Raw genomic sequence first — 57,671 nt, 5'->3', positions numbered from 1 at the left:
ATAGCGTCGGTCTTATCATATTCAATTTCAGGAAAAATGATATGCTCCGTGATGCCTAAACTGTAATTGCCACGGCCATCAAATGCTTTTCCGGAAATGCCTCTAAAATCTCTTACACGGGGAAGTGCGATGTTGATCAGTCTGTCAAGAAAGTCATACATTTTTTCCCGTCTAAGGGTCACTTTGCAGCCAATGGGAAGATCCGCACGCAATTTAAAGTTGGCAATGGGTTTTTTTGCGCGGGTGATTACCGCTTTCTGCCCTGCAATCAATCCAAGTTCCTGGGCTGCTGTTTCAACAATTTTCGGGTTTCTGACCGCTTCGCCAAGCCCCATATTCAGTACAATCTTTTCCAACTTGGGCACCTGGCACAGATTCGTGTAGTTAAACTCACCCATCAGTGCGGGAACCACTTCATTGGTATACGTTTCCTTAAGCGTACTCATTTATTTTCTCCAGGCTTTGGTGTTATGAGTCTATCTGCTGATTGCATTTTTTACAGACTCTTACCCGTTTTCCATCTTCCAGCTCTTTGATTCCGATACGGGTCGGTTTTACACAGGAGTTACACATCAGCATAAGATTGGACACGTCCATGGGCATGGGTTTTTCAACAATGCCCCCCTGGGGATTTGCCTGGGAAGGTCTCTGATGAACTTTAACCATGTTGATATTTTCCACAACAATCCGGTTTTTCTTTTGGACAACCTTGAGTACCGTGCCGATCTTACCTTTGTCCTTGCCGGTCAATACCTTGACTTTATCGTCTTTTTTTATTCTTATTTTCATGACTTAATTCTGTTCTCCCTGACCGTGGATCAAAGTACGTCCGGTGCAAGAGAAATGATCTTCATAAAACGCTTTGCCCGAAGTTCTCTTGCCACTGGTCCGAAAATACGGGTTCCCACCGGCTCGTTATTCTTGTTAATTACAACCGCGGAATTATCATCAAAACGGATGGATGATCCGTCGGGCCGGGATATCTCTTTTTTGGTTCTGACAATAACAGCCCGGACCACGTCCCCTTTGCTGACCTTTGAATTGGGAATAGCCTCTTTTACGGAAACAACGATAACATCTCCGATGGTGGCGTATCTTCTTTTAGACCCACCAAGGACTTTAATACAGTACAGTTCCTTGGCGCCTGAATTGTCAGCGACTGTCAGTCTGGTTTCACTTTGAATCATTATTCAACTCCTTAGACACTAGACCGCTTTTTTAACAATTTCAGTCACCCGAAACCGTTTGTGTTTACTCAGCGGCCTGGTTTCGATAATTTTGACTTCGTCACCAATTCTGCAGTCATTCTGCTCATCATGGGCATGATATTTTTTGTAGCGTTTGATGTACTTTTTGTACACCGTATGCTGTACAAATCTTTCAACCCTGACCACCACGGACTTATCCATTTTGTCGGACACGATCAGACCAATCAGCTCTTTTTTATTTTTTTTTGTAGTTTCCATATCAGTACTCATTAATTAGCTAATTTTGACATTCATTTCTTTGGAAATCGTGTAAAGTCTGGCAATGTCTTTTCTTACACTGGACAGATTGGCCGTATTCGTGAGCTGACCTACATTACTCTGGAAACGAAGTTTAAACAGTTCCTTTTTAAGCTCAACGATCTTATCTTTAATCTGGCCTGCATCCATGTCTCTGATTTCACTGGCCTTAAACATTATTTTCTCCTTTCCACAAATCGGGTTTTTACGGAAAGTTTTCTGGCCGCCAGCCTTAAGGCTTCTTTGGCCAATTCTCTGTCAACACCTTCCATTTCATAGAGAATTTTGCCCGGCTTTACCCTTGCTACCCAGGCATCTGTTGCGCCTTTACCTTTACCCATTCTAACTTCAGCCGGCTTCTTGGTAACGGGGTGATCAGGAAAAAAACGAATCCAGCTTTTACCCTGCCTTTTTGCCTTTCTGGTCATCGCGACCCTGGCCGCCTCAATCTGTCTTGCATTTATATATCCGCATTCCACGGCCTGGAGTCCATAATCTCCAAAACTCAATGTATTGCCCCTCGTGGGCATTCCTTTGGTTCTGCCACGGAATTGTTTGCGGTATTTGATATTTCTGGGACTCAGCATTTGCTAATTTCTCCTTATTGCGTCTAATTAGTTGCCAGAGTCTGTTCACCGGGGCTTAACACTTCCCCCTTGAATATGAACACCTTAATACCAATGGCACCATAGGTGGTCTTGGCTTCAATGAATCCGTAATCCACATCGGCTCTAAGCGTATGCAAAGGGATTCTGCCTTCCTTGTACCATTCGGTTCTGGCCATTTCAGCACCACCCAGACGACCGGAGCAGATAATTTTAATACCTTTTGCCCCGAATCTCATGGCAGAGGAAACGCTTCTTTTCATTGCCCTTCTGAAGGCGATGCGTTTTTCAAGCTGGCTTGCAATATTTTCCGCCACCAGCTGTGCGTCGGTTTCAGGTCTTCTGACCTCTTTGATATCAATCAAGACTTCAGGATTAAGCATTTTTTCAAGCTCATTTTTCAGCAGCGCGATCTCTGCACCCTTTTTGCCGATAATGATGCCGGGCCTGGCTGCAAAAACCCTGAGCCTGATCTGCTTGGAAAATCGTTCAATTTCAATTTTGGAGATACCGGCGTGGTATAATTTCTGTTTCAAAAATTTTCTTACTTTGAAATCTTCTTCGACAAAGTTTGCGTACTCTTTGTCAGCGTACCACCGGGAATCCCAAGTCCTGATAATGCCTAATCTTAATCCGGTAGGATTTACTTTCTGGCCCAAGCCTTTGCCTCCTTGTTTAGACGGTTTATTCTACCACCACTGTTATATGACTGGTTCTTTTTAGAATACGGGCAGCTCTTCCCCTTGCCCGCGGCCTGAATCGTTTCATGGATGGTCCCTGATCAACAATCACATTTTTCACTATCAGTTTATCAACATCCATCTCGTTGTTATGTTCGGCATTGGCAATGGCAGACTGCAGGGTCTTATACATGATGTCTGCGGCTTTTAAAGGCATGAACTTCAAGAGAGTCAGCGCCTGGCCCGCATTTTTGCCCTTGATCTGGCTGATGGGCAGCCGAAGCTTTAACGCTGAGATTCTTGTATATCTTGTAGTCGCTTTAACTTCCATATCTTAAATTCCCTCTAAATCATGGCAGATTAGCGTTTGGCTTTTTTATCTGCGGCATGACCCCAATAAGTTCTTGTGGGTGAAAATTCACCAAGTTTATGCCCCACCATATTTTCCGTGATAAACACAGGAATAAATTTTTTTCCGTTATGAACGGCAAAGGTGTTGCCGACCATTTCAGGCAAAATAGTAGAACGGCGCGACCAGGTTTTAATTACTTTATTACTGCTGGACTTTTGGGCTTCAAGAACTTTTTTAAGAAGCTCAGGCGCGATATAGGGTCCTTTTTTTAATGATCTTGGCATAATTTATCACCTATTTCCTTTTAGCCCTTCTTTTAACAATATACTGATCTGTTCTGGCATTATTGCGGGTCTTTTTACCCTTTGCAGGCACGCCCCAGGGAGAACACGGCTGACGCCCGCCTGAAGAACGGCCTTCGCCGCCACCCATGGGATGATCCACAGGGTTCATTGCCACACCACGAACCGAAGGCCGTTTCCCCATCCACCTGGCACGTCCGGCTTTACCGATGCTGACATCGCTGTGTTTCTCATTTCCCACACGGCCGACAGTGGCTTTGCATTTAACATGAATCATGCGGACTTCACCGGAAGGAAGCAGGATCTGGGCATACGACCCTTCTTTGGCCATGAGACGGGCATATCCGCCGGCACTTCTGACAATCTGGCCACCCTTGTTCTGCTTCAACTCAATATTATGAATTCGGGTACCGGTGGGGATATTTTCAAGGGGCAGACAGTTCCCGGGTTTAATATCAGCATCAGGCCCGGTTTCAAGAATATCACCGACCTTGATATCAAGGGGAGCCAAAATATATTTTTTCTCACCGTCAGCGTAGGTCAACAGGGCAATCCTGGCAGATCTGTTCGGATCATATTCAATTGCAGAAACCTTGGCTGGAATTCCGTCTTTATCCCTTTTGAAATCGATAATACGATATTTTTTCTTAGCGCCGCCGCCTCTGTGTTTGGCGGTAATTCTTCCATAGGAATTCCGGCCCGACCGTTTATTGAGATTTTTAGTCAGCCTTCGTTCAGGAGTGTCTTTTGTAATTTCTTCAAAAGAAAGATACTCCTGAGCACGTCTTCCCGGAGATGTCGGCTTGGTCTTAACTATTGTTGACATATTAATACCTCTTTACACACCTTCAAAAAAATCAATTCGTTGTCCGGGCATGAGAGTGACAACGGCTTTTTTCCAGTCCTTTTTTTTGCCGATAATTCTGCCACGTTGTCTTGTTTTGCCTTTAACCTGTACGGTTCTGACCTGTTTGACTTGTGCATTGAATGCCTTTTCAACGGCATTTTTAATTTCAACCCGGTTGGCATCCTTGGCAACTTTAAAAGTCACCTGGTTGAGCAGCTCTTTTTGAAGGGTAGTTTTCTCAGTAACCACAGGTCCACGGAGGATGTCATATTCAATCATCTCAGCTCAACCTCCCTTTGATGTTTTGAATACTGGATTCTTCCAGCAGAAGGTTTTTAAACTTTAAAATGTCATAAACATTGAGACCTTCTGTCTTTATCACTTTGACATCCGGAATATTCCTGGAGGACAGAGCAAGTTTCGTATCATCGGTATCTGAAACAATGAGAAGGTCATCAAGATTCAGTGCTGAAAGTACATTTGCCAGTGCTTTTGTTTTGATCTCTTGGAGTTCAAGGGCGTCAACAACAAAAAGCCGACTGTCTGATACTTTTGCACTTAAAGCCATTTTAAGGGCGAGTTTTCTTACTTTTTTCGGCACTTTGATTTCATAGGATCTGGGACTGGGACCAAAGATAACACCACCACCTTTACGCAAAGGAGATTTTATGCTACCGGCCCGGGCATTACCAGTCCCTTTCTGTCTGAATAATTTCTTTGTAGAACCTGCAATCATACCCCTGGTCTTAGACGCAGCAGTCCCCTCCCGTTTTGCAACGAGCTGGGATCGAACCACGTCGTGAAGAACACTTGTCTTGACCGGTATGCTGAAAATTTCGTCAGGCAACTCCACTTCAGATACTTTAGCACCTGTACTGTTGAATACATCTACAGCAGCCATTATTCTTCCTCTTCAATTTTGATCGACTATGCATCACTGCGAAATATTTGCAATACCCATAGCCGCTATTTTTCTACTTGGTCAGACACTGAGGTATCATCAACCCAGCGTCGAAAACTGTCTTATTTTTTTACATCAGCTTTGCGCACCTCGACAACACCGGTTTTAAAACCGGGAACTGCACCTTTTACCAGGATAAGGTTGTCGTCGTGCTTAATATCTACAATTGTTAAATTTTTTACCGTAACTTTATCCACACCTGTATGACCGGGCAATTTTTTTCCCTTAATTACCTTTGCAGGCCATGCTGAGTTGCCGATGGAGCCAGGTTTTCTATGATTCCGGTTACCGTGACTTTCAGGCCCCCTGGAAAAACCATGACGTTTGATGGTTCCCTGGAAACCACGACCTTTGGAAATACCGGTCACAGTTACTTTATCACCAATTGAAAACATATCAGCACCGATGGTCGCCCCGGCTTCTATGTCGTCAACGGATTCTTCTCTAAATTCTCTTAAAACCCGAAACCCTTTGTCCGATGTTTTTTTTAAATGTCCTGCAATGGGTTTGTTTAATCGCTCAACCGGCTTTTCATCAAACCCGAGCTGCAAGGCGGTATACCCGTCTGTCTCTTCCGTTTTTATCTGGGTTACGACACAGGGGCCAACCTGCAGCACTGTAACAGGAACGAGCTGTCCATCGGAAGCAAACACGTTGGTCATACCGATTTTTTTTCCAAGCAATCCATTCATCATAACGAATATGTTCCTGTTAATGCACTATAATTTAATTTCGACATCTACGCCGGGGGACAGGTCAAGCTTCATTAACGCGTCCACTGTCTGCTGTGTAGGCTCAAGAATATCCATCATTCTTTTGTGCGTTCTGATTTCAAACTGCTCACGTGATTTTTTATTCACATGCGGCGAACGCAACACAGTAAACTTGTTGATCCGGGTGGGTAAGGGAACCGGCCCCACAATTCTGGCACCGGTTTTCCTTGCCGTATCAACAATATCTACCGAAGACTGATCAAGCAGCTTATGGTCATAAGCTTTGAGCCTAATTCTAATTTTAGTCTTCAACATTATTATTGTTCTTTCTTAATCTACTATTCTACGATTTCACCAACAACACCGGCACCAACTGTACGGCCACCCTCACGAATAGCGAAACGAAGTTCCTTTTCCATGGCGATGGGGTTGATCAATTCGACGTTAATGGTAGCATTATCTCCAGGCATAATCATTTCAACGCCTTCATCAAGAGTCAAAACGCCTGTGATATCGGTTGTTCTGAAGAAAAACTGAGGTCTGTAACCGGTAAAGAACGGCGTATGGCGCCCGCCTTCTTCTTTACTCAAAGCATACATTTCAGCTTTAAATTTGGTATGCGGAGTGATGGTTCCGGGCTTGCAAACAACCTGGCCACGTTCAACCTGATCACGTTTTGTGCCACGGAGCAACAACCCGACATTATCCCCGGCCTGTCCCTCATCCAGAAGTTTTCTGAACATTTCAACGCCGGTGCAGACTGTCTTGGCGGTGTCTCTGATTCCTACGATTTCAATCTCTTCGCCGGTTTTAATCACACCGCGCTCAATACGACCGGTAACAACAGTACCACGGCCGGAAATCGAGAAAACGTCTTCGATGGGCATCAGGAAGGGCTTAGCAACATCTCTTTCAGGTTCGGGAACATAGGAATCAAGCACATCAAGAAGCTCATAAATTGGCTTAGCCTCTTCTGCGTCCACATCGTCACATTCCAGAGCCTTGAGCGCAGAGCCGCGGACAATCGGTGTTTCATCACCCGGGAATTCGTAGGTATCAAGAAGTTCCTGAAGCTCCATCTCAACAAGCTCGATCAGCTCTTCGTCATCAACCATGTCGCATTTATTCAGAAAAACAACGATTTTAGGCACACCGACCTGACGGGCAAGCAGGATATGCTCCCGGGTCTGGGGCATGGGGCCGTCATCGGCGGACACAACAAGAATAGCACCATCCATCTGGGCCGCACCGGTGATCATATTTTTAATATAGTCAGCATGGCCCGGACAATCGACATGAGCGTAATGACGATTTTCTGTCTCGTATTCAACATGAGCCGTGGCGATGGTGATACCACGCTCTCTTTCTTCCGGGGCCTTGTCAATTTCGTCAAAGGGAACATATGTCCCATTGCCCTTCAGGCCGGCCAGCTTGGTAATCGCCGCAGTCAGAGTGGTTTTCCCGTGATCGATATGCCCGATTGTCCCGATGTTCACGTGCGGTTTGTTCCGCTCAAATTTCTCCTTAGCCATCTTCTCTATTCCTCCTGTGGAATGTTTACAAAGATATTTTTAAATTTCTACCACCTAAAATGCGCAAACGCCTTGTTGGCTTCGGCCATTTTATGCGTATCTTCTCTTTTCTTGATTGCCCCGCCACGCTCGTTATAAGCATCCATCAGCTCAGCAGCAAGCTTTCTTGTAAACCCTTTTTCAGAGCGGTTTCTGCTGAAATTGATAAGCCACCTGAAAGCCAATGCCGTCTGGCGACCGGGTTTTATATCAGTGGGCACCTGGTAGGTAGACCCGCCGATCCTTCTTGATTTCACTTCGACAGAAGGCCTGATATTATCAATCACTTTTTTAAACACTGTCAGAGCGGGTTCGCCAATCTTATCCTCAGCAATCATCAACGCATCAGCCACAACCTTACGGGCAGCATTCTTTTTGCCGTCTTTCATCACACAATTGACAAACTTGGCTGCAAGCTTCTCCTCATGCGTGGCATCCTGCATGAAGCCTTCTTTTAAAACAAATTTTTCTGCCATCTTAAAAAGTCCACCAAATTTATATTCTATTAATTATGAATGCTTAACCCAATCACAATCCCTGGGCCATCTTGATTACTTGGGACGTTTGGCACCATATTTTGAACGCCCCTGGCGACGGTCATCCACGCCCAGCGTGTCAAGGGCACCCCTGACAATATGATAGCGCACACCCGGAAGGTCTTTCACCCTCCCACCCCTGACCAGAACAACGGAGTGCTCCTGGAGATTATGCCCCATGCCGGGGATATAGGCAGCAACTTCCATACCGGTTGTCAAACGAACCCTTGCAACCTTACGCAAAGCTGAGTTCGGCTTTTTAGGAGTAGAAGTATATACCCTTGTGCAAACCCCGCGTTTTTGAGGCCCGCCCTTCAAACCTGGCGTACTCACCTTCTTTTCCGATTTCTTTCTACCTTTTCTTACCAATTGATTTATGGTCGGCATAACTCTCCACACGCTCCTTCATCAAACTTAATAAGTCGCCATACACGACAAAATATTCAATTCTACTTATACTTTTCCAAAATGTCAATAATATTTTATATTTCCTACACTTCAGCGATTTCACCATATCCCACTTCGATATTGCGGTAACCCGGAAAACCCGTGCCCGCCGGGATAAGTCGGCCCATAACAACGTTTTCTTTCAACCCCTTGAGATTATCATATTTTCCTTCAATGGAAGCAAGGGTCAGCACCTTGGTGGTCTCCTGGAACGATGCTGCAGACAAAAAGCTGTCCGTGGACAAAGAAGCCTTGGTAATGCCAAGAATCAGGGGCTCACCCTTGGCTGGTTCACCACCTTCCATGGCTACTTTACGGTTGGTTTCCTCAAAAAGAATCCGGTCAACCTGCTCATCCGGAATAAAATTGGTATCCCCGGTGGAGATCACTTTAACCCGGCGCATCATCTGGCGGATAACAACCTCAATGTGTTTGTCATTAATTCGCACACCCTGGAGCCTGTAAACCTCCTGGACCTCATCAACCAGGTATTTGGCCAGTGCCACTTCACCCTTGATATTCATTATATCCTGGGGATTGGCAGAGCCTGCGATCAAGGGATCTCCTGCTTTCACATAATCGCCGTCATACACAGACACATGCTGGCCCTTGGGGATGGCATACTCTTTTGCCTCTCCAACATCACCGGGTTTAACCGTTACCTTCTGGCGGCCTTTAGTCCCCTTTGCAACAGTGACATAGCCGTCAATTTCAGTCAGCACTGACGGATCCTTTGGTTTTCTGACCTCAAAAAGCTCGGCAACCCTGGGCAGACCGCCGGTAATATCCTTGGTTTTTGTGGTGGCACGCGGCAGCTTGGCAATAACGTCACCAGCCATGATGTTGTCATCCTCGTCAACAGTGAGAATGGCGTTTACCGGCAGGTAATACCTGGCAGGGGTCTTGGAGTTGGGCAGTTTAACCGCTTTACCCTCTTTATCCTTTACGGTGATTCTAGGCCGGACCTCAACATCCTTGCTTTCAATGATCGTTCTTGACACCTTGCCGGTAACCGGGTCAATCTGTTCCTGCACCGTATTCCCCACGATAATGTCAGCAAATCTTATCCGGCCGGATACTTCCGTGATAATCGGCGTGGTAAAGGGGTCCCAGGAGGCTATAATGTCACCTGGCTCAATCTGCTGGCCGTCTTTGGCATGGAGGGTGGCACCGTAAATGACGTTTTCCTTGGCACGCTCACGCCCCTCCTCGCCGACAATGGTCACACCGCCACCTTTGCGGTTCATGACAATGACATCACCCTGGGCCGAGGTGACCGTCTGAATACTGTCATTGAACTTTAAAATGCCACCGACACGGGCTTTGATTTCAGCGACTTCTACCTTTCTGGACGCGGTACCGCCGATGTGAAAGGTACGCATGGTCAGCTGGGTACCAGGCTCACCAATGGACTGGGCTGCCACAATACCAATGGCCTGACCAATTTCCACGGTGACACCATGGGCAAGGTCACGGCCATAGCATCTTGAGCATACACCGTGTTTTGAGTTACATGTTAATACGGATCTGATTTTCACCTGTTGAACGCCGGCTGCTTCAATTTTAGCCACATGGGCTTCATTGAGCTCAGTGTCAACCGCCACAATAAATTCATCGGAATAGGGATCACGGATGTCTTCCTGGGTGACACGCCCAAGAATCCTTTCCCCAAGCGTCTGGATGATTTCACCGCCTTCATATAATGCTTCAACTTCAATGCCGTTGATGGTACCGCAATCAGGCTCTACGATGGTGCAGTCCTGCCCCACATCAGCCAGACGGCGGGTCAGGTAACCGGAGTTGGCTGTTTTCAGTGCGGTATCAGCCAGCCCCTTACGGGCACCATGGGTGGAAATGAAGTACTGGAGTACGGACAGGCCTTCACGGAAACATGCAGTGATGGGGTTTTCAATAATCTCGCCGGAAGGTTTGGCCATCAGCCCGCGCATACCGGCAAGCTGACGCATCTGATCCTTGGAACCACGGGCACCGGAATCCGCCATGACATAGACGGCATTGAGTTCCTCTGAACTGTCCGCCCCTTCTTTTTGGGGCGGATTTTTCATCACTTCCATCATGGCGTTGGCAATATCGTCTGTGGCCTGGGCCCAGATATCAACCACCTTATTGTATTTCTCGCCCTGGGTAATCAGACCTTCGGAATACTGCTCTTTGATGTCTTCGATATTCTTTTCGGCTTTACCAATGAGCTCCCATTTATTGTCCGGAATAATCATATCATCAATGCAGATGGACAAACCGCCAAGTGTGGAATTCTTGTATCCGATATCCTTAAGGCGGTCGGAAAGAATAACTGTTTCCTTCAAACCGATATTTCTGTAGGCATAATCAATGAGTTTTACAATGGATTTTTTATCCATCAGCTTGTTCACCAGACTGAACGGCAAGGTAGAGGTTCTTTCATCCACTTTGAAAATGGTGTATTTTTCACCGACCATCCGGACATCGGTGAATTGCCCTTGTTTAAGTCCGTAGAGCTGCTCCACCACCACGTCGGAAACATGAAAAAGATTTTGAAATTCCTTGCGTGTTAAAACCCCTGTTGTCCCCCGGGTCTTTTTAATTTCCTCATCCCCGTATTTATCAAGAACAGCATCAAAATCTTCACCTGCCTTTAATTCAGCAAAGGCAGCTTCGGCATCCCCAAGGTTTTCGGTCCGGATACGGCTCATGTTCAACAGGACATCACCGGGGATGGTTTCCCACAAAAGAATCCGGCCGGTGGTGGTATCATAAATCACATCGTCAATGCGCACCTTGATTTTGGCGTGGATATCCAGCTCCCCCGAATCAAAGGCGAAACGAACCTCGTCTATACTTGAAAAGGTGACGCCTTCCCCCTGCCGGCGTGACATTGCCCGGGTCATATAATAAATGCCCAATACAATATCCTGGGTGGGAACAATAATAGGCTGGCCGTTTGCCGGGGACAAAATATTGTTGGTGGACAGCATCATGATCCTGGCTTCCAGCTGGGATTCCAGGGACAGCGGCACATGAACGGCCATCTGGTCCCCGTCAAAGTCAGCGTTGAATGCGGGACACACCAGGGGGTGAAGCTGAATGGCCTTGCCTTCGATCAATACCGGCTCAAATGCCTGGAACCCGAGACGATGCAGGGTGGGCGCACGGTTAAGCATCACCGGGTATTCCTTGACCACGGCTTCAAGGGCATCCCATACTTCGGTCTCCTCGCGCTCAACCATTTTCTTGGCACTTTTAACCGTGGAAACCAGGTTTTTCTGCTCAAGGTAATTATAAATAAACGGTTTGAACAGTTCCAAAGCCATTTTCTTGGGAATGCCGCACTGGTGGAGCCGAAGTTCAGACCCCACGGTAATAACGGTACGGCCGGAATAGTCCACACGTTTACCTAAAAGATTCTGGCGGAAACGCCCTTGTTTGCCTTTAAGTGTATCAGACAGGGATTTCAACGGACGTTTGTTGGTACCTGTGACCACCCGGCCATGGCGTCCATTGTCAAAAAGCACGTCCACAGCTTCCTGGAGCATCCGCTTCTCGTTTCGGACAATAATATCCGGCGCATTGAGATCTACCAGACGTTTAAGACGGTTGTTGCGGTTGAGTACCCGGCGATACAGATCATTAAGATCCGAGGTGGCAAACCTGCCGCCCTCAAGGGGCACAAGAGGGCGCAAATCCGGCGGCAAAATGGGGCAGGCTGTCAGGATCATCCGGGAAGGCTCTATGCCTGAGGTCAAAAAGGCATCAATTACCTTCATGCGCTTGGCCATTTTCTGCTGCTTGGCCATGGATTTGGTCAAGCCGATCTCTTCGGTCAGTTCGTCATGGACCGCCTGAAGATCAATCTCATTAAGCAGGGTTAAGATAGCCTCTGCGCCGATCCCTGCATCAAAACCCTCTTCACCAAATGCTTCAACAGCCTCATAATACTGGTCATCGGAGAGCAGCTGCATTTTTTTCAGCCCGCTGCCCTTGGGATCTATGATAATATATGAATCAAAGTAGAGAACCTTTTCCAGATTCTTCAAAGTGATATCCAGAACATTACCGATCTTGGACGGCAGACTTTTCAGAAACCAGATATGGGAAACAGGAGAGGCAAGTTCAATATGCGCCATACGCTCGCGTCTGACCTTGGACTGAATAACCTCAACCCCGCATTTTTCACACACCACCCCCCGGTGCTTCATGCGTTTGTACTTACCGCAATTGCACTCGTAATCCTTGGTCGGTCCAAATACCTTGGCACAGAAAAGACCGTCACGTTCGGGCTTAAACGTTCTGTAGTTGATGGTCTCGGGTTTTTTTATTTCGCCGTAGGACCATTCCCTAATCTGATCTGAGGATGCAAGGCTGATCTGAACGCCCTGGTAACTTTGGGGATCCTTGGGTTTTGCGAAGAAATCATATATATTATCCAATGTCTTCTCCTTATTTGCTGCCTTCTATAAGATTCATATCCAGCCCCAGAGCATTGAGCTCTTTAATCAGAACCCTGAAAGATTCAGGCATTCCAGGTTCCAGGACATTCTGGCCTTTAACAATTTTTTCATACATACGGGTCCGGCCGGTCATGTCATCGGATTTCACCGTAAGAAATTCCTGGAGCGCATGGGCGGCACCGTAGGCTTCCATGGCCCAGACCTCCATCTCCCCGAGACGCTGCCCCCCGAACTGGGCCTTGCCGCCAAGGGGCTGCTGGGTAACGAGGGAATACGGTCCAATGGACCGTGCATGCAGCTTGTCATCAACCAGATGATGAAGCTTGAGCATATACAGGGTTCCCACAGTAACCGGTTTATCAAAGGGTCTTCCTGTACGCCCGTCGTAGAGGATAGACTGACCTGAGGGGTCACTTTCCGACATGCCAATCAATTCCTTGATCTCTTCCTCTGTGGCACCGTCAAATACCGGTGTGGCGGTATGCACCCCGTTTTTATAACGAGAAATAAATTCCATAAATTTTTCATCATCCATGGCATCAATATCCCGGACAATGGCATCATCCACCTGCCCTTCCCTTTGTTTACGGGTCAAAGAGAATATCTGTTTGGCCTTGTCCCGCAATGCGTCCAGCCGTTTTTCCTCCAGCATCTCATCAATCTGCTGGCCCAGGGCATAGGCGGCCCGGCCCAAATGGATCTCGAGAATCTGGCCCACATTCATACGGGAAGGCACGCCCAGGGGGTTAAGTACCATGTCAACGGGCCGACCGTCTGCAAAATAAGGCAGATCCTCAACCCGGAGAATTCTTGACACAACACCCTTGTTCCCATGGCGGCCAGCCATTTTATCCCCCACGGAAAGCACCCGCAGCATGGCCACAGAAATTTTAATGAGCTTGAGAACCCCCGGAGGAAGGTCGTCACCTTTTTCAAATCTGGAAACCTGACGGTTGAAATGCTCCCGGGCCTTTTTTATCTGTTCCTGGGCCTGTTCAAGAACGACCTGAACCTTTTCAGTTAATACCGCATCCTCAACAGTAACATTTACCAGTACGGACACAGGTACTTTTTCAAAAATACCAGGGACCACTTTTGTTCCGGCCTTGACCAGAACCCTGCCGTTACGTTCCAGATCATTGAGCAAGGCATGACCATCGAGTACGGCTTCAACTCTCTCCCGGCCGACCCAGGAAATAATTTTTATTTCATCATCCCGGTCTTTTTCAAAACGCTCGATCTCTTCGTCTTCGATCTGGCGTGTTCTCTCATCTTTGGGCAGGCCGCGCCGGGAAAAGACCTTGGCATCAATCACTTTTCCGTAAACCCCCGGGGGCACACAAAGTGACGTATCCTTTACGTCGCCGGCTTTTTCACCAAAAATGGCGCGCAGCAGCTTTTCTTCCGGAGAGAGCTGGGTTTCGCCTTTGGGTGTGATTTTACCCACCAAAATATCACCGGGTTTGACTTCGGCTCCCAGACGGATAATGCCGCTGTCATCCAAATTCTTCAAGGCATCTTCACCCACATTGGGAATGTCCCGGGTAATCTCTTCCTTGCCAAGCTTTGTATCCCTGGCCAGGACCTCAAATTCCTCAACATGAACAGAAGTGTACACCCCATCCTTGACCAGCCGCTCGGATACCAGGATGGAATCCTCATAATTGTAGCCGTCCCAGGGCATAAAGGCTACGGTCACATTTTTTCCAAGGGCCAGTTCCCCCAGTTCCGTGGACGGACCATCCGCAATGACCTGCCCTTTTTTAACCGCCTCGTTTTTCTTCACAATGGGTCTGTGGTTAAAGCAGGTATTCTGGTTGGAACGGACAAACTTGGTACAATTATAGATGGATACGGCTTTATTAAATTTGGGATCATCATTGTCATCATTTTTAACAACAATGCGCTTTGAATCCACATCAACCACCACTCCGTCCCACTCAGCAACAATGGTGACCCCGGAATCCCTGGCAACAACCGCTTCCATGCCGGTACCCACTAAAGGGGCTTCACTGCGGATCAAGGGCACTGCCTGGCGCTGCATGTTGGAACCCATCAGGGCCCGGTTGGCATCATCATTTTCCAGAAAAGGAATCAGGGATGCGGATACAGATACCAGCTGGTTTGGTGATACATCCATAAACTTGACTTCTTCGGGTGCCACCATCTCAAATTCCCCGCCCACCCGTGCAGATACCGTGGGGTTGATGAAATTGCCGTCAGCATCCAAGGGTGCATTGGCCTGGGCAATGGGGAGTTCCTTTTCTTCAAATGCGCTTAAATGCTGAATGATTTTGCTGGCATTTCCTTCATTGACAACCCTGAAAGGGGTTTCAATAAATCCAAAATCATTTACCCGGGCATAGGTACACAGGGAAACAATCAGACCGATATTGGGGCCTTCAGGAGTCTCAATGGGGCAGATACGCCCATAGTGGGACGGGTGAACGTCGCGCACCTCAAAGCCCGCACGCTCCCGGGTCAAACCACCAGGTCCCAGAGCTGAAAGACGCCTTTTATGGGTGGTTTCAGACAAAGGATTGGTCTGGTCCATAAACTGAGACAATTGTGACGTGCCGAAAAATTCGCGAACAACCGCTGACACGGGCTTGGGATTAATAAGGTCGTGGGGCATCATGGCGTCCACTTCCTGCATGCTCATCTTTTCTTTGATGGCGCGCTCCATGCGGACAAGACCAATGCGGTAATGGTTTTCCAGAAGCTCACCCACGGCCCGGACCCGCCGGTTTCCCAGGTGGTCGATATCGTCCACCTGGCCCTGGGTGTCTTTGAGTTCAATCAGCGTGGCTGCGGTAAGCAGCACATCCTCTTTTCTCAGGGTTTTGACATCGATTTTCGTATTCACCCCGAGACGGTGGTTCATTTTAAGACGGCCGACCTTGGACAAATCATAATATGTCTGGCGGAAAAACAGATGATCAATAAAATCCTGGGCCACTTCAATGGTGGCAGGATTTCCGGGACGAAGCCTGCGGTAGATATCCATCAAGGCTTCTTCCTTGGATATAACCTTGTCGGAAACCAGGGTTTTACGCATGGAATCAGAACTGCGTGGATCTACATAAAGGATTTCAAAGGTGTCAATGCCCTTTTCCGCAAAAAGTTCAAAGGTGTCCTCTGCAATGGTATCACCGGCTTTAAACAAAGGGGCCTGATCGCTGCTTTCCAGATAAAAGTTACTTGAAAACGCTTTGCCTATGAGTTCTTCTTCGGAAATAGGAATAAAATCCAGATTTTCATCAGCAAGCTGTTTTAATGCGCGTTTGGTAAATATCCGGCCGGCCCGGACCACGACCTCTCCGGTCTCAGGGGATTTGATATCATAGGCAGCCCGCTGGCGAACCAAGTTTTCAGGAATGAATTCCCTGAAATAAGAGCCGTTTTTATGAACAATTTTTTCTTTGGTGTAAAAAAAGTCCAGGATATCTTCTCCAGTGTATCCAAATGCCTTGAAAAGAATGGAAACATGAAATTTACGCCGGCGGTCAATGCGGATATAGACAATATCCTTGGCATCAATTTCCATATCAATCCAGGATCCCCGCACTGGAATAATACGGGCATTATAGATGATTTTACCCGTGGAATAATTTTTCCCTTTATCATGATCAAAAAATACACCTGATGACCGGTGAAGCTGGGAGACAACTGCACGTTCAGTACCGTTGATGATAAAGGTGCCCCTGGGCGTCATCAACGGAATGGTGCCGAAATATATTTCCTGTTCTTTTATATCCCGGATGGTGGACACACCGGTGTCTTTGTCATGATCATAGACGACAAGCCGGACCCTTATATTGACCGGGATGTCATAGGTCATCCCGCGACTGATACATTCCTGCATGGAGTGCTTGGTTTCCCCAAAGGAATAAGAGACGTATTCAAGGGAAGATGTATCGGTAAAATCCTTGATGGGAAATACGGATTTAAAAACCGAATGCAGTCCCTTTTCCTCTCTGTCCTGGGGTGGTACATCCCTTTGAAGAAAACCTTCAAAGGAGTCTCTTTGCATCCCGATGAGATCAGGGATGTCTATAATTTTACGTTTACCGCCAAACTCTTTTCTAATACGCTTGTTCGTCAATAGACTTCCGGTCATGATATCTCCCGATGTGAGTTTTTCCAACCGTAAAAGCGGAGACATGACCCACTGGCCTTGCCCCCGCGTATAGTTTATGCACAAACTATTTGTGCTTATCAGCTATGCAAAACTACTTTACAGACACTTGAGCACCGGCACCCTCAAGCTGTTCCTTAATTTTGTCTGCCTCTTCCTTGGCTATGCCTTCTTTTACAGCTTTGGGCGCTTCTTCAACCAGTGCCTTGGCTTCTTTCAGACCAAGACCGGTGATGGCGCGAACTTCCTTGATTACATTAATCTTCTTGTCGCCTGCAGCTTCAAGAATAACGTCAAATTCTGTTTTCTCTTCCTCTGCAGCAGCGGTATCACCTGCGGCAGGCATGGCCCCGGCAGCAAAGGCCACCGGTGCGGCCGCGGATACACCAAATTTGTCTTCAAATTCTTTAATCAGTTCTGAAAGTTCCAGAACGCTCATGTTTGAAATAAATTCAATTACATCATCTTTTGTAATATCAGCCATTTTAATCTCCTGAAAAGTATACGAATATCTGAATCGTAACTCTTAGTCTAAATTTTAACGTTTTGGTTTAATTTAAATTACGCTGCATCTTTTTGATCTTTAACAGCATTAAGCACATTGAGAAAAGATCTGGGAACACCGGCCAGCACGTTGACAAAATTCGTGGGCACCGCATTGAGTGTGTATACCAGCTTGGCCAGCAACTCTTCTTTGGAAGGCATCTTGGCAAGCTGCATGACATCTTCTTCGCTTAAAAGCTTTCCACCAAGGGCCGCACCTTTAAGCTGTATTTTCTCATTGGTTTTCAGAAAATCTGATATGACCTTGGCAGGTGCCACAGGATCATTCTTGGAAATGATGATCGCATTGGGTCCTTTAAAAAGGTCAGTTAATACCTCGGAGCCGGTCTCTTTCACCGCCAGTCTCATCAGGGTGTTTTTTACAACCGCCATTTGAGCCCCGGCTTCCCGAAGTTTTGCGCGAAGTTCGGTCACCTGGGAGACAGTCAGTCCCTTGTAGTCGACCAGGAAAGAAATCTCTGCATCGGCGAGTTCCTTTGCGAGATTTTCGACCAGTTTTTTTTTCTGGGAAATATTGAGCATCTTTTTACACCTCCTTCCTTAAATTAATTTAGTGTCGAAGGTGCCAACGAAACCAAAACAAAATTTATTTTCCGTCTCGGCAGGCCGGCAAATCCGATTATGCATCTAATATGCACCTACTGTCTAGGACAGGTTTAACGTGTATTTCGTTTGACAGGACAAAAATACACTTGATTATTTAATCGATTTATTTAAGCAGCTTAGTTAATCGACTTAATTAATCAACAGAGGATCCACTTTAATACCCGGGCCCATTGTTGAAGATATGCTGATGGATTTGAGATAGGTTCCTTTGCTTGCTGCAGGTTTAAGCGAGACAACTTTATCAAGAAAAACGGTTACATTTTCCAGCAGCTTTTCAGCACCAAAGGATATTTTACCAACAGGTACATGAACAATACCTGCTTTTTCAACCCTGAAATCAATTTTACCGGCTTTTACTTCGTTGATGGCCTTGGCAAGTTCAAATGTTACGGTGCCGGTTTTTGCATTGGGCATCAAGCCCCTGGGGCCAAGAACACGACCGAGCTTACCCACAGTGCCCATCATATCGGGGGTCGCAATCGCCTTATCAAATCCGAACCAGCCATCTTTGATCTTCTCAACGATCTCGTCTGTGGCAATAAAGTCTGCGCCTGCATCAAGAGCTTCCTGTTCTTTTTCACCCTTGGCAAACACCAGAACTTTCACCTCTTTACCCAGCCCATTGGGCAGAACAACGGTTCCTCGAACCATCTGGTCTGCATGCCGGGGGTCAACCCCCAACCTTACAGCAACATCAACCGTCTCGTCAAATTTTGCATAGCTGGAAGATACAGCAATTTCCAGGGCATCTTTAGGCCCGTACTGAACCGTTCTGTCCGATTTGCTCAGTGCTTCGTTATGTTTTTTACTCCGCTTAGGCATTTTAATCACTCTTATACTTAAAAGTTAAACGACTTCTATTCCCATACTTTTGGCTGTGCCTTCAATAATTCTAACGGCAGCATCAATATCCGAGGCGTTCAAATCAGGCTTTTTAGTTTCTGCAATTGCAACAACCTGAGCTTTTGTCACCTTACCGACCTTATCACGATTCGGCTCCCCAGACCCTTTGGAAAGCTTGGCTGCGGCCAGAAGCAATCTTGACGCAGGCGGGGTTTTGGTTATAAAACTGAAAGACCTGTCCTGATACACAGTGATAACGACCGGAATAATCTGCCCCGCATCATTGGCCGTTTTAGCGTTAAACGCCTTACAGAAATCCATGATGTTGACACCGTGCTGCCCCAAAGCCGGACCAATGGGGGGGGACGGATTTGCCTTGCCGGCTTCAACCTGAAGCTTAATCTGTGTCATTACTTTTTTTGCCATTTTAATACTCCTGAAACTCTTTATTTATAACCCGACTAAATCTTGGCTACCTGTATAAAATTCAATTCGACCGGCGTGGCGCGCCCAAAAATACTGACCAGCACCTTGACCTTTTCTTTATCCGGAGACACATCTTCAATGGTACCGTTGAAATTGGAAAAAGGCCCGTCAACAACCCGCACATCATCACCCGGCTCAAAAAGATATTTGGGCTGTGGTTTTTCCTTACCCTGCTTCATCTTTTCGATAATGCTCTGGGCTTCCCTGTCGGTTATGGGGGCAGGTTTGTTCTTCCCGCCAAGAAAACCGGTAACCTTAGCAGTGGAACTTACAATATGCCACGTCTCATTATCCAGATGCATACGCACAAGAATATATCCAGGGTAAAACTTTCTGGAAGACTGCTTTTTTTTCCCATCCACCAGCTCAACAACATTTTCTGAGGGAATCAGAATGTCCCCGAATTTTTCCGGATGTTTCAATCCCTGGATTCTTTCCTCCAGGGCAAGCTTCACCTTTTGCTCATGACCGGAATAAACATGGACGACATACCATTTTAAAGACATCTTATTTCCCTGTAGTCTATGTAAGGACAGCTTGGACGAGCGCGGACAGGCTGTAATCAAAAATTCCCAGAAAAACAGCAACAATGAACACAAAAATGACGACCACAACTGTTGTTCCGGTCGTCTGTTTCCGGGTTGGCCAGACAACTTTTTTCAGCTCAACCTTTACTTCCCGGAGAAACTCTGCTGTTTTTGCAATTAAATTACCCGCCCCAGGCTGCCCCACCGATTTTTCAGACATAGCCGCAGAGGGTGCCTGCACCGGCTTCCCCGCCACAGTCGATTTTACAGCAACGTGCGTCTCACCATCCGTTTCGACAACCCGTTTTCGTTTTTCACTTTGAGGCCTTTTTTTCTGTAATCTCGACATATCCCACCGATGAATGAATTATCTCCTGCCAACATCAAATATCGATCAGAAGGTGATAAAAAGTGGCAGGTCAGGAGGGAGTCGAACCCACAACAGCCGGATTTGGAGTCCGGTGCTCTGCCAATTGGAGCTACTGACCTGCATGGTAAACTATTTTATTTTTGACTCTTTGTGGACGAGATGTTTATTACAGAATTTGCAATATTTTTTTAATTCTATCTTGTCCGGAGTCTTGCGTTTGTTTTTGGTCGTTGTATAATTCCGTCTCTTGCATTCAGTACAGGCAAGAGCAATAAGCACTCTATCCACTTTCAACCCCTTAGACGTTTATTTTTAATATTGCCTACATCACTTGACCCTGGGCAAACCATACCACAGGCAAGTGACACTTTGTTCAACGCGTGATTATATCTTTTAGCATGATTTGGAGCCCATGACCAGAATCGAACTGGTGAACCTCTTCCTTACCAAGGAAGCGCTCTACCGGCTGAGCTACATGGGCTTATACAACATACATTCCAAACCAGCGCATAGAGAAGACTGCGAATGGAGCGGGAGACGAGGTTCGAACTCGCGACATTCAGCTTGGAAGGCTGAAGCTCTACCAACTGAGCTACTCCCGCTTATGATAAGACTAAATCAAGTCAATCAACCAAACCGACCATGTAGTCCTAACAATCTACAGTGCAGATCTCCTACATTTGTTTTGGTGGTGGGGGGAGGATTTGAACCTCCGAAGGCTGAGCCGTCAGATTTACAGTCTGATCCCTTTGACCACTCGGGAACCCCACCTAAGCTATTTTGGAGCCGATACCCCGAATCGAACGGAGGACATTCTCATTACAAGTGAGATGCTCTACCAACTGAGCTATATCGGCTTATCTTAAGCTATACATCTTCCATAGCAAAAGACCGGGTGAATGTATCAGAACATTTTTGTTATGGCAACCCTTTTTTTATCAAAAAATCATAATATTTTTTTTCGGCATGAAATCTGCGTTAACCAAACCCTGGACATACCGCTGATTTTTACTGTGACCATACGAGTTATTGAAACATCGTAAAAACAGCAGGTCCAAGGTTTTTCATTGACATTCCACACAATCTTTATTAGAGAAACTGAATTCAACAACAGCTATCGGTAAGGAGACGACGTGAACACTCACAAACTGGCTGCATTTATTTTTGCCTTATTCCTGATTACCGGTTGCCAGCAGTCCCACCTGTCAGCCAACAAACCCTTAACAGACAAAACGTTCAAGACGGAAAATGCCCAGAACCGGAGTATCGCCGCACATTGCACAAACGATGAAAACCAGTCCTCTGATACTGATCAAGGCAGGATAGACCAGGCCCTTGAACTTTGCAGCGTGGCACAAAATTACTGGGAAGAAGGCAACCTTGAAGACGCATTGTCAAGCCTTGATTCGGCCTATGCCCTCATGCTTGACATTGATACCACTGACACTTCAGAGGTTGCCCAGCAAAAAGAGGACATCCGTTATCTTATCTCCAAACGTATTCTTGAAATTTATGCGTCCCGTCAGATTGTTGTAACCGGCCACCATGAAGCCATCCCCGTCACCTTAAACGACCATGTGAATGCTGAGATAAAACGTTTAACCGGACCTGAACGGGGCTTCTTCACCCGCGCGCTTAACCGTTCCTGCCGTTACCGCCCGTATATTGTTCAGGCGCTCAAAAAATCCGGACTGCCCGAAGAGATCTCGTGGCTGCCCCTGATCGAGAGCGGTTTTCAGATCAGGGCACTATCTTCCGCAAGGGCGCTTGGTCTGTGGCAGTTCATCCCGTCAACCGGAAATAAGTTCGGATTAAGCCGCAACCACTATATTGATGAACGCATGGATCCTGAAAAGTCCACCCAGGCAGCCATTGATTATCTTAAGGAACTACATAATCTGTTCGGAGACTGGACCACGGCCCTTGCCGCCTACAATTGTGGTGAATATCGCGTACTCAAGACCATCCGTAAACAGAAAATCAACTATCTGGATAATTTCTGGGACCTGTACCAGAGCCTGCCCCGGGAAACGGCAAGGTATGTGCCCAGATTTCTGGCCACTGTTCACATTATTAAAAATCTTGAAAAATACAATTTTGCCATAACTGATCCGTTAAAACCAATTGAATACAAATCTTTTGACATAACAAAACAGGTCCGTTTAAGCGAGATCGCACGTGCGATAAATGCAGACCCAGGCACACTTGCCGCCCTTAATCCAGAATTGCGCCACCAGGTACTGCCGCCTGACCCTTATACAATTAAAATCCCGGTGAACCACGCAGACAGGTTTATGGCCCAAATTGATACCATAAAAACCACTTACCGGCAAAGCCCCCAATACACATACTACCGGGTACGGAAGGGAGACACATTATCCGGCATTGCCACCAAATTCAAAACGTCCGTGGGTAGCATTACCCGTTGCAACAAAATTTCAAAGAAGAGTCCTATTATCACCGGAAACGTATTGAAAATTCCAGGCTCAAATTATCAGGCCAGTTCAAATGCAGCAAAAACGGGCTGCAAAAAATCAAATTCAGCCTATGGAAAGAAAATCACGTATACAGTATGCCGTGGTGACAACCTATGGCTGATTTCCAAAAAGTTTTCTACAACCACCAAGCAGATTAAATCGCTGAACAAATTATCCGGAACAAAGTTAAGTGTTGGCCAGGGGCTGACGATTATCCCCGGGGATAAAGGCAACACAAACAGCAGAACGGCTTCAAAGTATAAAGTAAAATCCGGAGACAGCCCTGCACTCATTGCAAAGAAACACAATATGAGCATAGACCGTTTGCTCGCCTTAAATCATTTAAGCAAGGGAAGTAAAATTTATCCCGGCCAGAACCTGTTGGTAGAGTGAGGGGTATTTCTCAGAACCAGCTGTTTCAATTTTTGAGTTGATCGTATAGCAATTTCCATTTACTAAAACTGAACACCCCGCCCGAAAGGCGATAATTTACCGTGGCACATTATAGCAAGATATGCATCGAATCTTTCATGCGATTGCCCTGCCCCTCCCCAAAGCCCCTCTTGACATGGGCATCTTATTGCGCGATCATGGGCCTTGTGTTGAGGCGCCCGTTTGGGCCTAACAGGGAATCCCGTTAAAATCGGGAGCGGTCCCGCCGCTGTAACCGGGGACAAAATCTGCACATAGCCACTGTTCGTTTTAGTTTTAAGGCGTATGGGAAGGCGCAGATAGTTGGGTGATCCGGGAGCCAGAAGACCTGCCTGAACTGATTATGTGCATTGTGCGAAGGGAATCGCTGATGCAGACATAAACAATGACAAGGGCCAAGAAAACTGGGTGCAGCCCTTCAAGCCATAAAAGGCTTGGAGGGCTGTTTTGTTTTTTTTGGGTCTCCTGTATGCGGGATCGCCTCCCCGGGGAGGATGGCGGCAGGCATGTTTAGCCAGACATGTTCCTGCCGGTCTTGTTTTAGTGCGCGGTGCAGGTTCCGGATGGCTTACAGCGCGTTATTATTAACATCCAGGGTAATCAGGAGAACATTGTATGAAAAAATTGATTTCCGCAGCAGTTGTTTTGGCCATGGTTTTGTGTGCAGCAAATGCATATGCCCACAAAGAAGCACGCCAGGTGAAAAAAGGCATTCTGCTGGTGGCATTTGGCACCAGCGAGGCCTCAGCAAAGGTCTCTTTTCAAAACATTGAGGCCAAAGTCAAAAAGGCGTTTCCCGGGGTTGATGTGGTCTGGGCCTATACCTCCCATATCATCCGGCATAAACTGGCCAGCCAGGGTGAGATTATTCTTTCCCCGGCCCAGGCCCTGGCCAAAATGATGGATGAAGGATACACCCATGTGGCAGTGCAGTCCCTGCACACCATCCCGGGGGAAGAGTACCATGAGCTGACCATGACCGTGAATGGCTTCAAGGCCATGCCCGGTGGTTTTGACAGGCTCATTTTAGGCTTTCCCATGCTGGGTGCCCAGGACACGGTGGCCAAAGCGGTTGACGCCGTCATCGCCACGCTGCCCAAGGCGCGTAAGGCAAATGAACCTGTTGTGCTCATGGGGCATGGCACCCATCATCCGGGGAATATTTACTACTCCGGAATGAACTGGCAGATTCAGCAAAAAGACCCCAACATCATCATGGGCACTGTGGAAGGGTATCCTGAACTTGGGGATGTCATTGCCTGGCTTAAGGCAAAAAAAGCTAAAAAAGTATGGGTAATGCCCTTTATGTCAGTTGCCGGGGACCATGCCAAAAATGATATGGCAGGCGATGAAGACGATTCCTGGAAATCCCAGCTCACCAAGGCTGGATTCTCCTGCCAGACCGTGCTTAAAGGTACGGCTGAATATGATGAATTTGCCGACATCTGGGTAAGTCAGCTGGCAAAGGCAATGGCGCATTTTAAATAATAATTGAAAGGAAGTTTGTTAACCATGCCGGCTGCAACAGGCATAAAAAGCGCCCCCGCCCGGGTGGCGATGGTTCTTGGCCTGCTGCTGGGCGGGGTCATTATTTTGTCTGCGGCCATGGGCGTGGTTTGCCTGCCCTTTGTACAGGTGCTGGCCGTGATCTGGGAAAAACTCTGGGGCCAGGGCCCGGCCGATGCGCTGGCGTCGGCCATTATCTGGGATGTGCGTCTTCCCAGAATTTTTACAGCCGCCATTGTGGGGGCCGGGCTTTCTGTTTCCGGGGTGGTGTTCCAGGGGATTTTGAAAAATCCCCTGGCTGATCCCTATACCCTTGGCATTTCAGCAGGTGCGGCCTTTGGGGCCTGTGTGGCCTTTTTTTTCAACATGAGCTGCTTTCCGGGTTTAAGTGTGGGGCTGTGCGCCTTTGCCGGTGCTGTTATGACTTTGGCTGTGGTGCTGTACCTGTCCGGCGGCACTGCCGGCGGGTATTCATCCGGCAACCTGATTCTTTCGGGTATTATCGTTGCCGCTATCCTTTCAGCCGGAATCAGTTTCTTAAAATATGCGGCTGATGAACGGGTATCTGTGATCATTTTCTGGCTCATGGGCAGTTTTGCCGCCAAGACCTGGACGGATGCGGGGCTTTCCCTTGCCTTTGTGAGTATAGGCGCTGTGGTGTGCCTGTATTTTGGCCGGGATTTGAATCTTATGGCCCTGGGCGACCGGGCTGCCGCTTCCCTTGGCGTGGATGTGAAAAAAACCCGTCTGATTCTTTTGACAGCCGCGTCTCTCATGGCGGCAGTGTGCGTATCCGTGTCCGGCATCATCGGGTTTGTGGGACTTTTAGTGCCCCATATGATGCGCCCGGTTGTGGGTGCGGACAACCAGTGGCTGATGCCGGTTTCCCTTCTGGCAGGTGCCGTGCTGCTGCTGTGTGCGGATACCTTTACCCGGGCCGTACTGCCTTCGGAATTGCCCATCGGGGTGCTCACCGCATTGATCGGGGGGCCGTTTTTCTGTTATGTGTTTAAACGGCAGTTCTCCGGAAAACAAAAGTTGTAAGGCCCATGGGATACATATTAAAAGATATCTGTTTTTCCTATGAGAACCGCGCCATTTTTTCAGGCATCAGCCTGGAAATAGGGACCGGGAGATTCCATGGGGTCCTTGGACCCAACGGCAGTGGAAAAACCACCCTGCTTGACCTGATCACAGGACACCTGAAACCGCAAACCGGCAATATCCTGCTGGGCGGCAGGCACCTGGATGATTTCAACGCCGGTGAACTTGCAAAAAAATGTGCCCTGGTGCCCCAGGATTTTTCGGTGAACTTTCCCTTTACCGTGGACCAGGTGGTGATGATGGGCCGGTATCCCCATCTGGGCCGGTTCAGTGGGCCTGGAGCAAAGGACCGGGAACTGGTGGACCAGGCCATGGCTGCCACGGGGATCAGCGATTTTTCCCAACGCCAGGTCACGGAACTGTCCGGCGGGGAACGCCAGCGCGTGGTATTTGCCCGGGCCCTGGCCCAGGACCCGGCCTGTCTGATCCTGGACGAGGCCTTCGCCAACCTGGACATCCGCCATACCCTGGGGCTCATGACCCTGGTTGCGGACAGGGTGAAAAACAACGGTCTGACCGTGATCAGTGTGATGCAGGATCTTAATCTGGCTGCCCGGTTCTGCCGGTCCCTGCTGTTTATAAAGAATGGACAGATCGCTGCCCATGGACCCGTGGATGAGGTGTTAACTGAATCGGTAATTTATAAGGTCTTTCAAGTGTCATCCAAAGTGTATTACGATGAAACGATCAAATGCAGACAGGTGGTCTTTTTATAATGAAAACGCTAACGTACATATCAGCAGTTATTTTCCTGGCGCTACTGTTTTGGGCCGTGCCGGTGCAAAGCCATGCCGGCAATATTGTCACGGATGCCGGGGGACGCAGCATCCGGATTGATGCGCCCTTTACCCGGATTATCAGCCTGTACGGGGCCCATACCCATAATCTGAAAACCCTGGGGCTTGATAAAGAAATCATCGGGGTGTGTCCCATGGACGAGTGGGCGGAAAAACCGGAATATTCCTACCATGACGGGCTTGAAAAATTTATGGCTGCCCGGCCGGACCTGGTTTTGATCCGGCCCATGATCGACCAGGCCTATGCCGCCCTGGTAAAGGGCATGGAAAAAGCAGGCATTATTGTTGTTTCCCTTCAGCCCGGCAGTATGGACGAAATGTTTGACTACTGGCTGGCCCTGGGCACGCTCACCGGAAAAGTTGATCAGGCACAGCAGATGGTCTTCTCATTCAAGGATGAAATTGCAAAGATTGCGGCTGCGACCCGGGCGATTCCGGATAAAAAACAGGTCTATTTTGAGGCCATACACTCCCGGATGAAAACCTTTACACCCGGTTCCATGGCTATTTTTGCCCTGGAAACAGCAGGCGGTGTAAACCTTGCCCAGGACGCGCCCGCCGTGCGAGGCACTAATATCGCTTTTTACGGCAAGGAGCGGATTTTATCCCATGCCCATGAGATTGATGTATACCTTGCCCAGAAAGGCGCCATGAACCAGCCCACACCAGAGATGATCAAGAATGAGCCCGGCTTTGACGTGATCCGGGCGGTAAAGGAAAATCAGATTTTCATTGTGGATGAAAAAATCGTATCCCGGCCCACCATGGATCTGCTCAAAGGCATTCACACCATTGCAGACATGCTTTATCCCGGGATACTTGAAACAGGCAGTGTCCAATGAAGGGGATCGTGGTTGCCGGCGTTCACTCCGGGTGCGGCAAGACCACCATCACCCTATCCCTGATGGCTGCATTCAAGCGCCGGGGACTGCGCGTGGCACCCTTTAAGGCAGGCCCTGATTTCATTGATCCGGGGCACCACACCGCCATCACAGGTGTTGCCGGCCGGAACCTGGACGGGTGGATGCTGAAAAAACAGACCAACCTGGAAATTTTCAAGCAAAACACCGGACAGGCTGACATTGCCGTGGTGGAAGGGGTAATGGGCCTGTTTGACGGGTATGACGGCAGAACCGAGGCCGGTTCCACGGCCCAGCTGGCCAAATGGCTGGATCTGCCCGTGCTGCTGGTGGTAGATGCCCGGAGCATGGCCCGGAGCGCCGGGGCCCTGGTCCAGGGGTTTGAAAATTTTGACCCGGACCTTAAATTTGCAGGCGTTCTGTTCAACAAGGTGGGCAGTCCCGTCCACCTGGACTATCTGACCCAGGCCCTGACAGGCAATGTGAAGATGCCCTGTCTTGGCGGGGTGGGCCGGAATCCGGACATTGAAATTCCTTCCCGGCATTTGGGCCTTGTCACCAGCGACGACCATGGCCCTGGCGACCAGATGCGGGATGCCCTGGCCGATCTGGTGGAAAGCCGGATGGATCTTGATGCCCTGCTGGATTCACTGCCCTGTATCCCTATAGATACGCCAACGCCCCCGGAAAAGAAACCTGCGGTTGTACGCATCGCCCTGGCCCGGGATGCGGCATTCTGTTTCTATTATCCTGAAAATATTGAACTACTGGAACAGGCCGGTGCCCGGATTATTTATTTCTCGCCGCTTGCGGACCCGGATCTGCCGGACAACATAGACGGCCTGTATCTTGGCGGCGGATACCCGGAACTGCATGCCCGGACCCTTACGGAAAACACCGGATTCAGGCAGGCCGTTTCCCTGGCATGCCAAAACGGTATGCCCATTTATGCGGAGTGCGGCGGGTTCATGACCCTTTGCCGCACCCTGGAAGACTTAAACGGGCAATGCCATGACATGGTGGGATGTTTCGGGTTTACCTGCCGCATGTCCAAAACCTTGCGTGCCCTTGGATACCGGGAAATTACGTTGAACCGGGACACGATTCTCGGGCCGGCAGGTGTCACGGCCCGGGGACATGAGTTCCATTACTCCAGCCTGGATGACCATGGAGAAAAAAGTGTGTATAATGCCTGTGACCGGACCGGCGGCACCCGGGCCGTGCCGGGATTTGAGAAGAACCAAACCCTTGGCAGCTACCTGCACCTGCATTTTAAAAGCAACCCGGACCTGCCCCAACATTTTGTGCAGGCGTGTTTTCAATATCAGAACCAAAGGAAACGTTTCGTAAATGAAGCCCCATGAAATTGAAGCAAAAAGTTTTGCCATCATTGACGCGGAGGCAGGTCCCCACAATTTTGCCCCGGATGAGTGGAAAATTGTGCGGCGCATGATCCATACCACAGCGGACTTTGAATACATGGAGATGGTCAGGATCTCCGGCAGCGCCGTGGCAGCCGGAATCAAAGCCATCCGGAACGGGTGTACCGTGATCACGGACACCAATATGGCCAAAGCCGGTATCCGCAAAGAACCGTTAGCCGCCTTTGGCGGCAGGTGCGAATGCCTCATGGCTGATCCCCGGGTGGCGGCCCAGGCAGAGCGCAAAGGGGTGACCCGGGCCCGTGTGGCTGTGGAAATGGCCGCACCCATGATGGAAAACGGCATTTATGTGGTGGGTAATGCCCCCACGGCCTTGATTCATCTGCTGGACATGATAAAAAAGGAACAGGCCCATCCGGCCCTTGTTGTGGGGCTTGCCGTGGGGTTTGTCAATGCGGCGGAATCCAAGGCCGCCCTGATGGAAACCAGCATACCGTATATCTCAAATGTGGGCCGCAAAGGCGGCTCCAATGTGGCGGCAAGTGTGATTAATGCATTGGCACTCATTGCCGGTGAAAGGACTATCAAATGACCCAGGGCATTTTGTACGGCATTGGTGTGGGCCCCGGAGACCCGGATTTCATCACCTTGAAAGCGGTTAACATTTTGAGCCAGGTGGACATGGTGTTTGCCGCATCCTCTAAAAAAAATTCCCACAGCCTGGCGGCAAAGATCGCCAAACCCCATTTAAAAGCGTCTGTGCCCATTCAAATGCTCCCTTTTCCCATGACCCGGGACAAGTCGGTCATGGAAGCGGCGTGGCAGGATAATGCCAGAACCGTCATCAAGGTGCTGGAGCAGGGCAAAAATGCCGCCTTTATCACCCTTGGGGACTGCATGACCTACTCCACCTACGGATATGTGCTTAAACATATCCAAAAACTGGCCCCGCACATTAAGATCCGTTCCATTCCGGGCATCACCTCCTACCAGGCGGCTGCGGCCCGCATCAACACGCCTCTGGTGGAGGGCGAGGAATCCATGCTCCTTGTATCCGGTGTCACGGGCGGGGACAAGTTCCGGCAAATCAGCGACCATGCGGACAATGTGGTTTTTCTCAAGGCGTATAAAAATGCCGCAGACATTGCAAAGGCCCTGGATGAGGCAGGTATGGCCGACAAAAGTGTGGGCATTGTCAAATGCGGACTTGAAGGCGAGCAGATTATCCGCAATATGAATGTATTTCAGGAAAAAAAACCCGATTACTGGACCCTGATCATATCCAAGAAAAGCGGGCATTGTGTCGAAAATCAAAAAAAAACGAAATAACGGCCTGGCGCTTATCGCCGGGCTTGTGATCACGGGAATCGTACTGGCCGCGGGCCTTGCCTGGGTGGATGGTGTCACCGCGGCAAAATTGCCCGGACGCCTGTTTTGGCCGCTTTCCCGGATGCTGGCCTTTGTCTGCATCGGTCTTGTGGTGGCCCAGGCCATTGATGACACGGGCTGGACCCGCACACTGGGCGCCCTGGCTGCGCCGGTCTTCAGGTTCGCCAACTTAGGAACCCGGTGTTCTGCCGCATTTACGGCTGCCTTTTTTTCAGGGGTGTCTGCCAATGCCATGCTCCTGGATTTTTACAAGGAAAATCAGATCACCCGGCCCCAGCTTTTTTTGACCAACTTCATCAATCAGTTCCCGGCCTATTTTCTGCACCTGCCCATGACTTTTTTTATTGTGGTGCCTTTAACGCGTACAGCAGGTCTGCTCTATTTCCTTTTAACTTTTTTGGCCACCTGTGTCCGCACGTTTTTGTTTGTCCTGTTCGGACACTTTTTTGTGGGGGCCCAAATCTCAGGGACTAAGGTAGTTGACGATGTTCAGGCCGGGGAAGCCCAGGGCATTTCAAAAAAGAAAACGCCTTTGATGCAGTCTTTAAAGAAAAAGCTGCCGGCCCGGTTTACCCGGGTAGTGGCCTTTGTGATTCCGGTCTACACCGTGGTTTTCGTGCTCACCGCGGCAGGGGCCTTTGATGCCATTGAAACCTTTATGACCCGGTTTGCCGTGCAGACTTTTGTCCCGGCCCAGTCCTTAAGCGTGGTGGTATTAAGCTTTGCCTCGGAGTTCACCGCAGGGTTTGCCGCGGCAGGGGCCTTGATGGATGCAGGCACCATCACAGTGAAACAGACAGTGATTGCACTGCTTTTAGGCAATATCATCGCATTTCCCATCCGGGCCATCCGGCACCAGCTGCCCCGGTACATGGGCATTTTTTCACCGGGCATGGGACTTTCCATGTTACTTATGGGCCAGGGGTTCCGGGTGGCAAGTATTATTTTTGTGGGATTCGTGTACTGGATTGTCGGATAGAGAAAAGAAAAATTTACGTACAGGATTTACCACGGGCACGGCAGCAGCGGCTGCGGTAAAAGCGGCCCTGGTGTACCTGTTCACAAAGCAGGTGCCAGGATCGGTAACCGTCAATCTGCTCAACGGCCAGATCCTTGAAATTTTCGTTGACGCGGTATGCTGGAGCAATGGTCGGGTCCGGGCCGTGGTGGTCAAGGATGCAGGGGATGATCCGGATATTACCCACCGGGCCAGGATCGGTGCCGTGGTAGGCCTGACCGATGAACCCGGTACGGTACAGATCATTGGCGGCAAAGGCGTGGGCGTGGTCACCAAGCCCGGCCTTGAGATACCGCCGGGAGAACCTGCCATAAATCCCGGGCCCCGAAAGATGATCCGGGAATCCGCCTTGCAGGTACTCAACCAGTATCACAGCAATGCCGGGGTGAGCGCGCAAATTTTTGTGGAAAACGGAGAAAAGCTGGCCGAAAAAACACTGAACCGCCGGCTGGGCATAGAAGGGGGCTTGTCCATTCTGGGCACCACAGGACTTGTAAACCCCTTGTCCCACGAGGCCTACACCGCCACCATCCAATCGGCCATGGCCGTGGCCCGGGCCTGTGGATGCGACCATGTGGTTCTGACCACAGGAAGGCGATCCGAGCGGTTTTCCCAAATATTTTTTGCAGAACTTAACCCAGAGGCATTTATACAGATCGGAGATTTTTTTGGCATGTCCATGAAAAGCCTTGCTGAAAATAAGATCCCCCATGCCACCCTGGCCGTGTTTTTCGGCAAAGCCCTGAAAATGGCCCAGGGGTTTGTCCATACCCATGCAGAAAAATCCGATTTGACCATGGACTGGCTTGCCGGTATGGTCAGGGAACAGACCGGCAACAAGACCCTGGCCAGGCAGATTTTAAACGCCAACACAGCCCGGCATGCCTTTGGGATGGTCTGGCCCGGTTACCCCGGGGTCCTGGAAATGGTGGGCGGTGCCATGATCCGGTCTGCTGAAAAATTTTGCCCGGGACCGTGCCGGTTCAGGGCTATTATTTTTGACTTTCACGGGGCCATTGCCTTTGATTCCCACAGGCGGGAAAAAAATTGTGAATGAACCGGCAGGATGGTTCTGGCAAATTTGACTGTTTTTTTTAACTGAGCATAAACATGATTAAGGAGCGTTTATGGAGACCGAGACCCCGGACAATCTGGAAGACAATGCCCCAAAGGTAATCCATTCAACCACAGACTTTGCAAAAAAAGCAAAGCTGCCGAAATTCAAATTTAAAGTACCGCTCTTCATTAAGATTCTCACGGTACTGGTGGTACTTGCCGCTCTGGCATATGGTTCATTGCTGGAATATATCCGGCCCTATGAATACGGCATAAAGGTCAATAGAATCGGCTGGCACCGGGGTGTGCAGAAAAAGGTTTATGAAACAGGGCTTTACCTGGTGCTTCCCTTTGGCATTCAAGAAATGTACAAGCTGCCGAGGGCATTGCAGGTTCTGGAGTTGACCACCTCTGCCCAAACAGCCGCCTATGATACCAGAATAGAAAGAGCTGCCCATATTCAGACCTCTGACGGTTTTTTTGTGGATGTGGATGTCTCCATCATTTATCGCATCAGCGACCCCTATAAGGTGTTTACCGACATTGGTCCCGGGCGGCTGTTTGAAGACAACGGCATTATTCCGAAAACAGAGCCTGCCCTTAAAAATAATCTGGGAAAACTGACCACCGAAGAATTTTTCAACAGCCCCATGAGAGTTGAAAAGGCCCTGGCGGCAAAACAGGAGTTAAATAAAGAGCTCAAAGACAAGGGTATTGAGGTGACATATGTCCTGGTTCGATATTTTCATTACAGCGATGAAATTCAGAAAAATATTGAAGAAAAGAAGCTCAAGGATCAGCTTGTTTTTAAAAACCAGGCCGAGGCAAGGGCAGCCATTGAAGGCGCCAAGCTGACCAAAATTGAACAGGAAGGCAAGGTGCGCGTCGAAGTTGAGATTGAAAAGGCAAAAGCCTATGTCACCAGAAAACAGGCTGAAAAAGATTTGTACTACAGAAAAAAAATGGCTGAAGCGGATCTTCTTGTCAAACTTGCCGAAGCCGAACAAACCCGGTTGAAAAATGAAGCACTCCAGGGAAAAGGGGCTGAACGTATGGTGGGGCTGAAAATGGCCGAGGTGTATAAAGGCATTGATGTTGTCATTCTTCCCAGTGACGGGCCCTCCGGGGTCAATCCCCTTGACCTGAACAAGGCCCTGGAACTTTTTGATGTCCGCAGCAAAGGAGGTGCCAAATGAAAAACCAGATGAAGAACCAGATGAAGAACCAGACAAAAAAATTAATTCTTTTGCCGGCCCTTATCATGATGGTTATGCTGGCGGGTTGCGTTCCCCATACAACAGACAGCACAGAGGTGGGGGTCAGAACCATAAAGTTTTCATTCTTTGGAAAAAAGGGGGTGGAAGAAAAGTATTATGCCCCGGGTTCCACCTATTTTTTCATGCCCTTTATCAATGACTGGAATACCTTTGATACCAAACTTCAAAACCTTGAAATGACCTATGATGCCAATAAAGGGGACAGAAAAACCCGGGACGATCTGTTGTTTAAAACCATAGACGGCAACGACATCAGTCTTGATGTGATTATCGTATATAAAATTGATCCCGCAAAGGCCCCCTATATCCTTCAGAATGTGGCAAAGGACGACATGGATCTTCGACAGAAAATCGTGCGCACCATTGTCCGGAGCAAACCCCGGGACCTGTTCGGTGAACTGACCACAGAACAATTTTACGTTGCCGCAAGCAGGGGTGCCCAGGCCCATAAAACAAAAGAATACCTGCAAACGATGTTCAAACCCATGGGCATCATCATTGAAAAAGTGCTGACCAAGGACTACCGGTTTAATCCCAAATACCAGAAAGCCATTGAGGATAAAAAAGTGGCTGACCAGCTGGTCGAAAAGAACAAGTCGGCCCAGCATGCGGCCCAGGAAGAGTACAACCGGAAACTCGAAGAGGCCAGGGGCGACGTCAACCGGATGATCGCCGATGTGGACGGAGAGTTCATGAAATCCAAAATTGAGGCAGATGTCTATTATGAAAAACAGCAGCTCCTTGCCCAGGCCATTAAGGCCGAAGGGGAGGCCGCAGCCAAGGGCATTCAGGAGATGAACAACGCCATGGCCAGTGCCGGGGGCGAAGCCCTGGTCAAGCTGAAAATCGCCGAAGCCCTCCAGGGTAAAAAATTAATTCTTTTACCGGTATCCGAAGGCGGAATGAACTTGAAAACAACCAATATAAATGAACTTATCGAAACAATGGGGGTTAAGGGGCTTGGGAAACAGCCATGATAGAGAAAATAAGATTTGAAAAGTTCACTGCTTTTGAAACGCTGGAACTTAAGTTTTCTCCTGGAATCAATATTTTTATCGGAGAGAACGGTACCGGGAAGACACATATCATGAAAGCGGTCTATGCTGCCTGCGATATTTCCAAAAGCAAGGACAGCTTTGCTGAAAAAATAAATAACGTCTTTTATCCGTCAGGCAAGCAGATTGGCCGCCTGGTTAAACGCTCCTCCGCCAGCAGCAAGGGATTGATAGAGGTGACTCGAAAGCTGGAGGAAAAATCTATCAATATAAGATTGTCATTTTCCAACCACACAACCAGACCGGAAAAGGCAACGGTATCCGGTGCCACAAAGGCCTGGAGGGAGACGCATTTCGATGCGGCATATATTCCGGTAAAGGACATGATGGCCAACGCACCGGATTTCCGATCTCTTTATGAAGAACGGGAAATTCACTTTGAAGAAGTTTATGTGGATATTATCCGCAAGGCGTTTTTACCTGTTCTGAAAGGCCCCACAGAAAAGCAGCGGAAACATCTCCTGGAAAGCCTGCAGGAGGCCATGGACGGAAAAGTGATTGCCAAAAATGAAGAATTCTTTTTGCGCAGCAAGCATGGGGAGCTTGGGTTTACACTTCTGGCAGAAGGATTCAGAAAACTAGGGTTGTTATGGATTTTGATTCAGAACGGTACATTGCTTAACGGCTCGGCACTGTTCTGGGACGAGCCGGAAACCAATCTGAATCCCAGACTCATGAAGTCTGTTGTCGGCATCCTGTTGGAACTGCAGCGAACCGGCGTACAGATATTTATAAGCACCCATGACTATGCGGTTCTTAAGGAGTTTGACCTCCAGTATCAAACCCAGGACCAGATAGCCTTTCACAGCCTGTTCAGGGATACTGAGTCCGGTGAAATAAAAGCCGCCACCACACCTCGTTACCTGGATATCTCTCCCAATGTAATTGATGAGACCTTCGGCAGTTTTGTGGATCGTGAAATTGAGAAATCCATGGGGGATTTGGGTAGCTGAATGTGGCCTGCATAGACTCTTGTCTTAGGGAAATACAGCCATGAATGAACCGGTTCATGTGATCGGCATGGGCCTTGGCCCGGCGGATCTTACCGCATCCCACCTGGCGCTTATTGAAAGGGCCGCTGTTCTGGTGGGCGGGAAACGGCATCTGTCATATTTCAAGGATGCAAAGGCGTTAAAAAAAGAGATCTCAAGCCCTGTGTCCGGGGTGCTGGATTTCGTTGAGCAGTATATGGCTGAAGGGCTTGTGGTGGTGCTGGCCTCGGGTGATCCGCTTTTTTTCGGCATCGGCAAAACGTTGATCACACGCCTGGGGCCGGACAAGGTCATTATTCATCCCAATGTCACCAGTATGGCTGCCGCCTTTGCCCGGCTTAAACTGCCCTGGCAGGATGCGGCCTGGGTAAGCCTGCACGGCCGGGACAATATGCCGGCCCTGGCCAGGGCCATGGATGACAAGGACCTGCTGTGTGTGCTCACCGATCCTGAAAACGATCCGTTGGCCGTGAAAAAACAGGTGGATGCCCATAATTATGCCTGGCAGATGTGGGTGCTGGAAAACCTGGGCGCCCCGGAAGAAAAAATTTTTTCCATGGATGAACACACCGACTTGGAACGGGGCTTTTCCCAGCCCAATGTGGTGGTGCTTCAAAAAGGAGAATTGGCAGCCCCGTCCGGCCCTTTGCGTCCGGGGACACCGGATAACTGGTTTGTCCATGAAAAGGGTCTGATTACCAAGGCCCCGGTTCGCGTACTGTCTTTAGCCGCCCTGGCACTTTCACCTGACAATACCTTGTGGGATCTGGGGGCTGGGTCAGGATCTGTGGGAATTGAAGCCACCTTGTTTTTGCCGGACGGGTTTGTGTACGCCGTGGAAAAAAATCAGGGCCGTGTGGAACAGATCAAAGTCAATGTTGAGCGGTTCAAGGTTAAAAATTTGTCTGTCACCCAGGCCGAACTTCCCGATGGGCTGGGGAAGCTGCCCGCGCCTGACCGGGTCTTCATCGGCGGCTCCGGCAAACATCTGGACCAGGTGCTGGATGCTGTGGCAACGGTTTTAAATCCTGAAGGCAGAATCGTTGTAAATACCGTTTTAATAGAGACCTTGCACCTGGCGGTATCGGTGCTGGAAAAAAAGGGCTTTGACGTGAGCCTGACCCAGGCCCAGATCAGCCAGTCCCGGAACATGCCCTGGGGGCGGCGTATGGAAGCGTTGAATCCCGTGTGGATCATCGCAGCAGAAAAAGGAAAGGTATGATGAACATGACGAAAAAATTCCCGATTATATTTACCGGCGCAGGGCCGGGGGCACCGGACCTGATCACGGTCAGGGGCATGAAAGCCCTGGAAGACGCCGATTATATCCTCTACGCAGGGTCTCTGGTACCCGGGGCCGTGCTGACCTGGGCCAATGACGCTGTAAAAAAAGAGTCCAGCGCCGGTATGCACCTGGACGAGATGGTGGATGCCATGGCTGATGCCTGGGACAGGGGGCTGAAAGTCGTGCGGCTGCACACCGGTGATCCATCCCTTTACGGGGCCATTGCCGAACAGATGATGCTGCTGGACCAACGTCAGATCCCCTACGAGGTGATCCCGGGCGTTACCGCGGCCTTTGCCGCGGCTGCCGCGCTCAAGGTTGAATACACTGTACCGGAACACGCCCAGACCCTGATCTTCACCCGGATTTCAGGCCGGACCCCGGTGCCGGAAAAAGAATCCCTGGAAAGCCTGGCTGCCCATAAAGCGTCAATGGCGATTTATTTAAGCGCCGGTATGGCCGAACAGGTGGAAAAAATCCTGGCCGCAACCTATGGGCCCGAGGCGCCGGTGGCCGTGGCCTATCGGGTGAGCCATCCCGAAGAACGCATCATTGTTACGATTGTGGACCGTCTGGCTGAAACCATGGCGGAAAACGAGATCAACCGCCTGGCGCTCATCATTGTAGGGCCTTTTCTGGAGACGGAAAAGAGTGCCAAATCACTGTTGTACGACCGGGCCTTTGCCCACGGATACCGGGACAAGGCGTGATCGACTGGGCTGAAAAAAAGCTTGGGGTGTGGGTGCTGACACCCCATGGAATGGCCCTGGCAAACCGGGTGAAACAAGCCCTGCCCCATGCAGACCTGTTTGCATCACAAAAACTTGGGCCAGGTGAGTCCCATGCCCGGTTCTCCGCTTTGGCCAAGGCCCTGGCACGGGTCTGGGACCATTATGATGCCCATTACTTTATTATGGCCACGGGTATTGTGGTGCGGACCATTGCTCCCCTGATCCGGGATAAGACCCGGGATCCTGCCGTGGTGTGCGGGGATGAGGCCGGGCATTTTGTGATCAGCCTGATCTCAGGCCATATCGGCGGTGCCAATGAACTGGCTGTCAAACTTTCGGCTATACTGGGAGCCCGGCCTGTGATCACGACGGCCACGGATGTCAACCAGGTGCCGGCCATTGATGTGATTGCCAGGAACCAGGGGCTTTATATTGAAAATAAAAGGGCCATTAAACATGTGAGCATGGCCTTTATCAAGGGGGAACCCCTGCCAATTCATGACCCTTTTGGTCTGGTGTCACCGCACCTGCGGCCCACTGAAAAATCAGGTCCCATGGCAGATTCTTCCTTATTTACGCCTGAAAAATCCGGAATATGGGTGGATTACAGGATACACACCCTTCCGGAAAAAGTGCTGGTGCTGCGGCCTAAAATGCTGGTGGCCGGTATGGGCTGCCGAAGGGGCGTGACCCGGCAGGAACTTGAAGATCATTTACAACAGGTCTTTCATACCCAGGGGTTCAGCGTGAACAGCCTGTCCCAAATCGTGTCCGTGGATCTTAAAGCGGATGAACCCGGGCTTCTGGAACTTGCCCGGACCTTAAACCTGCCCATTGAATTTTATACAAGAGGTGAACTGGACCAGGTGAAGCGCGTGCCCAATCCCTCTTCCCTGGTGAACAAACATATAGGAATACAAAGCGTATGCGAAGCAGCAGCCATACTGGCAACGGGCCAGACGCGTCTATTAACACCGAAAACTGCCACCCGGACTATAACCCTTGCCATCGCGGCAATACCCTTTACATAGTCGGCACAGGACCCGGAAAGGCAGACCACATGTCCGGCCGGGCACGCCAGGTGCTGGGGGCCTGCGATATCGTGGTGGGATACAAGACCTATCTTGAACTGATCCAGGAGGTGATCAAGGACAAGAAGACCCTTGCCACAGGCATGACCAGGGAGGTGGACCGGGTTCAGGCCGCCATTGATGCAGCCCTTGACGGCCATTGTTGCGCCCTGGTTTCCGGCGGTGATGCGGGCATCTACGCCATGGCAGGCCTGGTTTTGGAAATGCTGACAGTAAAGAAAATTGCCTGCAATACCGGCGAAAAAGGCAGCCTGTGCGTTGAGGTGGTGCCGGGCATCCCCGCGCTTGCTGCCGGGGCCGCGCTTCTGGGCGCGCCGTTGACCCACGATTTTGCAGCTGTCAGCCTAAGCGATCTGCTCACCCCCTGGCAGATGATTGAAAAACGCCTGGATGCAGCAGCCTCTGCCGATTTTGTGATCACTATTTACAACCCCAAAAGCAAAAAACGCGACTGGCAGCTGGGCCGGGCCATGGAGATCATGCTTCAGCACCGGGCCGGCACCACCCCTGTGGGCATTGTCACCGGTGCCATGCGGGACAACCAGAAGGTGGCTTTGTGTGCCCTGAAAGATCTGGACAAGGCCGAGGTGGGCATGCAGAGCATCGTGATTGTGGGAAACAGTTCCACCTTTATTTACAATGATCTGATGATCACCCCCCGGGGGTACAGCAAAAAGTATGAGATATGAGCGCTGAAACGAAACAGGCAAAATGTATTGCCGCCCTGGGTACAGGCTCTGATGTGGGAAAAAGCGTGGTTGCCACAGCCCTTTGCCGGATTTTTTCCGACCGCGGGCTTCAAGTGGCCCCTTACAAGGCCCAGAATATGTCCAACAATTCCGGGGTCACCCCGGAAGGCCTTGAAATGGGCCGGGCCCAGATTGTCCAGGCCGAAGCGGCCCGCATTCCCCCCCATGTGGACATGAACCCGGTGCTGCTCAAACCCGTGACCCAGATCGGCTCCCAGGTGGTGCTGCTGGGAAAGGTGCATAAAGATCTGTCCGCGGCGCAATACCACCGGGAAAAGGCAAAACTCTGGGATACGGCCTGCAACGCCCTGGACCGCCTGCGCGCCGCCAATGATGTGGTGGTGCTGGAAGGGGCCGGCTCCTGCGCTGAAGTCAATCTCATGGCACGGGATATTGTCAATTTAAAAATGGCGGCCTATGCCGGGGCACCGGTGATTCTCATCGCAGACATTGACCGGGGCGGGGTGTTTGCCCAGATTGTGGGGACCCTGGCCTGCCTGGGAAAGGCTGAACAGGATATGATCGCAGGCTTTATCATCAACCGGTTCAGGGGAGATATTGCGTTGTTCAAAGAGGGTGTGGACTGGATCGAGAAAAAGACCGGAAAACCTGTGTTTGGCGTGCTGCCCTGGGTCAGCCACCATATTCCCAGCGAAGACTCCGTGGTGATCGAACACGCCGTGGCCGGAACCGATCCGGCTAAAACCCCCACGGTGCTGGTGGTGCGTACCCCCCATATCTCCAATTTTACCGATTTTGACGCCCTGTGCCAGGTGGAGGGTCTGGGCGTGGATTTTGTTGAGCACCCAGTTGAGCATCCAAGGGGCCTGTCCGCCTACAAAGCCGTAATCCTGCCCGGTTCCAAGAGCACCCGCAGTGACCTGGGCTGGCTTTCTAAAACTGGCTGGACCCCAAAAATTCAGGCGTATGCTAAAAACGGCGGCCATGTGTTCGGTGTCTGCGGCGGCTACCAGATGCTGGGCACAAAAGTCCATGACCCCAATGGCCTTGAAGGCCCCCCGGGTGTCACCCATGGGTTGGGTCTTCTGCCCCTGGAAACCGTGCTCAAAGCCCCCAAAACCACCACCATCTCCCGGTTTGAATGGGACGGCACCCCGGGCCTGGGCTATGAAATCCACATGGGCCGGACCGCTTGGGCCGACCGGATCGCACCAACCCAAGCGGCAAACAACGGCCTGTTACGCGTGAAAGAGAGAAACCGGCAGCTCTGCACCGATTTTGACGGGGCCATGGCAGACTCGGGGCGGATCATGGGTACCTACATGCACGGTTTTTTTGATTCTGCACCCATTCTAAAAAAATGGCTTTCGCTACTGGGCTTAAACGAACTTGAGCCCCCGGAATCCTGGGGCCTCCAGGGCAGGAACAAACAGTACGACATGCTGGCCCGCCATTTTGAAACCCATGTGGATGTGGCTGCTATTGTAAACGCCATGAACCGGATAAGAAATTAGGAAAAACTCTTTTCCCTGCGATGTTGTTTATCTGGTATCTTGTGTGTGGTGGTGGGCCAGGACCTGCTCCCAGAGAAATTCCGTTACATTTCTCTCCTCACTGGAAAAGCCAATACCAATCAGGATAATTTTTTTGCCCTTGCTTTGGTATTTTTCATGGTAGTTTTTTAATTTGATTTGCTCCAGTGCAGCGTTCTGTGGCATATCCACCTTAAATTCAATAAGGTAAATAATCTCATCCATCTCCACACTCATATCAATCCGTCCCTTGTTGGTGCAGTCTTCCACCGTAAGACAAAGCCTTGATGACGCAAGCCAGGCATAGATCACGCTGGCATAAAATCCTTCGTACCGGGCAATTTCGTTATTCGTGTAGTTGTGGTAGGGAATCGCGGCAAACAGGGCGTGGATGGCTGTTTTGAATTGATCCAGGTCTTGATCTGCCAGGGCAAAATACATATTCATCTGCATTTCATTACGTTGGGCGTTTTCGGAAAACAGATCAACCAGGGAGCTGTTAAAAGCCGCAGAAACTTCCAGATTAGGAAATCCCAGGGTATAGGAAATAAAGGTATCCCGCTGCCGCACCTCTTTAATAGCCAGATAACCGGTCTGAAACAGCAGAGGGACAGGCGTGATATTATCAACATCAAAGGAAGAAAGCAGTTCGTCTCCGGCCTTTATGTTGCTTAATTGCGGCAGAAAAAATCGCTGTTTTTGAAGGAGCTTTATGAGAAATGAGGGGGTGCCGGTTTCAAACCAGTAATTTTTAAACTGCTTGCGTCCTCGTAAAAAAAGCAGAATATCAAAAGGGTTGTACACATTTTCACCCAGGAAGTGATAGCCGTCATACCACAGACGCACCTGCGCCATATCCGCACCTTGCAAATGTTGGGAAAATACGGTCTCAAGGTCTTTCTGGGTATAGCCGCAAATGGCAGAAAATTCCGGGGTAAGGGAAATATCCTCAATATTGTTGATTCCGGAAAAAATGGACACTTTGGGAAATTTACTTACGCCGGTCAGAAAAGCAAAGCGGATATGGGCATCGTTGTCCTTGATGACGGAGTAAAACGCCTTGAGTTCTTCCCTGACCTCAAGGGCGATCTGGGGCTGATCAATATTGTCCAGAATGGGTTTGTCGTATTCGTCAATCAGGATGACCACAGGCTGGCCGTATTGTTCTTTTACCGCTTTGATCAGACGGCCAAATCCGGCTGAGACAGCAGAAATGCCACAGCTTACCCCTAAACGCCGCTCATTATCCCAAAGGGTTTCCCGGATACTGATCTGCACCATTTCCATACTGCGAAAATTCCCGCCGCCAAAGGAAATCTTGATCACCGGATGTTTTTTTGACCAGTTATGCGCTGTATCTGCGGCAAGCCCTTCAAATAATTCTTTTTTCCCTTCAAATAAATTATGCAGGGTATCTACAAACAGGCTTTTTCCAAAGCGTCTTGGTCTGGATAAAAAGCAATATTTGTAGCGGGTAATCAAATCAACGGCAATGCCGGTTTTATCCACATAAGCATAATTGCCTGCTCTGATTTCGCTAAAGGTTTGAATCCCGATGGGCAGTTTCTTCATGGCACAATCTCCTGACATTTCGAAGAAATCGCGACTAAAGTTTTTGTAATTTTGTCTTGATGCCCCCCGAACCTATAAATCTGAAAAATCACTTCATGATTCATTCAAGTTAATTGACAAAATACTGCACCCACAGGGCAGAAATGGGCATGGCAATCAAAAGGGCCGGAAGCATGTTGGCGATGGGAAAAGAGACAATACCGCAAATCTGAAATCCGGTGGCAAACATAATCAGGCCTCCTACGGCGGAAAAATCAGCAATCATGGCCGGACTTGTCAAAGGAATAATCGTTGCTGCACCAAAGAACAACCCCGCCTGGATTATAAACTGGGGAATCGCAAGCGTGACCACGGGGAAACCTAAGGCGATGGCAAAAATGCCTGCGGTAAACAGATCAAGAAACGCTTTAACAATAAGCAGAGAAGCATCTCCGGTCATGCCCTCTTTCATGGCCCCGAAGACACCGGTCCCACTGGCACAGAACAGTACCAGGATCGCGACAAATTTTTCCATGTACTCTTCTTGTGACAAACCATTTTCCGGCGGCGTAACCACCTTATCGATCATCCGGCGGACAACACCGGCCACTTTTTCAATACCGGCTTCCAGATGAATCAGCTCACCTAGGATTGAGCCCAGCAGCAAGGCAAGTATCGCGACAGGCAGAAATTTTACTTTTACCACCATGGCAATACCAAGCCCCATGGATGCGCAGCCAAAAATCATGGGCATTTTATGACGTAGATTTTTCGATACACGTTCACCCAGAACCGCACCACTGATACCCCCGACAATCACCGCCGCACTGTTAACAAAAGGACCAATCATGAAAAAAACTCCGCGTAATTTTACTGTTAAAAAATGGGGACTGCCATTGACAGCCCCCTTATCGTTAGTCGTTAGTCGTTAATCCGGAAACCTCTTATAATAGACCTTTTTAAATTCGGTCCTTTTAACACGCTCTGTATACCAAGTTCCTGGGTGACTGGCTATTTTATTTTGACCACAGGCCTTAAATGGGATTGATTCTGAAACCACCCGATTCAGGCCAGCTTCCTTTTTTTATTATCATTTTCCACCTGAACTGTATAGATCAACCGATTCTTTCCCGCGACCTTCGGCAATATTCAAAAAGGATTGACTGGACCGTTTCATTCACTCATAATTAAACACTTCAACCCCCGGGCAGATGTGCCTCCGTTAGGAACTCGAAAAAAATAAATGCCACAAATTATGCGGCCAGATGTTAAACATATCCTGAAATTGCAAAAGACAATGGTTCTGGCCGCTGCATTTCTTATCACAATGAACTTGTCCGGCCCCCGGGTCTGGGCAGGGCCTGAAGCCGGCAAAGGGGTTTTGGATTTAAGAGACCTGGATTTGCAAAAAACCGGGCCGGTGAAACTTGACGGAGAGTGGCAATTCTGCTGGAACAGGCTTCTTGATCCTGATTCACGGGAATGGTCAGATCCTGGCCTGACCGGTTTTTATCCGGTTCCCCGGTTCTGGACAGCCTATCCGGGCCGCAACTTTCCAGCCGCGGGATGTGCCACGTACCGGCTTATTGTAAAAATATCCGGAAAAAATAAGAGCCTGGTATTACAGACCCCGGAACTGTTTACGGAATACGGTCTGTGGATCAATGGCCGGTTAATCCGGCAAAACGGAATGTTGCCGGGCGAACCGGTCGGGTTCCTCAAACCGGACATTCTGGCCTTTTCCCCTGATACGGACGATGTGGAAATTGTCCTGCAGATGAAAAACCGCCGCCATGGAAACGCGGGCATTGCCCAAAGTTTTATTCTCGGTACGGAAAAACAGATGCATCGAAAGTTCATGATCAGCACATCCATGGAGATCATGCTCATTTCCACTTGCCTGTTTGCCGGATTTTACCACACCATCATCTTTTTATTCCGGCAAAAAGAAAAAGAACTGTTTTATTTCGGTTTGTTCTGTTTCATGGTTGCCCTCAGAACCCTGTTCACGGGCAATACCCTGATTTCCTGGATCATTCCCGACCTGACCTTTGAAATCGCATCAAGACTCTCAACCGTCACCATTCCCTGTTGCGTGATCCTGTTTCAGTTTTTCAGCTACTTTTTTTTCAAAAAAGAGCTGCCCCGTTTTTTTTTCTGGCTGATGACGGCTGTCCATTTTCTCTATGCCGGCTGTATCCCTTTTGTATCCACAATGGCTTACTCCGTGATATTCAAATATTATCTGGTGGCGGTGGGGGCCAGCGTTCTGTTTATCCTTTATATTAACCTGAAGGCGATTGTGAACAAAACAGCTTTTGCCATGCTCTTTTTATCCGGAAGTCTGGTTCTGGCGGCAGGGGTTGCCAATGACATGCTGCACTACCTGCAGGTGATCAATACAGGGTATTACCTGGCCCTGTTTTTTCTTGGATTTATTCTGATCCAGTCCCTCATGCTGGCCATCAAATTCTCACAGGAGCACAGGACGGTTGCCATGCTGTCTGAAAAACTCAAGGTTGTTGACCGTCTCAAAGATGAATTTCTTGCCAATACCTCCCATGAATTGAGAACCCCTATCAACGGCATCATCGGCGTGGCCGAATCCTTGATTCATGGCGCTGCAGGTCCGCTTTCCGGGGAGGCCCGGCAGAATCTGGGCCTTATTGTCTCAAGCGGGAAAAGACTTTCAACGCTCATTAATGATGTCCTGGACTTTTCAAAGCTGAAACACAACGATATCCTGATTTCTAAAAAGCCCCAGGATTTAGGGCAGATGGTCTGTGTTGTCATGACCGTTATAAAATCCACGACGCCAAACAAAGCCATTCAATTAATTAATGACATTCCTAAGGATGCGCCCTTTGTCTATGGAGATGAAAACAGGCTTCAGCAGATCCTGTATAATCTCATCGGGAACGGTGTAAAATATACGGAAAAAGGCTATGTCAGGGTCCGGGCCATCCCTGGGGCAGATACCATGGAGGTCCGGGTTGAGGATTCGGGGATTGGTATCGATCCTTCATTCACAGAACGTATTTTCAACTCCTTTGAGCAGGGCGACGGTTCCATTGAACGGGAATACAAAGGAACCGGACTGGGGCTTCCCATCACTAAAAAGCTGGTGGAATTGCACGGCGGCAACATCCGGGTTGAATCAGAGCCAGGCAAGGGGTCCTGTTTTATATTTACGCTCCCGCAGGTTGCCGCCAATGGAAAAAAGGCAAAAGGGATTCGCTTTGATCCAGCGCCCTTAAGCGGCATTCTGCCTTTTCCCGAAGTCAGCTGTCCCTTACCCAATACCCGCACCGGCAATTGTTCGAAAAAAGTGCTCATCGTGGATGACGAAGCGGTAAACGGCCAGGTTCTGCTCAACTACCTGGGGATAAAAAAACTGGGGGCCGAATTCGTACCAAGCGGGTGTCTGGCCCTGGAAAGAATCAAAACCAGCCGGTTTGATCTTGTACTTCTTGATATCATGATGCCCAGGATGTCCGGGTATGAGGTCTGCCGGAAGTTGAGAGAACAATATTCCACGTTTGAGCTGCCCATCATATTTCTGACGGCAAAAAATCAACCCGGTGATATTGTCACAGCCTTTGAGGTGGGGGCCAATGATTATATCGTAAAACCGGTGGACAAAACCGAACTGCTGGCCAGAATTGATACCCACCTTTCCTTGAAATACGCTGCGTCCAAAGCCATTGAAAACGCCCGGCTGGCCAATATCGATCCCTTAACAGGGCTCTACAACCGAAGATATTTCATGAATTTCGGAAACCGGGAATTTGAAACGGCAAAGCGTAAAAAAGGCAGTCTGTCCGTTATTATGATAGACATTGACCATTTTAAAAAAGTCAATGACAGGTATGGCCACGATATCGGAGACAGGGTGTTAAAACAGGTGTCATCCATCATCCGGGAAAATCTTCGGGCAACCGATATCCCGGGGCGGTATGGCGGGGACGAATTCATGATCATCCTTCCCGGAACCGGCATTAAGGGCGCCATTCCTGTTGCTGACAAAATACGCGCCGTTTTCGAAAAAAGAACCTTTGCGGTCAAGGGCGCCGCCAATCTGAAACTGACCTTGAGCCTGGGTGTGGCCCATTACTCAGACGGCATTGAATCCTTTGGCGAAATGCTGAAAGAGACCGATGAGATGCTATACAAATCCAAAAAGGACGGGCGCAACCGTATTTCATATCCCGCTGCTGTTTAATGAAATAGCGGTTGCTGTTCGCCTAATCCCAGCATTCCTCGAAAAGCTGCCGGTACCTTGACGGCCCCCTGTCCTGACGGATTGAAACGGAAATCACGTCGTAAAGTTTTGAAAGCTGCTTGACCAGCTGCTCCGTGCGCTCATCTGTATAGATCATCAGGCGCATCCGGCTTAAGCCCCCGTCGCCTTCCGGACGGCAGAGAATCCCTTCCAGGTTGAAATTTCTCCGGGCAAAAAGCCCTGTAATCTGTGACATGACGCCCGGGTGGTTCCGGACCGTCAGCTCGACAATCGTATCGTACATATTTATGCCTCCTGAATCATTTCGAGATTGGACGCCCCCGGAGGGACCATGGGGTAAACGTTGGTGGTCCCGTCAATGGGAACAACCACCAGCGACGGACCCTGAAATGCCAGTGCCTCATCTATGGCGGAACGGTTCGATCCGTTGATCCCGGCATCCCAGGCCCGGATTCCAAACCCTTGGGCAATGGCCGAAAAATCCGGTGACCGTGTGAACTTCGAAGCAAATACATGATTGCTGTAAAACATCTCCTGCTGCTGGCGGACCAGACCCAGGTGCCCGTTGTCCATCAGAACAATCGTGATGTTGAGTTCATGTTCCGCAAGGGTGGCAAGTTCCTGAAGATTCATCAGAAAGGACCCGTCCCCGGTGATGCAGACGATCTTTTTATGGGGGTTTGCAAAGGCGGCTCCCATGGCGACGGGCACGCCAAAGCCCATGGTGCCCAGTCCCCCGGACATTAAAAGGGATCTTGGATGGCGCACAGGATAAGCCTGGGCTGTCCACATCTGGTGCTGGCCGACGTCAGTTGCCACGATGGCGTCTTCCGGGGCCCGGTTCCCGATATAGCGGATAATGCCGGACGGATGGAACGGATTTTTGATCTCGGCCGCAGCTGGCGTCGGGCTCTTCAAGGACGCAATCTCTCCGTGCCAGCCCTCCCGGGTGAAGGTATCCATTCGCGGCAGTATCTTGGTCAGCACGGTGGCGGCATCCCCGCAAACACCCAGGGAAGCGTTCCGGATTTTGCCGATTTCACTTTCATCCACATCCACATGAATCACGGCGGCATCAGCGCAGAAGGCTTCCATCTTGCCGGTGACGCGGTCATCGAAACGGATTCCCAGAGCGATGATCAGATCGGCCCGGGCCATGGCCAGGTTCGCGACAGGGGTGCCGTGCATGCCCAGCATGCCTAAGAAAAGCGGATCGTCATAGGCCATGGCCCCAAGCCCCATGAGGGTGGAGACTACCGGAATACCGTTCTTTTGGGATGCGCTGCGCAAAAGGTCTGCCCCGCCAGATGCCACCACGCCGCCGCCCACGTAAAACATCGGCCTTTTGGACTGCCGGATCATTTGCGCCATCCGCTCCAAGACCCCGTTATCCCTCCACCGGACCGGTCCGGGGACGCCCGGTTCGGGCCATTGCCCAAACCTCACCTTTTGGGTCTGCACGTCCTTGGGCACATCAACGACCACAGGCCCGGGCCGGCCGGATTCGGCAATCCGAAACGCCTCCGGGATGACGGTTAAAAGGTCCGCAGCCGCCTTGACCAGAAAATTGTGTTTGGTGACGGGCAGCGTCAACCCGTAGGTGTCCACCTCTTGAAAGGCATCGGTTCCCATCAGGGCCGTGGGGACCTGGCCTGTGATGGCGACCATGGGCACGGAATCCAGGTGGGCGTCTGCCAGGGCCGTGATGAGGTTGGTGGCCCCGGGGCCGGAGGTTGCCGTACAGACCGCGGCCTTCCCGGTGGTCCGGGCCATGCCCTGGGCCATGAACCCCGCCCCCTGCTCGTGCCGGGTGAGGATATGCCGGATAGGACTTTGGTAAAGGGCATCGTAGAGCGGAAGGGTGGCCCCGCCGGGAATGCCCCAGATGATTTTTATCCCCTGCCGTTCCAAGAGTTTTACAATCAGTTGTGCGCCGTTCATTTCCATGTTCGTTTCCCGATATTTAAATATTCATTTTATGTTCTGGTCTGTTTCCCAAAACAAAAAAACCCCCGCAGGCTCTTGCCGGCGGGGGTTTTTTTTGTCTTTATAAGATCTTAAAGCTTATATACGCTTCCTCCGACGGCGGTATCGGCCCTCCAGGCCGACGGATACCACTGCCACGACAGATACGACGACTAATTCAACAATGTCGGTGTTTTTCAGAATGTCTGTGATGGAAGCGTTCATAAGCTGATTTTTTTTATTCTTTTTTTTAATCTTAAAGGTTAATGCGTCTGACTTTGGTAATTCAATTTCAAATCAAAGTCAACGCTTTTTTTGTACGGCATCATCATATACAGCACCGATACGCTCAAAAATCTTTTCCCGGGAAAAGGGACGAGTCAGACGTTCCACCCACACCAGGTTAACGCGTTTAAGCATGCGGCCCGGGCCCAAAAATTAAATCTTAAATTGATCCACTGATGTTTTCAGGGTTTTGGATATCTGGCTGAGCCGGTCTGCACTGGCGTTTATTTCCGAACTCCTGTCCGATATGCCAAGGGCTGCCTGGTGAACGTCGTCAATATCACTTGCAATTTTTTTAACTTTTTTTGAACTTTCCGTTACATTGAGGGTAACTTCCTGGATTCCCAGGGCTGCCTGGCTGACATTGCCGGCAATTTCACGCGTAGTGCCGGACTGTTTTTCCACACTGGTGGTGATGGTGTCGATCATGGCATTGACACTGTCTATGGCATTGCTGATTTCTGAAATTTCCGAAATGGCCTGGCGGGTCGAATCCTGAATGCGGATGACTTTTCCCTGAATTTCATACGTGGCGTCTGCTGTTTGTTTTGCCAGGAGTTTGATTTCACTGGCCACCACGGCAAAGCCTCTGCCGCTTTCCCCGGCACGCGCTGCTTCAATGGTCGCGTTCAAGGAGAGCAAATTGGTTTGTTCGGAAATATCGTTAATGGTTTCAACCACATCTCCGATCTCCTGGGCACTATGTTCAAGATTTTTAATGCTGTCGGCGGCTTTCTGGGTTCTGGAGACGGCGTACTGGCTGTTTTTGCGGGTTTCTTCGGTGTTTTTGGCAATTTTTCCAATCATGGCACTCATCTCTTCAGCCGCAGAAGATACCATTTCAATATTATTGGAGGATTGTTCGGCTGCTGCGGCCGTTGACGTCATGTTGTCGCTCACATCCACAGCCGCTGCTGCCACGGTATTGGACCTTTCGGTCATTATACCGGCGGCATCTGACATTTTTTTTGAAATATCAAGAAGTTCGGCAGATGACCTATTCTGCTTTTCAGAATTATTTGCAATATCCCGGATAATTCCCTGGAGTTTTTCAACAAAGGTATTGAACCACCTGGAAAGACTGCCCAGTTCATCTGCAGACGTGATGCGTAACCTTTTGGTCAGGTCTCCGTCGCCTTCAGCCGCATCCTTCAGTCCGCTGAGAACGCTGAAGATTGGATTTTTGACCATTTTCTGGATGGCAATAAAAACCATGAAACTCATAATAAAAAGAAGAATGATTGATCCGGCAGTGGTAAAATACTTGAGTTTGGAGATGACCGTATTCAGGGCGCTAAGATCGTATGTAAGGGAGAGGATGCCTCCGATTTCTCCTTGTTTCCAGGTCGGATGACACCGGATACAGTCTGCAACAACGGGCTGGGGACCGAAAATGACAAGCCGGGTGTCAGATTTTTGCATGACTTGCGTCTTTTCTTCCCGGATGCGGGACAATAATCCGTCCGGAAGGGGTTCTGCCTTGTCCAGGGTATTGGATGACAGATTGACCGCGCCTTTCCGATCATACAGATTGACCGCCATGACCCCGTTGATTTGCTTCTGGTGAAGGAGCAGTTTTTGAAAATTTTTCATCTGGCCGCGTTCAAGCGATCCTTTCACCCCGTCTTCAAACGCGTTGAACAGGGTGTGGACGGACTGGGTGTAGGTCAGCCGCATCTGGTTTTCCACAAACCGGTTTAAAAGGACTACAAAAGCCGCAAGACAGATCAACAAGACAATAACCACAGTGAGAATAATTTTATAGGTAATGGAGAGCCGGGCAAACAGATGGGATTTCATGACTTTTCTCCTGGGGTTCCGGACATGGCGGTTTCGGCGTTCCGGTAAAACGGGAAATCTCTTTTTGCTGCAAACATGGGGGATGCACAGCCGATACAGGGTGCATTGGCGTCGATGCACCAGGTCTGTCCACAATTCCACCACCGGGTGGGGCAGTCTGCAAAAGTGTCCGGCCCCAGGCAGCCGAGTTTAAAAAGGCAGCCTTTATCTCCCAGTTTTTCAGCAAAAATTTCCTGCTGAAAGTCATGGTACCGGGGGCACAATTCATGGACTTTCCGGCTGAAAAAAGCAGCCGGCCGGGTATTCTTGAGTTCCGGGAGACCGATTTTAACCAGGTGGACAATGGTTTTCCAGACCCAGTCCGGATGCACCGGGCATCCTGGAATGGAAATCAGGAGCGGTTTTTTATTTATTGTCTTGTAAAAATCATTCAGGCTGACAGCACCGGTCAGGTTGCCTTCAGCCGCCGGGATACCTCCGTAAGAACTGCAGGTGCCGATGGCAACGGCACCGCTCATGGTTTCGGCAGCAGCACCCAGGTAGTCGGCAATGGGTTTTGTGCCAATGACGCAGGCTTCAGGCATCCCCAGGGGAATGGCCCCTTCGACAGCCAGAAAATAATCCCCGGCGTTCCCGCTGATATAAGCGTCCAGCAGATCCAGCACCTGTTTTCCGGATGCAGCCGACAAATCCTGATGAAAGACCAGCTTGGAATGACGGGTGATCATGGTGACCGCGTCAGGCGCCTCGGCCTGGAGCAGGGATACGGAGCACCCGGTACAAGATTGGGCCTGGAGATAGATCAGTTTGGGCACGGATTCGGGATCAAGGATTTTCAGGGCCGCGCTGACCGCTGACGGGAGCCCGGCAATGGGAAGGGAGGCACCGAGGCAGGCAGCCAGTTTTAAGAAGTCTCGTCTGTTTATCATGGGGTTTTTCCTCCGAAGCTATGCGTATAACATGAGCCTGTGGGATTTGTGTAATATCAGTGAACTGCACAGGCCAGGCAAGGATCGAAAGAATGCACAATCCGGTTGGCCTCGATTTGTTGCCCAGGATCTTCAACCCAGGTGCCGATGAGGGCGGACTCCAAAGCACCGGGTGTGCCCTTGTCATCCCTGGGAGAACAGTTCCATGTGGTCGGCACCACACACTCATAATGATCAATCTTGTGCTTTTTGATCCGGATATAATGGAGCAAGGCCCCCCTTGACGCTTCGGTAAGGCCGAACCCTTCTCCGGCTTCCGGTATTTTTATCTCAGGTATAAATGGCTCCAACGGATTGATTTGTTCGGTCTGGTCCAGAAGGAAATCCGCAATGACCACGGCAGATACGGCCCGGCACAGGTGCCGGCCCAGGACCGAATTGAGTTGTTCCGGCCGAATGTCCGCAATTCCGGCGAACCGGTCCACCAGCTGCTTCACGGTTTTATTACCGCCCTGTAAATAATCCACCAGTATCCTTGCCGTTGGTCCGACTTCCAGCATATGCCCGTCATACCGGGGTGCCTTTACCCAGGAGTAGGCGCCTTTTTTATGCGGGGCCGGTGTCAGGCTGCCCTGGGCGACCTTCAGGCCGGACGGGGAGCTGTATTTGGCAAATTTAACATCTTCGGTAATGGCATCTGATTTTATCGTTTCAACTTTTCCGTCAAGAAGCACACCAGGCGACAGGAGCCTGGAACTGTCCGGTTCCGGCCCAAAGGGAAGCAGACCGTAGGACATGAAACCACCCTTGCTCTGGCCGATATGCCAGTATTCCGGGAATGCGCCGGCAACCGCCAGAAGATCGGGCAAATACTTGTGATGGATAAAATGCTTAACGTCACGGATCAGTGCCTGGTAAGACGCGATGGCGTCAATGTCAGGCGGCCGGGTGCATCCGCCGGGAAAAATCCCCGTGGCATGGGGAAACCTGCCGCCGAAAATGGCCGAGGCCCGGTTGGCTTTTTTCTGGATTTCAAGGGATTCCACATAATGCTTTAAAGCCGTGATATTGATGTCCGTATCCGTTACATAGGTTCCGGACAGCCGGGGCAGAAATGGCGCTGCCGGATAGGATTCCTTGCTGCCCAGCGCGTGGTTGACCCAGTCTCTCAAGTGGGACAAGTCAGGGTCTTTGCCGGTATAGCCCGTGACAGCGGTCACATCGATAAAATCAAGGGCCGAAAGCTGATAAAAGTGCAAAAGATAATCGTATAAATGGTTGGCGCCCTGGATAAGGTTGTGAAGAATTCTGCCGTTTGGCGGTGTCTTGAGCCGGTAGGCGGCTTCCTGGGCATAAGAAGAGGCAATGGCATGGGCATACGGGCATACACCGCAAATCCTCTGGGTAATCTGCTGGGCGTCAAGCGGGTCACGTCCCAGAAGAAAAACTTCAAACCCTCTGAACATTTCCCCCATGCTTTTTGCATCAATGATGATATTGTTTTCCACGGTTGTGTTAATATTGAGGTGGCCTTCAAGCCGGGTGACAGGCCCTATATCGATTTTCATGATGCTCCTCGTTGGGTTAGAACTGTCCGTTTGTAGTTGCCTGGTGTGACGGCAATCAAAAAATGATGCAATTTAAGGTGTCGGGCGGGAGAGATAATGTGGTGATTTGTTTTACGGTCGATTTAAATACCGGTAAGAGCAGGCTTGAATCGATTTTTGGCACACACCCTTTTTGAGTGCATCATTATCCATCTTTTGCCGGACCATATCATTTTTATGGAAGTCTTGCTCGGTTATCAATAATCGGCGGTAATTGTAGTAAGCGTTTTTCGGTTCGTCAACCTAATAAATCCAAAGCAGAGTTGAACTTTTTACGTGTTCATCATAATTTTAAAATTGCGGTTAAAATGAATCAACCGCCTTAATCAAGGAGAACTTTAACATGAAACGTTTATTCGATCCTGTTTCAATAGGAAGCTATAACTTAAAAAATAGAATTGTATTGGCGCCCATGACCCGGGGCCGTGCCGGATCCGAGCGCATACCCAATGACTTGATGGCGGACTATTATTTTCAGCGTTCATCGGCCGGGTTATGCATTACGGAAGCAACTGTGGTTTCAAAGCAAGGCATCGGGTGGGTTGATTCCCCGGGAATATACACCAGGGAAATGGTAGAGGGATGGCAAAAAGTCACCCGGAAATTAAAACCCACAGGTACCCCGATTTTTTTACAACTCTGGCACTGCGGCAGAGCTTCTCACAGCGATTTCCACAATGGAGATGCTCCGGTTTCGGCTTCGGCTGTCCGACTGGAAGGTGACGGCATCCACACGCCTCTGGGAAAAAAAGAGTATGAAATGCCCCGTCCCCTGACCATTGGTGAAATTAAAGCCACCGTGGATGATTACCGGAAAGCAGCCATGAATGCAAAAGAAGCTGGTTTTTCAGGCATAGAAGTGCATGCGGCCAACGGGTACCTGATCAATCAATTTCTTGATTCAAAAACAAATCTCAGAAACGATGCTTACGGGGGCAGCCTTGAAAATAAATTCCGCTTTTTAAAAGAAATACTGGATACGACTTTAGAAATCTGGTCTCCGGAACAGGTGGGTGTCCGGATATCCCCCAATGGTAATTTTAACGATATGGGCAGCAGTGATTTCAGACAGACCTTCCTGTATGTCGCAGAAGAACTGAATAAACTGAACCTGGGTTATCTGCACATCATGGATGGCCTTGCCTTTGGCTTCCATGAAAAGGGAGACCCCATGACATTATCCGAGTTCCGGAAGATATACAAAGGTCTTATTATAGGAAATTGCGGATACACAAAAGAATTGGCAGAAGAACGAATCGCAAGTGGAGATGCGGACCTGGCAGCTTTTGGCAGACCCTATATTACCAATCCGGACTTGCCGGAACGGTTAAAGAATGGCTGGCCGCTGAATCCTTGGGAAGATACCTCCTTATGGTACACCCCGGGACCTGACGGGTACACGGATTATCAGCCTTATAAATCGTCCTTATAAGTTTTCCTGAAGTGAATAAGAAAAGAATGAACTCCGGCAGCACGAGCGAGGTCTTCTTGGCGTTCTTGAAGCTTGGCCTGACATCTTTTGGCGGACCCATCGCACATATAGGTTACTTCAGGGCTGAAATTGTCGAACGCCGTGGCTGGATCAGTGAGGACCAGTTCGGTCAACTTCTTGCGATCTGTCAATTTTTGCCAGGCCCTGCCAGCAGCCAATTGGGGTTCAGCCTCGGACTGCTGCGTTCGGGTCTGCCAGGTGCGGTTGCGGCCTTTTTGGCCTTTACCTTGCCGTCAGTACTGCTGTTAGTTGCCTTCGCGGCAGCGTTGACACTGCTGGCAGGCCCGGCCGGGCAGGCTGCGATTCATGGTTTGAAGCTTGTGGCTTGCGCTGTGGTTGCTGATGCCTTACTTGGCATGTCCCAAAAGTTATGTCCCGATACCCCCAGGCGAGTGATCGCCGTTCTGGCGTCTGCAGTGTTACTTGTCGGTTCATCCGCGTGGACACAGGTGCTCGTCGTTGCGTTGGGCGCTGTTGCCGGCGCGTTCTTTCTTCGTGGTATATGTACCTCCGGCGACACGAACCCAATTCAAGTTTCATTTGGTCCACGCGTCGGCAGCATCCTCCTTCTCATTTTCGCAGGCCTTCTGGCAGGCCTGCCGCTGCTTGCAACTGGAAAACCTGATTTTTCTTCGGTTGCAGAGGCGTTCTACCGCGCAGGTGCCCTGGTTTTTGGCGGGGGACATGTTGTCCTGCCCTTGCTCCGGGATTCCGTTGTTTCCTCTGCCTGGGTGTCACCCGGTCAGTTTCTGGCCGGATATGGCGCGTCCCAAGCGATTCCCGGACCCATGTTTGCATTTTCAGCCTACCTCGGTGCGGCGTTGTCTCCCGGGGGTGATGCATATTTCATGGCGGCTACAGCATTGGTCTTCATGTTTCTCCCAGGGTTCCTCCTGGTTGCCGGAGTTCTTCCTTTCTGGGGCGCCGTTTCCCGCAATCCCGCTGCAAATCGAGCGATTGCGGGCGTAAATGCGGCAGTGGTAGGTATATTAGGGGCTGCACTGTATGACCCGATCTTTACGTCCGGAATAACTGGCCCAAAGGATTTAGCCATCGCGATCGTCGCATTTGGCCTGCTTGGCGTATGGCGGGTCTCTCCAATCATTGTGGTGCTGTGGTGCGTTTTGGCCAATGTTTTGCACTTATGGATTTAGCCCCCGGAAAAAACCAATGCGGATTGCCCTGGGCCCCTGTATAAATGGGCTTGACTAAAAATTCCGTGTCCACTAATCTTTGCGGGATTTTTCTGGATATTAATTTTTCAAAACAAAGGGAGGCGATATGCCCGTATATGTGGAGGACCATCCTCTAATAAAACATAAGCTTGGATTGATGCGCCAAAAGGACATCAGCACCAAGGATTTCAGGGAACTTGCCTCGGAAGTGGCCCGCCTGCTTACCTACGAAGCAACCCAGGATCTTGGGACCGAACAAAGAGTTATACAGGGCTGGGCAGGAGAAGTTGAGGTCGAAAAAATAAAAGGCAAAAAAATTACGATTGTTCCCATCTTAAGGGCGGGCTTAGGCATGATGGACGGGGTGCTCGACCTGATCCCTTCTGCCAAGGTGTCTGTGGTGGGGTTTTACAGAAACGAAGAGACGTTGAAACCCGTACAGTATTATTTTAAAACAGCGTCGGCCATGGCAGAGCGCACCGCCCTGATTCTGGATCCCATGCTGGCCACCGGCGGCACTCTGATCGCCACCATTGACCTGCTCAAAGAAGCCGGATGCAAAAGAATCAAGGGACTTTTCCTTGTGGCTGCCCCCGAGGGCATTGCAGCACTGGAAAAAAAGCATCCTGATGTTGACATCTATACCGCCAGCATTGATGCACGCCTGAATGACCTGGGCTATATTCTTCCCGGGTTAGGGGATGCCGGGGATAAAATATTTGGCACAAAATAATGTTTGAATGGAAAATCACCCATCTGCGGCGTTGCTGCAAAAATTTGAATCCTCACATACATTAGTATGCTCCGGTTCAAATTTTCTTGCGCCTTGCATATGGGCAATTTTTCATCCAAACATATGTCCATGGTCTGATAACAAATTAATCTTCGAAAAGGAAAATAGGTAAATGCCCGACAATCTGCCGTCATCCACAGATTACAACTTCCAGGTTAAAGACTGTTTCCTGGGTGCCCAGATGCTCTTTGTAGCCTTTGGCGCCCTGGTGCTGGTTCCGTTGCTTACAGGATTGAACCCCAATGTGGCATTGTTCACTGCGGGTTTAGGCACCCTGGTGTTCCAGGCCATTACCCGGGGCAAAGTGCCGATATTTCTGGCCTCGTCCTTTGCCTTTATCGCCCCCATCCAGTACGGTGCCAAAACCTGGGGTATTCCCGGCACCATGTGCGGTCTGGCTGCTGCCGGCGTGGTTTATATCATACTGAGCACCCTGGTGAGGATACGCGGCAGCGAAGTTATCCAGAGGGTACTGCCGGCGGTGGTAACCGGTCCGGTCATCATGGTCATCGGCTTGAAACTGGCGCCGGTGGCAGTGGGGATGGCCACAAGCGGAAGTGAGTATTATTCCAAGGCCGCAGCCATGACTGTGGCCTTTATTGCGCTTGCAGCCACAATTCTGGTCTCCTTATTTGC

At 49.7% G+C, this 57,671-nt stretch carries 56 protein-coding genes, 5 tRNA genes and 1 riboswitch (2 of these 62 only partly in view); of the genes, 23 read left to right on the top strand and 38 right to left on the bottom strand.

From position 1 onward, the window contains the following. The 31 genes from rplE to Q366_RS01410 form a co-directional block, all read right to left on the bottom strand. A protein-coding gene (gene rplE / locus Q366_RS01555) for a 50S ribosomal protein L5 (RefSeq protein WP_035235638.1) crosses the window boundary here: on the bottom strand, positions 1 to 446 show its 5' portion. Its footprint begins 94 nt before the window's first position; 446 of the gene's 540 nt are visible here — the first part of the coding sequence; its start codon is at positions 444 to 446; the stop codon falls past the left edge of the window. A 22-nt stretch (positions 447 to 468) separates the two neighbouring features. Then, complete coding sequence (rplX, locus tag Q366_RS01550; protein WP_035235637.1) at positions 469 to 789, bottom strand: 50S ribosomal protein L24; 321 nt, start codon at positions 787 to 789, stop codon at positions 469 to 471. Between the two features lie 29 nt (positions 790 to 818). Then, positions 819 to 1,187, bottom strand: a complete 369-nt coding sequence (gene rplN, locus Q366_RS01545; protein ID WP_035235636.1) for a 50S ribosomal protein L14 — start codon at positions 1,185 to 1,187, stop codon at positions 819 to 821. 18 nt (positions 1,188 to 1,205) lie between these two features. Next, on the bottom strand, positions 1,206 to 1,466 hold the full coding sequence (gene rpsQ, locus Q366_RS01540) for a 30S ribosomal protein S17 (protein ID WP_084691656.1): 261 nt from the start codon (positions 1,464 to 1,466) through the stop codon (positions 1,206 to 1,208). 15 nt (positions 1,467 to 1,481) lie between these two features. Then, the gene (gene rpmC, locus Q366_RS01535; protein ID WP_035235634.1) at positions 1,482 to 1,682 is read right to left on the bottom strand and encodes a 50S ribosomal protein L29; all 201 of its coding nucleotides are present in this window, start codon (positions 1,680 to 1,682) and stop codon (positions 1,482 to 1,484) included. Continuing rightward, positions 1,682 to 2,092, bottom strand: a complete 411-nt coding sequence (rplP, locus tag Q366_RS01530; RefSeq protein WP_035235633.1) for a 50S ribosomal protein L16 — start codon at positions 2,090 to 2,092, stop codon at positions 1,682 to 1,684. Before rplP ends, rpmC begins: the two co-directional genes overlap by 1 nt. Before the next feature lie 23 nt (positions 2,093 to 2,115). Next, the gene (gene rpsC / locus Q366_RS01525; protein ID WP_035235632.1) at positions 2,116 to 2,769 is read right to left on the bottom strand and encodes a 30S ribosomal protein S3; all 654 of its coding nucleotides are present in this window, start codon (positions 2,767 to 2,769) and stop codon (positions 2,116 to 2,118) included. Positions 2,770 to 2,794: 25 nt separating this feature from the next. Then, positions 2,795 to 3,121: a 50S ribosomal protein L22 gene (gene rplV / locus Q366_RS01520; protein WP_035235631.1), complete on the bottom strand. Its 327-nt coding sequence runs from the start codon at positions 3,119 to 3,121 to the stop codon at positions 2,795 to 2,797. Between the two features lie 29 nt (positions 3,122 to 3,150). Then, a complete protein-coding gene (rpsS, locus tag Q366_RS01515) occupies positions 3,151 to 3,426 on the bottom strand; it encodes a 30S ribosomal protein S19 (protein ID WP_035235630.1) in 276 nt (91 codons plus the stop codon). 10 nt (positions 3,427 to 3,436) lie between these two features. Then, the gene (rplB, locus tag Q366_RS01510; protein WP_035235629.1) at positions 3,437 to 4,270 is read right to left on the bottom strand and encodes a 50S ribosomal protein L2; all 834 of its coding nucleotides are present in this window, start codon (positions 4,268 to 4,270) and stop codon (positions 3,437 to 3,439) included. 12 nt (positions 4,271 to 4,282) lie between these two features. After that, complete coding sequence (rplW, locus tag Q366_RS01505) at positions 4,283 to 4,570, bottom strand: 50S ribosomal protein L23 (RefSeq protein ID WP_035235628.1); 288 nt, start codon at positions 4,568 to 4,570, stop codon at positions 4,283 to 4,285. A gap of 1 nt (position 4,571) precedes the next feature. Further along, on the bottom strand, positions 4,572 to 5,192 hold the full coding sequence (gene rplD, locus Q366_RS01500) for a 50S ribosomal protein L4 (RefSeq protein ID WP_035235627.1): 621 nt from the start codon (positions 5,190 to 5,192) through the stop codon (positions 4,572 to 4,574). 122 nt (positions 5,193 to 5,314) lie between these two features. Further along, entirely contained in the window at positions 5,315 to 5,947 is a 633-nt protein-coding gene (rplC, locus tag Q366_RS01495; protein ID WP_035235626.1) for a 50S ribosomal protein L3, read from the bottom strand. Between the two features lie 24 nt (positions 5,948 to 5,971). Next, the gene (gene rpsJ / locus Q366_RS01490; RefSeq protein WP_004073804.1) at positions 5,972 to 6,280 is read right to left on the bottom strand and encodes a 30S ribosomal protein S10; all 309 of its coding nucleotides are present in this window, start codon (positions 6,278 to 6,280) and stop codon (positions 5,972 to 5,974) included. Between the two features lie 23 nt (positions 6,281 to 6,303). After that, positions 6,304 to 7,497: an elongation factor Tu gene (tuf, locus tag Q366_RS01485; RefSeq protein ID WP_035235625.1), complete on the bottom strand. Its 1,194-nt coding sequence runs from the start codon at positions 7,495 to 7,497 to the stop codon at positions 6,304 to 6,306. Between the two features lie 47 nt (positions 7,498 to 7,544). After that, positions 7,545 to 8,012 carry a 30S ribosomal protein S7 gene (rpsG, locus tag Q366_RS01480; RefSeq protein ID WP_035235624.1) on the bottom strand — a complete coding sequence of 156 codons (468 nt, stop codon included), beginning with the start codon at positions 8,010 to 8,012 and terminating at the stop codon, positions 7,545 to 7,547. A gap of 75 nt (positions 8,013 to 8,087) precedes the next feature. Beyond that, entirely contained in the window at positions 8,088 to 8,459 is a 372-nt protein-coding gene (rpsL, locus tag Q366_RS01475) for a 30S ribosomal protein S12 (protein ID WP_035235623.1), read from the bottom strand. A 104-nt stretch (positions 8,460 to 8,563) separates the two neighbouring features. Then, entirely contained in the window at positions 8,564 to 12,946 is a 4,383-nt protein-coding gene (rpoC, locus tag Q366_RS01470; RefSeq protein WP_035235622.1) for a DNA-directed RNA polymerase subunit beta', read from the bottom strand. Between the two features lie 10 nt (positions 12,947 to 12,956). Further along, positions 12,957 to 17,087 (bottom strand): DNA-directed RNA polymerase subunit beta, encoded by a 4,131-nt coding sequence (gene rpoB / locus Q366_RS01465; RefSeq protein WP_035235787.1) that lies wholly within the window; start codon positions 17,085 to 17,087, stop codon positions 12,957 to 12,959. Between the two features lie 112 nt (positions 17,088 to 17,199). Then, positions 17,200 to 17,589, bottom strand: coding sequence for a 50S ribosomal protein L7/L12 (rplL, locus tag Q366_RS01460; protein ID WP_035235621.1), 390 nt, complete (start codon positions 17,587 to 17,589; stop codon positions 17,200 to 17,202). A gap of 77 nt (positions 17,590 to 17,666) precedes the next feature. Then, the gene (gene rplJ / locus Q366_RS01455) at positions 17,667 to 18,191 is read right to left on the bottom strand and encodes a 50S ribosomal protein L10 (protein WP_035235620.1); all 525 of its coding nucleotides are present in this window, start codon (positions 18,189 to 18,191) and stop codon (positions 17,667 to 17,669) included. 213 nt (positions 18,192 to 18,404) lie between these two features. Beyond that, a complete protein-coding gene (rplA, locus tag Q366_RS01450) occupies positions 18,405 to 19,097 on the bottom strand; it encodes a 50S ribosomal protein L1 (protein WP_035235619.1) in 693 nt (230 codons plus the stop codon). A 24-nt stretch (positions 19,098 to 19,121) separates the two neighbouring features. Then, entirely contained in the window at positions 19,122 to 19,544 is a 423-nt protein-coding gene (gene rplK, locus Q366_RS01445; RefSeq protein ID WP_035235618.1) for a 50S ribosomal protein L11, read from the bottom strand. A gap of 35 nt (positions 19,545 to 19,579) precedes the next feature. Then, entirely contained in the window at positions 19,580 to 20,110 is a 531-nt protein-coding gene (gene nusG / locus Q366_RS01440) for a transcription termination/antitermination protein NusG (protein ID WP_035235617.1), read from the bottom strand. Between the two features lie 16 nt (positions 20,111 to 20,126). Further along, complete coding sequence (secE, locus tag Q366_RS20665; RefSeq protein ID WP_084691655.1) at positions 20,127 to 20,480, bottom strand: preprotein translocase subunit SecE; 354 nt, start codon at positions 20,478 to 20,480, stop codon at positions 20,127 to 20,129. A 63-nt stretch (positions 20,481 to 20,543) separates the two neighbouring features. Further along, a tRNA-Trp gene (locus Q366_RS01430) sits at positions 20,544 to 20,620 on the bottom strand. A gap of 10 nt (positions 20,621 to 20,630) precedes the next feature. Then, entirely contained in the window at positions 20,631 to 20,780 is a 150-nt protein-coding gene (gene rpmG, locus Q366_RS20660; RefSeq protein ID WP_425388285.1) for a 50S ribosomal protein L33, read from the bottom strand. A gap of 125 nt (positions 20,781 to 20,905) precedes the next feature. Further along, a tRNA-Thr gene (locus Q366_RS01425) sits at positions 20,906 to 20,982 on the bottom strand. Between the two features lie 45 nt (positions 20,983 to 21,027). Beyond that, positions 21,028 to 21,103: transfer RNA gene (locus tag Q366_RS01420), tRNA-Gly, on the bottom strand. Between the two features lie 84 nt (positions 21,104 to 21,187). Then, positions 21,188 to 21,272: transfer RNA gene (locus Q366_RS01415), tRNA-Tyr, on the bottom strand. A 10-nt stretch (positions 21,273 to 21,282) separates the two neighbouring features. Further along, positions 21,283 to 21,358, bottom strand: a tRNA-Thr gene (locus tag Q366_RS01410). A gap of 276 nt (positions 21,359 to 21,634) precedes the next feature. Between Q366_RS01410 and Q366_RS01405 the strand changes: the two genes are divergently transcribed. The 18 genes from Q366_RS01405 (at position 21,635) to Q366_RS01320 (ending at position 41,177) form a co-directional block, all read left to right on the top strand. Further along, positions 21,635 to 23,371 (top strand): LysM peptidoglycan-binding domain-containing protein, encoded by a 1,737-nt coding sequence (locus Q366_RS01405; protein WP_035235616.1) that lies wholly within the window; start codon positions 21,635 to 21,637, stop codon positions 23,369 to 23,371. 195 nt (positions 23,372 to 23,566) lie between these two features. Next, a riboswitch (cobalamin riboswitch) is annotated at positions 23,567 to 23,760 on the top strand. A 265-nt stretch (positions 23,761 to 24,025) separates the two neighbouring features. Further along, entirely contained in the window at positions 24,026 to 24,898 is an 873-nt protein-coding gene (locus tag Q366_RS01400; protein WP_035235615.1) for a sirohydrochlorin cobaltochelatase, read from the top strand. 24 nt (positions 24,899 to 24,922) lie between these two features. Further along, positions 24,923 to 25,960: a FecCD family ABC transporter permease gene (locus tag Q366_RS01395; RefSeq protein ID WP_035235614.1), complete on the top strand. Its 1,038-nt coding sequence runs from the start codon at positions 24,923 to 24,925 to the stop codon at positions 25,958 to 25,960. A 5-nt stretch (positions 25,961 to 25,965) separates the two neighbouring features. Then, entirely contained in the window at positions 25,966 to 26,736 is a 771-nt protein-coding gene (locus Q366_RS01390; RefSeq protein WP_035235613.1) for an ABC transporter ATP-binding protein, read from the top strand. Beyond that, on the top strand, positions 26,736 to 27,659 hold the full coding sequence (locus tag Q366_RS01385) for an ABC transporter substrate-binding protein (protein WP_035235612.1): 924 nt from the start codon (positions 26,736 to 26,738) through the stop codon (positions 27,657 to 27,659). The genes Q366_RS01390 and Q366_RS01385 overlap by 1 nt, the downstream gene beginning before the upstream one ends. Next, on the top strand, positions 27,656 to 29,041 hold the full coding sequence (locus Q366_RS01380) for a cobyrinic acid a,c-diamide synthase CobB (RefSeq protein WP_035235611.1): 1,386 nt from the start codon (positions 27,656 to 27,658) through the stop codon (positions 29,039 to 29,041). The genes Q366_RS01385 and Q366_RS01380 overlap by 4 nt, the downstream gene beginning before the upstream one ends. Then, positions 29,028 to 29,651, top strand: coding sequence for a precorrin-8X methylmutase (locus Q366_RS01375; protein WP_035235610.1), 624 nt, complete (start codon positions 29,028 to 29,030; stop codon positions 29,649 to 29,651). The genes Q366_RS01380 and Q366_RS01375 overlap by 14 nt, the downstream gene beginning before the upstream one ends. After that, positions 29,648 to 30,388 (top strand): precorrin-2 C(20)-methyltransferase, encoded by a 741-nt coding sequence (gene cobI, locus Q366_RS01370; RefSeq protein ID WP_035235609.1) that lies wholly within the window; start codon positions 29,648 to 29,650, stop codon positions 30,386 to 30,388. The genes Q366_RS01375 and cobI overlap by 4 nt, the downstream gene beginning before the upstream one ends. Continuing rightward, entirely contained in the window at positions 30,360 to 31,427 is a 1,068-nt protein-coding gene (locus Q366_RS01365; protein ID WP_035235608.1) for a nucleoside recognition protein, read from the top strand. Before cobI ends, Q366_RS01365 begins: the two co-directional genes overlap by 29 nt. Then, entirely contained in the window at positions 31,417 to 32,523 is a 1,107-nt protein-coding gene (gene cbiD, locus Q366_RS01360) for a cobalt-precorrin-5B (C(1))-methyltransferase CbiD (protein ID WP_035235607.1), read from the top strand. The genes Q366_RS01365 and cbiD overlap by 11 nt, the downstream gene beginning before the upstream one ends. A 70-nt stretch (positions 32,524 to 32,593) precedes the next feature. Then, entirely contained in the window at positions 32,594 to 33,718 is a 1,125-nt protein-coding gene (locus Q366_RS01355; protein ID WP_035235606.1) for an SPFH domain-containing protein, read from the top strand. Further along, entirely contained in the window at positions 33,715 to 34,776 is a 1,062-nt protein-coding gene (locus tag Q366_RS01350) for an SPFH domain-containing protein (protein ID WP_245619840.1), read from the top strand. The genes Q366_RS01355 and Q366_RS01350 overlap by 4 nt, the downstream gene beginning before the upstream one ends. Further along, positions 34,773 to 35,807 (top strand): AAA family ATPase, encoded by a 1,035-nt coding sequence (locus Q366_RS01345; RefSeq protein WP_035235605.1) that lies wholly within the window; start codon positions 34,773 to 34,775, stop codon positions 35,805 to 35,807. The genes Q366_RS01350 and Q366_RS01345 overlap by 4 nt, the downstream gene beginning before the upstream one ends. Positions 35,808 to 35,847: 40 nt before the next feature. Next, positions 35,848 to 37,068, top strand: coding sequence for a bifunctional cobalt-precorrin-7 (C(5))-methyltransferase/cobalt-precorrin-6B (C(15))-methyltransferase (locus Q366_RS01340; protein ID WP_035235602.1), 1,221 nt, complete (start codon positions 35,848 to 35,850; stop codon positions 37,066 to 37,068). A 5-nt stretch (positions 37,069 to 37,073) separates the two neighbouring features. After that, positions 37,074 to 37,841 carry a precorrin-4 C(11)-methyltransferase gene (gene cobM, locus Q366_RS01335; RefSeq protein WP_035235781.1) on the top strand — a complete coding sequence of 256 codons (768 nt, stop codon included), beginning with the start codon at positions 37,074 to 37,076 and terminating at the stop codon, positions 37,839 to 37,841. Continuing rightward, positions 37,838 to 38,893 (top strand): cobalt-precorrin 5A hydrolase, encoded by a 1,056-nt coding sequence (locus Q366_RS01330; protein ID WP_035235600.1) that lies wholly within the window; start codon positions 37,838 to 37,840, stop codon positions 38,891 to 38,893. The genes cobM and Q366_RS01330 overlap by 4 nt, the downstream gene beginning before the upstream one ends. Continuing rightward, positions 38,788 to 39,642, top strand: a complete 855-nt coding sequence (cobJ, locus tag Q366_RS01325; RefSeq protein ID WP_084691653.1) for a precorrin-3B C(17)-methyltransferase — start codon at positions 38,788 to 38,790, stop codon at positions 39,640 to 39,642. The genes Q366_RS01330 and cobJ overlap by 106 nt, the downstream gene beginning before the upstream one ends. After that, the gene (locus Q366_RS01320) at positions 39,639 to 41,177 is read left to right on the top strand and encodes a cobyric acid synthase (protein ID WP_035235597.1); all 1,539 of its coding nucleotides are present in this window, start codon (positions 39,639 to 39,641) and stop codon (positions 41,175 to 41,177) included. Before cobJ ends, Q366_RS01320 begins: the two co-directional genes overlap by 4 nt. Positions 41,178 to 41,204: 27 nt before the next feature. Here Q366_RS01320 and Q366_RS01315 read toward each other — a convergent pair whose 3' ends face one another. Continuing rightward, the gene (locus Q366_RS01315; RefSeq protein WP_035235596.1) at positions 41,205 to 42,767 is read right to left on the bottom strand and encodes an ATP-binding protein; all 1,563 of its coding nucleotides are present in this window, start codon (positions 42,765 to 42,767) and stop codon (positions 41,205 to 41,207) included. 109 nt (positions 42,768 to 42,876) lie between these two features. After that, on the bottom strand, positions 42,877 to 43,596 hold the full coding sequence (locus Q366_RS01310; protein ID WP_035235595.1) for a DUF554 domain-containing protein: 720 nt from the start codon (positions 43,594 to 43,596) through the stop codon (positions 42,877 to 42,879). A 393-nt stretch (positions 43,597 to 43,989) separates the two neighbouring features. Between Q366_RS01310 and Q366_RS01305 the strand changes: the two genes are divergently transcribed. Continuing rightward, entirely contained in the window at positions 43,990 to 46,968 is a 2,979-nt protein-coding gene (locus Q366_RS01305) for a diguanylate cyclase (protein WP_084691652.1), read from the top strand. Positions 46,969 to 46,990: 22 nt separating this feature from the next. Here Q366_RS01305 and ilvN read toward each other — a convergent pair whose 3' ends face one another. The 5 genes from ilvN to Q366_RS01280 all read right to left on the bottom strand — a co-directional run bounded on the left by ilvN (position 46,991) and on the right by Q366_RS01280 (position 53,536). Beyond that, positions 46,991 to 47,272 carry an acetolactate synthase small subunit gene (gene ilvN, locus Q366_RS01300; RefSeq protein WP_035235593.1) on the bottom strand — a complete coding sequence of 94 codons (282 nt, stop codon included), beginning with the start codon at positions 47,270 to 47,272 and terminating at the stop codon, positions 46,991 to 46,993. A gap of 2 nt (positions 47,273 to 47,274) precedes the next feature. After that, positions 47,275 to 48,936, bottom strand: coding sequence for a biosynthetic-type acetolactate synthase large subunit (ilvB, locus tag Q366_RS01295; protein WP_035235592.1), 1,662 nt, complete (start codon positions 48,934 to 48,936; stop codon positions 47,275 to 47,277). A 456-nt stretch (positions 48,937 to 49,392) separates the two neighbouring features. After that, positions 49,393 to 51,039 carry a methyl-accepting chemotaxis protein gene (locus tag Q366_RS01290; RefSeq protein WP_035235591.1) on the bottom strand — a complete coding sequence of 549 codons (1,647 nt, stop codon included), beginning with the start codon at positions 51,037 to 51,039 and terminating at the stop codon, positions 49,393 to 49,395. Next, positions 51,036 to 51,968 (bottom strand): hydrogenase small subunit, encoded by a 933-nt coding sequence (locus Q366_RS01285; protein WP_035235590.1) that lies wholly within the window; start codon positions 51,966 to 51,968, stop codon positions 51,036 to 51,038. Before Q366_RS01285 ends, Q366_RS01290 begins: the two co-directional genes overlap by 4 nt. Before the next feature lie 56 nt (positions 51,969 to 52,024). Then, positions 52,025 to 53,536 (bottom strand): nickel-dependent hydrogenase large subunit, encoded by a 1,512-nt coding sequence (locus Q366_RS01280; protein ID WP_035235589.1) that lies wholly within the window; start codon positions 53,534 to 53,536, stop codon positions 52,025 to 52,027. A 382-nt stretch (positions 53,537 to 53,918) separates the two neighbouring features. Here Q366_RS01280 and Q366_RS01275 point away from each other — a divergent pair, with 382 nt between their 5' ends. The 4 genes from Q366_RS01275 to Q366_RS01260 form a co-directional block, all read left to right on the top strand. Further along, entirely contained in the window at positions 53,919 to 55,007 is a 1,089-nt protein-coding gene (locus tag Q366_RS01275; protein ID WP_035235588.1) for an alkene reductase, read from the top strand. A 26-nt stretch (positions 55,008 to 55,033) separates the two neighbouring features. After that, positions 55,034 to 56,221 (top strand): chromate efflux transporter, encoded by a 1,188-nt coding sequence (gene chrA / locus Q366_RS01270; protein WP_035235587.1) that lies wholly within the window; start codon positions 55,034 to 55,036, stop codon positions 56,219 to 56,221. 127 nt (positions 56,222 to 56,348) lie between these two features. Then, positions 56,349 to 56,975, top strand: coding sequence for a uracil phosphoribosyltransferase (gene upp / locus Q366_RS01265; RefSeq protein ID WP_035235586.1), 627 nt, complete (start codon positions 56,349 to 56,351; stop codon positions 56,973 to 56,975). Between the two features lie 172 nt (positions 56,976 to 57,147). After that, on the top strand, positions 57,148 to 57,671 hold the beginning of the coding sequence (locus Q366_RS01260; protein ID WP_035235585.1) for a uracil-xanthine permease family protein. It continues 709 nt past the right edge of the window; the window shows 524 of its 1,233 coding nt (coding positions 1-524); it begins with the start codon at positions 57,148 to 57,150; the stop codon falls past the right edge of the window.

Source organism: Desulfobacter vibrioformis DSM 8776, from assembly GCF_000745975.1.
GTDB classification, from domain to species: domain Bacteria; phylum Desulfobacterota; class Desulfobacteria; order Desulfobacterales; family Desulfobacteraceae; genus Desulfobacter; species Desulfobacter vibrioformis.
The sequence above is the reverse complement of the archived record's forward strand: the minus strand, read 5'-3'. Positions and strand labels throughout refer to the sequence as shown.

Coding starts and splice junctions, on each gene's coding strand:
- upp (WP_035235586.1), top strand. CDS start 56,349: ATGCCCGTATATGTGGAGGACCATCCTCTAATAAAACATAAGCTTGGA.
- rpmC (WP_035235634.1), bottom strand. CDS start 1,682: ATGTTTAAGGCCAGTGAAATCAGAGACATGGATGCAGGCCAGATTAAA.
- rpsQ (WP_084691656.1), bottom strand. CDS start 1,466: ATGGAAACTACAAAAAAAAATAAAAAAGAGCTGATTGGTCTGATCGTG.
- rpsJ (WP_004073804.1), bottom strand. CDS start 6,280: ATGTTGAAGACTAAAATTAGAATTAGGCTCAAAGCTTATGACCATAAG.
- rplP (WP_035235633.1), bottom strand. CDS start 2,092: ATGCTGAGTCCCAGAAATATCAAATACCGCAAACAATTCCGTGGCAGA.
- cobM (WP_035235781.1), top strand. CDS start 37,074: ATGACGAAAAAATTCCCGATTATATTTACCGGCGCAGGGCCGGGGGCA.
- Q366_RS01355 (WP_035235606.1), top strand. CDS start 32,594: ATGGAGACCGAGACCCCGGACAATCTGGAAGACAATGCCCCAAAGGTA.
- Q366_RS01375 (WP_035235610.1), top strand. CDS start 29,028: ATGAAGCCCCATGAAATTGAAGCAAAAAGTTTTGCCATCATTGACGCG.
- Q366_RS01280 (WP_035235589.1), bottom strand. CDS start 53,536: ATGAAAATCGATATAGGGCCTGTCACCCGGCTTGAAGGCCACCTCAAT.
- rpsG (WP_035235624.1), bottom strand. CDS start 8,012: ATGGCAGAAAAATTTGTTTTAAAAGAAGGCTTCATGCAGGATGCCACG.
- Q366_RS01395 (WP_035235614.1), top strand. CDS start 24,923: ATGCCGGCTGCAACAGGCATAAAAAGCGCCCCCGCCCGGGTGGCGATG.
- Q366_RS01340 (WP_035235602.1), top strand. CDS start 35,848: ATGAATGAACCGGTTCATGTGATCGGCATGGGCCTTGGCCCGGCGGAT.
- secE (WP_084691655.1), bottom strand. CDS start 20,480: ATGTCGAGATTACAGAAAAAAAGGCCTCAAAGTGAAAAACGAAAACGG.
- Q366_RS01305 (WP_084691652.1), top strand. CDS start 43,990: ATGCCACAAATTATGCGGCCAGATGTTAAACATATCCTGAAATTGCAA.
- tuf (WP_035235625.1), bottom strand. CDS start 7,497: ATGGCTAAGGAGAAATTTGAGCGGAACAAACCGCACGTGAACATCGGG.
- rplV (WP_035235631.1), bottom strand. CDS start 3,121: ATGGAAGTTAAAGCGACTACAAGATATACAAGAATCTCAGCGTTAAAG.
- ilvN (WP_035235593.1), bottom strand. CDS start 47,272: ATGTACGATACGATTGTCGAGCTGACGGTCCGGAACCACCCGGGCGTC.
- rplX (WP_035235637.1), bottom strand. CDS start 789: ATGAAAATAAGAATAAAAAAAGACGATAAAGTCAAGGTATTGACCGGC.
- rpsS (WP_035235630.1), bottom strand. CDS start 3,426: ATGCCAAGATCATTAAAAAAAGGACCCTATATCGCGCCTGAGCTTCTT.
- rplD (WP_035235627.1), bottom strand. CDS start 5,192: ATGGCTGCTGTAGATGTATTCAACAGTACAGGTGCTAAAGTATCTGAA.
- Q366_RS01285 (WP_035235590.1), bottom strand. CDS start 51,968: ATGATAAACAGACGAGACTTCTTAAAACTGGCTGCCTGCCTCGGTGCC.
- rplA (WP_035235619.1), bottom strand. CDS start 19,097: ATGCCTAAGCGGAGTAAAAAACATAACGAAGCACTGAGCAAATCGGAC.
- rplC (WP_035235626.1), bottom strand. CDS start 5,947: ATGATGAATGGATTGCTTGGAAAAAAAATCGGTATGACCAACGTGTTT.
- Q366_RS01390 (WP_035235613.1), top strand. CDS start 25,966: ATGGGATACATATTAAAAGATATCTGTTTTTCCTATGAGAACCGCGCC.
- rplJ (WP_035235620.1), bottom strand. CDS start 18,191: ATGCTCAATATTTCCCAGAAAAAAAAACTGGTCGAAAATCTCGCAAAG.
- Q366_RS01315 (WP_035235596.1), bottom strand. CDS start 42,767: ATGAAGAAACTGCCCATCGGGATTCAAACCTTTAGCGAAATCAGAGCA.
- nusG (WP_035235617.1), bottom strand. CDS start 20,110: ATGTCTTTAAAATGGTATGTCGTCCATGTTTATTCCGGTCATGAGCAA.
- rplK (WP_035235618.1), bottom strand. CDS start 19,544: ATGGCAAAAAAAGTAATGACACAGATTAAGCTTCAGGTTGAAGCCGGC.
- cobJ (WP_084691653.1), top strand. CDS start 38,788: ATGCGAAGCAGCAGCCATACTGGCAACGGGCCAGACGCGTCTATTAAC.
- Q366_RS01320 (WP_035235597.1), top strand. CDS start 39,639: ATGAGCGCTGAAACGAAACAGGCAAAATGTATTGCCGCCCTGGGTACA.
- Q366_RS01290 (WP_035235591.1), bottom strand. CDS start 51,039: ATGAAATCCCATCTGTTTGCCCGGCTCTCCATTACCTATAAAATTATT.
- cobI (WP_035235609.1), top strand. CDS start 29,648: ATGACCCAGGGCATTTTGTACGGCATTGGTGTGGGCCCCGGAGACCCG.
- Q366_RS01275 (WP_035235588.1), top strand. CDS start 53,919: ATGAAACGTTTATTCGATCCTGTTTCAATAGGAAGCTATAACTTAAAA.
- Q366_RS01380 (WP_035235611.1), top strand. CDS start 27,656: ATGAAGGGGATCGTGGTTGCCGGCGTTCACTCCGGGTGCGGCAAGACC.
- Q366_RS01400 (WP_035235615.1), top strand. CDS start 24,026: ATGAAAAAATTGATTTCCGCAGCAGTTGTTTTGGCCATGGTTTTGTGT.
- rplW (WP_035235628.1), bottom strand. CDS start 4,570: ATGATTGAATATGACATCCTCCGTGGACCTGTGGTTACTGAGAAAACT.
- ilvB (WP_035235592.1), bottom strand. CDS start 48,936: ATGGAAATGAACGGCGCACAACTGATTGTAAAACTCTTGGAACGGCAG.
- Q366_RS01310 (WP_035235595.1), bottom strand. CDS start 43,596: ATGATTGGTCCTTTTGTTAACAGTGCGGCGGTGATTGTCGGGGGTATC.
- rpsL (WP_035235623.1), bottom strand. CDS start 8,459: ATGCCGACCATAAATCAATTGGTAAGAAAAGGTAGAAAGAAATCGGAA.
- chrA (WP_035235587.1), top strand. CDS start 55,034: ATGAACTCCGGCAGCACGAGCGAGGTCTTCTTGGCGTTCTTGAAGCTT.
- rplL (WP_035235621.1), bottom strand. CDS start 17,589: ATGGCTGATATTACAAAAGATGATGTAATTGAATTTATTTCAAACATG.
- rpoB (WP_035235787.1), bottom strand. CDS start 17,087: ATGACCGGAAGTCTATTGACGAACAAGCGTATTAGAAAAGAGTTTGGC.
- Q366_RS01345 (WP_035235605.1), top strand. CDS start 34,773: ATGATAGAGAAAATAAGATTTGAAAAGTTCACTGCTTTTGAAACGCTG.
- Q366_RS01385 (WP_035235612.1), top strand. CDS start 26,736: ATGAAAACGCTAACGTACATATCAGCAGTTATTTTCCTGGCGCTACTG.
- Q366_RS01350 (WP_245619840.1), top strand. CDS start 33,715: ATGAAAAACCAGATGAAGAACCAGATGAAGAACCAGACAAAAAAATTA.
- rplB (WP_035235629.1), bottom strand. CDS start 4,270: ATGTCAACAATAGTTAAGACCAAGCCGACATCTCCGGGAAGACGTGCT.
- rplN (WP_035235636.1), bottom strand. CDS start 1,187: ATGATTCAAAGTGAAACCAGACTGACAGTCGCTGACAATTCAGGCGCC.